The organism is Mycobacterium sp. (assembly GCF_035506235.1).
Classification (GTDB): Bacteria; Actinomycetota; Actinomycetes; order Mycobacteriales; family Mycobacteriaceae; genus Mycobacterium.
On sequence record NZ_DATJPU010000161.1, the window covers coordinates 1 to 53,936 of the forward strand.

Sequence of the window (53,936 nt, forward strand, 5' to 3'; positions counted from 1 at the left end):
GTGGTCCTGTTCGGCCAGTCGAGCGGCCTGTATCAGCACTACTTCTCGACGTTCCTCAACCCGATCGACTTGTTGTGGTCGTTCCTGCAAGCCGTCCTGATGGCGATCACGATCTTGTTGATCCACACGTATTTCGGCTACTTCGCTTCGGGCGGACCCGCCGGTGTCGGCGTCGCGACCGGTAACGCGGTGCGAACCTCGTTGATCGTGGTCGTGTCGGTAACGCTGCTCGTCTCGCTGTCCATCTACGGCACCAACGGCAACTTCAACCTGTCGGGCTAGGGAGGGTGGTGAAGGACAGTGACGCGTAACCTCGGGCCGGGCCCCATCCACCGCTCCGAAACCACCAGCGCCGCACGCCCTGTCGCCGCGTCACCCGGCCGCCACTTCGGCGCGCAGTCGTATGTGCGGCCCCTCGCCGGGTTGGCCACCATCGTCCTGATCGGCCTTATCTTCGCCGTCGCGATAGGCCTGTTCCAGGGCTCCTTCACCACGAGCGTGCCCGTCACCGTCGTCTCGCCGCGCGCAGGCCTGGTGATGAACCCGGACGCCAAGGTGAAGATGCGCGGCGTCGAGGTCGGCAAGGTCGCCACGATCGACGTGCGGCCGAACGGCGAAGCCGTCCTGCACCTTGCGATGCAACCGTCGCAGATGCATTTCATCCCGGCCAATGTGCTCGTCGACATCGCATCGACGACGGTGTTCGGCGCCAAGTTCGTTGAGCTGGTGCCGCCCGCCGAGCCGTCGGCCCAGCCGCTGCGCGCAGGTCAGGTGCTCGAGGGCGAGCACGTCACCGTCGAAATCAACACGGTCTTCCAGCAACTCACGTCGCTGCTGTCGACGATCGACCCTGCCAAGCTCAACGAAACCCTCGGCGCGATAGCGTCGGCGGCCAACGGCCGCGGTCACAAGATCGGCCAGATGCTGCACGATCTGGATTCCTTCCTGGCCACCCAGGAGCCCGGCCTTCCCGCGCTGAGCCACGATCTCGAGGCCCTGCCCGTGGTGAGCAACGCCTATGCCGACGCGGCGCCCAACCTGCTCGCAACGGCCGACAATTCGATCAAGATCAGCAAGTCGATCGTTGACGAACAACAGAATCTGGATGCCTTCCTGATCAGTTCGATCGGCCTGGCGAACATGGGCAACGACGTGATAGGCGGCAACAGGCAAGCGCTGACCGATGTGCTCCATCTGCTGGTACCGACCACCGATGTGCTCAACGAGTACCACCAGGCGCTGTGGTGCGGCATTTCCGGCTCACTGGTGAACCTGCACGCTCCGAATCTGCCCGAGCCGATGATCAAGGTGCTGGTATACCTCGGCTTCGGCGCCGAACGCTACCGCTACCCGAGCAACCTGCCCAAGGTGGCCGCGACCGGTGGCCCACAGTGCCAGGACCTTCCGGTGGTGCCCTTCGACAAGTCCCCGCCGTTCGTGATCGCCGACGTCGGAGCCAACCCGATGCTGTACGGCAATCAGCAGTTGCTGCTCAACTCCGACGCGCTCAAGCAGCTGCTGTACGGGCCGATCGACGGGCCGCCGCGCAACACCATGCAGATCGGGCAACCCGGATGACCGGCTCACGCCCGATGATGATCAAGTTCGGGATCTTCGCCACCGTGATGGTTCTGCTGACCGTGTTCTTGTTCTTCATCTTCGGGCAGTACACGACAGGTTCGACGAACGGGTATTCGGCACTCTTCACCGATGTGTCACGCCTCAAGACCGGAGAAACCGTGCGAGTCGCCGGAATTCGCGTGGGCACCGTCAACAGCATCAGTTTGCGCCCTGACAAGAAGGTCGTGGTCAAGTTCGATGCCGATCGAAGCGTGGTGCTCACCAGCGGAACCCGCGCCGTGGTCCGCTATCTCAACCTGGTCGGTGACCGCTACCTCGAGCTGGTCGACGGTCCCGGATCCACGAAGGTGCTGCCACCCGGCTCGGAGATCCCGATCGATCGCACGGCACCCGCGCTCGACATCGATCTGCTGCTCGGTGGGCTGAGACCCGTTACGCAGGGCCTTAATCCGCGAGACGTCAATGCGCTCAGCGCAGCGCTCATCCAGGTTTTCCAGGGCGAGGGCGGAACCTTGCAGTCGCTGTTGTCGAAGACGTCGTCGTTTTCCAACACCCTGGCCGACAACAGCCAAACGGTGCAAGAGCTGATCGACAACCTCAATACCGTGGTGGGCACCGTCGACAAGGAGGGCACCAAGTTCTCCGGCGTCATCGACCGCCTCGAGAAGCTGATCAGCGGGCTCGACCAAGACCGCGACACGATCGGCACCGCGATCACCGCCCTGGACAACGGGACCGCCTCGATCGCCGACCTGCTCACCCGGGCGCGTCCGCCGCTGGCCGGCACCGTGGACCAATTGAGCCGGATCGCGCCGCTGCTCGACAAGGACAAGAACCTCATCGACATTTCGCTGCAGAAGCTGCCGAACAACTACCGCAAACTGACGAGGCTGGGAGCCTACGGCGCCTGGTTCCCCTACTACCTCTGCGGTCTGGCGTTGCGCGTCTCGGATCTCCAGTACCGGACGGTGGAAGTGGGCGTCACCCACCAGGTCACCGGGCGCTGTGCGGAACCGAAAGGTCCCGATGAATAAATATCGCGGAGCGGGCCTCATCAAGGCCGGATTCATCGGCGCCGTGCTGATAGCGCTGGTCATCGCCGTCGGCTTGAATCCCGACCAGCTGATACAGCGTGCCACCACGGTCCGCTACCAGGCGCTGTTCGCCGATGCCGGGGGCCTGGCGCTCGGCAATGACGTGATCGTGTCGGGAATCAAGGTCGGCAGCGTGACGGGCATGTCGCTACAGCACGGCGACGTGCTGGTCACGTTCACGGCCAAGGGCAATGTCCTGCTCGGCTCGGCCACCACCGCCCACATCAAGACCGGTTCCCTGTTGGGCCAGCGCGTGCTGACCATTGACTCTGCGGGCACCGGCAATCTGCATCCGATGGCCGTCATCCCGGTGTCGCGCACCTCCTCGCCCTACTCGCTGTCCGAGGCCGTCAGCGACCTGACGACCGACATCGGGGGAACCAACACCGAATCGCTCAACCAGTCCCTCGACACGCTGTCGTCGACCCTGAATCAGATTGCGCCGCAACTGGGTCCCGCGTTCGACGGGGTTTCCCGGCTTTCCCAAAGCCTCAACGCCCGCGACCAGACGCTCGGGCAACTGCTCAAGGGCGCCGCCGATGTCACCGGCATCCTGTCCCAGCGCAGCCAGCAACTCAACACGCTGATCCTGAATGCCGATGATCTGTTGTCCATGCTGGTGGCGCGGCGTCAGGCGATCGTGCGGCTCTTGGCCAGCACGTCCGCGGTGGCCAAGCAGCTATCCGGCGTGGTGCATGACAACGAATCGAAGCTGGCGCCGTCGCTGGAAAAGCTGAACTCCGTGACGGCGATGCTGGAAAAGAACCGCGACAATCTCACCAAGGCGCTGCCCGGACTCGCGAAATACGAACTGACGCAAGGGGAGACCGTGTCCAGCGGTTTCTATTACAACCCGTTCATCCCGAACTTGTTCACGTTGCAGTTCTTCCAGTGGTTGTTCGACTACACCTGGGGCTTCCGCGCCTTCGGCGCCCCCGGGCAGCCGCCGGACACCGCCGGGCCGCGGGCGCTGTTCCCATGGCCGTTCAACAAAGACCCGGGAGGGTCGCGATGATGCGGCTCGAGGTGATTCCGCGCAGAAAGCTCACGGTCGGGCTGGCAATCGTGTTGGTGGGGCTGATCGTTCTGGGTACGGCGATCGCCATCCGCAACACCTTCTTTCGCCCCACGACGATCACCGCCTACTTCCCCACCGCCACCGCGATCTACCCGGGCGACGATGTGCGGGTGTCGGGCATGAAGGTCGGCACCATCGCCTCCATCCAACCGCAGGGCACCCAGGCCAAGCTGGTGATGCACGTCGATCGGGGCGTGCCCATTCCGGCGGACGCGAAGGCGGTGATCGTCGCCCAGAACCTGGTGGCCGCGCGCTACGTCCAGCTCACTCCGGCCTACCGGACGAGCGGCCCCACCATGCATGACGGCGCCGTCATACCGATCAACCGGACGGCGGTGCCCGTCGAGTGGGACGAGGTCAAGGACCAGTTGATGCGTCTCGCAACGGAATTGGGCCCCAACAGCAAGGTGTCGACCCCGTCGGTGGCACGGTTCATCGACAGCGCCGCCGACGCGCTCGGCGGCGGCAACGGCGACAAACTGCGGCAAGCGCTGGCCCAATTGTCGGGGGTCGGGCGAGTCCTGGCCAACGGCAGCGGCAACCTCGTCGACATCATCAAGAATCTGCAGACTTTCGTCGGGGTCCTGCGGGACAGCAACGTCCAGATCGTGCAATTCGACAACCGGCTGGCCACGCTCACCAGCGTGCTCGACGACAACAAGTCCGACCTGGACGCCGCATTGACGGACCTGTCCAGCGCGGTCGGGGAGGTGCAGCGGTTCATCTCGGGCAGCCGCGACGCGACCTCCGAGCAGATTTCGCGATTGGCCGACCTCACGCAGATACTCGTCGACAACAAGATGTCGCTGAAAAACGTTCTGCACGTTACCCCGAACGCGCTCGCGAACGCCTACAACGACTACGACCCGGACGTCGGGAACATCCGCGGCGGCGTCGGACTGCAGAACCTGACCAACCCGGTGTGGGCCCTGTGCTCACAAATCGGGGGTCTGGAGAACGCCACCGGCAACGAATCCGGCAAGCTGTGCGGCTTGTACCTGAGCCCGGCGCTCAGGGTGTTCAACCCGCTGCTGTACTTCAACTTCAACTATTTCCCGATTCCCATCAACCCGATCCTGGCCCCGGTGTTCGACTCGACGAACGTCGTCTACACCGAGCGGCGGCTGGCGCCCGGCGGGGAAGGCCCGAAACCGACGCCGCCCGAATTGCCGCCCGCGGTATCCGCCTACACCGGGCTGCCGGGTGATCCGGTCGGGCCGCCGGGTTCGGTGCCGCTGGGGCGGATACCGGGCGCGGCGATGCCGGAGCCGCCGCCGCCGACCACGCCGGTTCAACCGGCGCCGCCACCGGCGAACGTTCAGGACATGCTGCTCCCCGGGGAAGGGCAGCAACCATGACCGCCCGGGTTGCCCTCCGGCGCGTGCTCGGCATCGGGTGCGCCGTCATGCTCGCCACCAGCGGCTGCGCGTTCAACGGCCTGAACTCGCTGCCGCTGCCGGGCGCGGTGGGACGCGGGCCGGGAGCGACCACCTACCACGTCGAGCTCGCCAATGTCGTGACGATGGAACCGAATTCGCCGGTGATGATCGGCGATGTCATCGTCGGCAGCATCAGCAAGATGAGGGTGCGAGGGTGGCACGCGGACGTCGAAATCTCGGTGAAACCCGGCACCGTGATCCCCGCGAATGCGGTGGCAAGCGTCGGCCAGACCAGCCTGCTGGGATCCATGCACTTGGCTCTGAACCCCCCGCTGGGCCAGCCGGCGAGCGGGCGGCTGCAACCGGGCGCCACGATCCCGCTGAACCGGTCGTCGACCTATCCGTCCACCGAACAGACCCTGTCGTCGCTGTCGGTGATCCTCAACGCCGGGGGCCTGGGCCAGATTGGCGACATCATCCACAACTTCAACCTCGCCCTGTCCGGAAACGAAGGCGCCGTTCGCGATCTGCTGGAGCGCCTCGACAGGTTCGTGGGCACCTTCGACCAGCAGCGCGACAACCTCGTCGCGTCGATACGCGCGCTCAACCGCCTTTCCGGCACCTTCGCCGCTCAACGCGACGTGATCACCCAGGCGCTGTACAAGATTCCGCCCGCACTGGACGTGCTCATCAAGGAGCGGCCGCGGCTGACAACGGCGCTCGACAAGCTGGGGACGTTCAGCAACACCGCCACCAGGCTGGTCAACGACGCGGGCGACGACCTGGTCAAGAACCTGCAAAACCTCGGGCCGACGATCAAGGCGCTCGCCGACATCGGGCCGGATCTCGACGCCGCCCTCGCTTACGCGCCGACGTTCCCGTTCACCCAGGGCTTCATCGACCGGTATGTCCGGGGTGACTACACCAACGGCTATTTCATCATCGACTTGACGAACTCCGGGCTCCGCAAGAGCATCCTGCTGGGCACCCACTGGGCACGGTTGGGCGCCGAAGCCGTGCCGGCGCCGGGGGATCCGGAGTACCTGCAGTTCAAGTACGGCGCCCCGCCCGGCGCGCCCGGGGGAGTCGTGGCGCCCGGACCGGTCGGGGAGCCGTTGCGGATGGGATTCTGGCCGCCACCCTGGCAACCCGGAGTGCCCCCGCCAAACGCGCCACCGGCGACGGTCAGTGCGCAGTCGGGAGACGCCCCGGCCCCGGCGCCGCCGGTGTCGCCGTTGATCGCGGGCATGACGATGCTCGGCCCCGATGCGCAGAACGCGCCGCCATCCGCGGCGCCGGCGTTGCCCGGCCCGCCGCCATCCGCGGCACCGGCGCCGGCAGCCGACCAGGGTGCCCCGGTACCGGGCGCGGTGCCGACCACCGGCCAGCCGACGGACGGGGGCTCGTAGATGCTGACCCGCTTTGTCCGCATCCAGTTGGCGATCTTCACGATCGTCGGGATCATCGGTGTGATCGTGATGGTGCTGTGGTACATCCAGGCGCCCACGCTCCTCGGCATCGGCAAGATGACCGTCACGCTCAAGCTGCCCGCCACCGGGGGGCTGTATCGCTTCAGCAACGTGACCTACCGCGGGGTGCAGATCGGCAAGGTGACCGCCGTCGGGCTGACCCCCCAGGGCGCGCAAGCCACGCTCTCCCTTGACACTTCGCCGAAGATCCCCGCGGACCTGAAAGCGGAGGTGCGCAGCATCTCCGCGGTCGGCGAGTATTACGTCGACTTGCGGCCACGAAACGACTCGGCGCCCTACCTGCACGACGGCTCGGTCATCGCCGTGAACGACGCGACGATCCCGCAGCCGATCGGTCCCGTGCTCGACCAGTCCAGCGCGTTGATCAACAGCATCCCCAAGGGCAAGCTCGGCCAATTGCTCGACGAGTCCTTCCAGGCATTCAACGGCGCCGGTTTCGATTTCGGATCGCTTTTCGACTCCTCGGCACGAATCTCCGGTGACCTCAACGGTGTTGGCGACCGCGCGCGCAGCCTGACCGAAGACACCGGGCCCTTCCTCGATGCGCAAGCCCAGACCGCCGACTCGATCCGGACATGGGCGCGCAGCCTCGCCGGTTTCAGCGGCCAGCTGGCCACGAACGACCCACAGATCCGCACGTTGCTGCAACGGGGGCCGGGGGCCTTCGACGAGGCGTCGCGGCTGCTCGACCAGATCAAGCCGACGCTGCCGGTGCTGCTCGCCAACCTCACCACGATCGGCCAGATCGGCGTCACCTACCACGCTTCCCTCGAGCAGGTACTGGTGCTGCTGCCGCCGTTCACCGCGGCGATTCAGTCGTTTCTCGGCACGAAGAGCCCGAGCGGGTTGGCCACGGGCGCTTTCAATCTCGTCCTCAGTGATCCGCCCGCGTGCACGGTCGGTTTCCTGCCGCCGAGCCAATGGCGTGCCCCGGCCGACACCCGAGTTGTCGACACCCCGGACGGGCTGTATTGCAAGCTGCCGCAGGATTCGCCCATCGGGGTGCGCGGCGCCCGCAACTATCCGTGCCAGGGGCAGCCCGGGAAGCGTGCGCCGACCGTCGAAATCTGTGAGAGCGACAAGCCTTTCGAACCGCTGGTGATGAGGCAGCACATCTTCGGCACCTATCCGCTCGACCCGAACCTGATCGCGCAGGGCATCCCGCCCGACGACCGCGTCAACTGGAACCGCGAAAGAATCTTCGGGCCGGTGGAGGGAACGCCACTTCCTCCCGGAGCGGTTCCGCGGGGAACGCCCCCGGGATCATCGTTACCGCCGCCGGCGGCCCCGCTGAGCCCGGCGGCGCAGATGGGCGAGGTCTCGCCCATCGCGCCGATCGACGTTCCCGCCGCCCCGGCCGCCGCGCCCGGCAGCCCGCCGGCCCAGCCTTCAGCGGCGCCAAGCGCGTTCGGGCACAACGACGCGTCCGCGCCCGGTCCGTCGGTCGCCGTCGCGCAGTACGATCCGCACACCGGCGGCTACGTCACCCCCGACGGCCGGGTTTATCGTCAGGCGGACCTGGTCCCGCCCACGTCGCCCAAGGCGCCGAAAACGTGGAAGGACATGTTCACCACGTGAAACCGGCTGCACGCGTTCAGGTTACGCGCGGCGGTTCATCCAATTTTGTCCAGCCGGAACGGCTGGTCGATGTACATCGGCTCGTTGGTGCCGCAGACCCCGGGCGGGCCGACCGTATGTTCTCGTCCGGCCAGGACCGACGACCCCGGCGCGTTTTCACCGGTCTCCGGGTTCGCGGGATAGAAGTAGACATAGTCCTTGCCGGTGAATGAGCTGCCGTCGGGGCAGGTTTCCCAGTTCGGGATGTCGCGTTTGAGGTACCAGTTAAGCCCGTCGTGCATGGTCAGCGGTGCGGTCCAGCCCTGGTCGCTGACCACCTGGCCCTTGCAGTCCTCGGCGGTGTCGCACGAGGTGGTGATCTTCCAGGTGCTGCGCACCACGGCCTCCTGGTGATACACCTCCTTCGTCCGGGCCCAGTCGCCGATCACCGTGGCGGTGTACGTCCCGTTGATGGCGGGGTCGTAGGCCCATGCGGACGGCGCCATCCCCACACCCGCGGCCACCCCGGCGGCGACCATTGTCGCGCTTACCGCCATATTCACTGAACGCATCGCGTGCTCCTTGACGCGCTAAACACCGCAATTCTCAAGCGAATCGAATTCACAGACTAACATCATCCGCGCGTATCGCGGAATGGTTTAGACCGCGCTCTGGACGGCTCACACGGCATCGAATTTCTCGATAAGCCAGGAACCGTTGACCTTTGTCAGCGCCACCCGGAGGCTGCTCGATGTCTCCACCGGTTGGGGCTTTTCCTTGCTAATCGTTTTCTGCCTGACGAACACGAGCACGACGGCCGAGGTCGGATGCAGTTCCGACACGGCGGCCTTGACCACCGTGGCGGTCGTCGTCACCTGGCCGCGCTGCGCCGACGGTCCCACGATCTGGTCTGCGAACCGCTGATAGTAGGCCAGATAGTCCTCGGTGAGCCGGGATTTGGCGTTGGCGAAATCACGGTCGAGGGTGTCGGGCGAATAGGACAGCAAAGCCACGGCACCATCGCTGGCCGCCCTGATGACCTGGTGCGCGGCGGCGCGGTCGGTCTGCACATCGGGCCGGTAGTCGAGGTAGAAAATCCGGGCCGCGTTGCCGACGGCCGCAATAAGCAGCAGTGTCAACAGAATTGGGCGCCACCTGGCCAGGCAACGACGCGTCCAGCGCCCGATCGCGCGGCGGGGCGCCGGGTCCTGAAGTGACTTTTCGGGCGCTGCGCTGTCGACCTTCACGGGACGAACTCGACTCTGGAAATCTTGAGCTGCCCCGCGTCCTTTAGGACGGTGACGACGAGCCGTAATGATCGCGACTCCGGTTTATCAGGACCCGGCTTGGTGAACTCCGACTTCGCCGCGACGAGAACGGTTGCCGAATCCTCGGTCATGGATTCCACCGCGGCGGCCTGCACGGAACCCTTGGAGCTGACCTTCGACTGCTCCACCGCCTTCACGGCATCCTCGGCGCCCATCAAAATGCCGGCCTTGAACAGCCCGGTGGTGTCGTCGGCCCAACGCTGCATGTCGTCTCGCGCCTTGTTCGGATCGATCGACATCATCAGCAGCACGCCGTTGCGGGCCGCCGCCGCGAACTCCGCGGTGCGCTGCCGTTCCCGGGCGACGCCGCGGTGATGCCACACCAAGTACCCGCTCGCCGCCAGCGAGGCGCAAATGAGCATGAACGCTGCGGCCGCGGCCTTGGCCTTCCGGCCCGGGGGACGGGGCCGCAGGCGCCGCCAGCGCGACGGTGCCGACTTGGTCGCTACGGCGGGGTTGCGGTTGCCTTGCTCGCTTTTCGCGGCCTCGGCCTGCCGGCGCAGCAGCTTCGCGCGGGCGCGGGCGGCCTCGGCCCGCGCTTCCGCCTCGGCGATTTCCGCGGCTTCTGGCGCTTCTGCGACCGAGGTGGACGGCGATCCGGACGGGGACATCCCCTGTCGATCGTCGGCGTGGGTGGCCCCAGCGGGAAGCTTGCGCCGAGGCACCCGATCACCTCCTCGTGCGCGCCTACAGGAGAGCCACATTATCACCGCCAGGCGGGGGCGCCGGCGATGACGACGGCGGCATTGAACGGGCATCCTCTCTGGGCCGGAGAATTCTATTCCCAGCGCTGCGCGAAGTAATTTAAAGTAATCCCGTGCGATTCTTTGTGGCAGCGGTCGCCGTATTCCTGGGCCTCGGCGCGTTGGCGGCGCCGCCGGCCGGTGCCGCACCGGTTAATTGCGATTATCCCGATTGCACGCCGGGCATCATGCCGCACGTCATTCTTGGTACCTACTGCGACAACACCACTTACTACGTGTTTGGTACCGCCGATTACTACGTGTCCGGCACCACCCAGACCGGACGGCTGATGTTCTGCGGCTCTCCGCGGCGGTATCAGCCCCGCTGGTTCCGGTCACCGCCGATGGCCGGCGTCAAGGACGAGGGCTCGTCTTGCACCGATTATCCGGAGTACTACGTCGCGCAGGCGCCGGATGGCCTGTTCCTGGTCTGCAATGCGCATGACGGAGTACAGAACTGGGAGCGCGGGGACACCTAATTCGCCGCCGAACTCACGGCCGCGTGTTCGGGATCTCGGGCCAGTCTTGGAAGGGGCTGGGGCCCCAGTAATCGCCATTGTGAATCGTGCCGTCCCTGTCCCGATGGTGCGCGTCGTGACAGGTGGTCGGGTCCCATTGGGGTCCCCACGACGGATCGAACGGCTGGCCCGGGCACCAGTGATATCCGACGAAAGGCCAGGGTGGATTGTCGGCGCGAGCGCCGGCCGCGGCGCCCACACCGACCAGTCCAAAGCCGGTGGCGGCCATGATCGCCGCGGCAGCGAAACGCGCGACTTTGTTCATGGGAAAACCGTACCCGAGCACCGTCGGACGTGGCCAAGAAAGTTGCCGGACGTCACGTTCAGTCGGGCGCGTCGATCAAGCGGCGGGTGATGCGTCCCAACTGGGAACGCAGGGCGTCGTCGTCGATATCGGCCACCAGGGGGGACACCACCCCGACCGCGATGGCGCCCGACAGCATTGCCGCCGATACCCGCGCGTCCTCGGCGGCGTCGCCGAGCAGCACACCGTAGAGGCGCTGGATGAATTGCTGGAACGGTTCGTGCTCGCCCAGTAACCGCACGATGACGGGGTCGAACTGCAGGGTGCTTGCGGCGCCGCGACGTTCGACGGCGACGTCGATGACCCGATCGAGCAGCACCTCCCGCGCCCTGCTCCGGTGGTCATGTGCCTCCGCGGCCTCCAGGGCCTCCTCGAGACCCCCGAGCTCGCGCTCCGTGAGCGCGATGACGATTTGCTCCTTGGTCCTGAACTGGTGGTAGACGGCGGCTTTGGTGACGCCGATGGCGTCGGCGATCATCTGCAGCGACGTTCCGCCGACGCCGTGCTCGGCGATCAACTGCAGCGCGGCATCGAGGATGCGTGTCTGCGCGGCGCTGCGCGTGATGAAGCGAAACCGGCTCCTGGTCGGCGGGGAAGCCACACTCCGAAGCGTAGCCGATCGGCTATTGACCGCGGGTAGCCGATCGGCTAGTTTCCCTGACTAACCGGGCGCGGCCAAACGACCTGGCGCGCTGGAAGGAGTCACCGATGACCGGCATCGGCGCCAACCAGACGCCGGGTTCTCCGCGAAAGGCCTTGCGGCGCACCGACGGCGAGTTGATCCTGCTGTGGACGCTGCCCGCAACGGTGATCATCTGGATCGCCTGCTTTTTCCTGTTTCCGGGCTTCAACCCGCCGATGTCACCGACGATGACGGCGGAGCAGGTTGCCGCGTTCTACCGCGATCCGGCCCACCTGCCGGAGATCCGCTACAGCATGATCGTGTTCAACTGGTTCGGCGTGTGCCTGGTGCCGATTCTGGCTCTGATCGTCTTGCAGGTCCGCAGGATGGCGCATCGGACGCCGATCTTCTCCTACGCGATGCTGGGCTGCGTGGCCGGCGGTCCGACTCTTTTCCTCATCGCGAACGTCTGCTGGCTGCTGGCCGCCTTCCGTACCGAACGCAGCCCCGAGCTGACCCAGTTGCTCAACGACTTCGCCTGGATAACGTTCACGATTCTCGTTCCCTTTCTGATCGGGCAAAGCGTGATCCTGGCCCTGGCAATCTATTTCGACGATCAGCCGCGCCCCGTCTTCCCGCGCTGGGTGGCCCATTTCAACCTGGTCGTGGCGGCCGCGCTGGTACCCGCGGCGTTCGTCGGCGTGGCCCTGACGGGCCCGCTGGCCTGGAATGGCGTCCTGTCCTTCTGGGTGAAGAACGTTGCCATCGGCGTGTGGATCGTCGTGATGGGCGTCGCGTTGGGCCGGGCGGTGTATCGGGAGCGCGCCGAGAACGGTAGGCGCGAAACGGAACTGGTTGGCGCATGAACGCGGTGATGACGCCGTCGTCGTCCGCGGCCATGCCGCCCTCGGGGCCGCTGCACCACCGAATCGGTTGGCACCTGCGGCACGGCCCCAAACGCGAGCTGTGGCTGGCTTGGGCGGTGCTCGTGGTCTTCTACAACCTGTTCTTCCCGGTGTTCTTCATAGTTGCGCAGGTCCAGCCGCCGCCGCAGCCCACCTGGGACCTCGCGACGCAGGCGCACTGGTTTCACGAACGCCACCTCGGGATACCTGTGGGCTTCGGCATCATATTCGCCATCGGCGGCATGATCGCGATCAACAACGCCCTCATCGCGTATTCGATGCGGCGAATGTCGGTCAGCCCGGCGTTCGGGTATTCGTATCTGATCATCTACTCGCTCAGTGCGGTTCCCGGCATGCTGCTGCTCAACATCGCGCTGATCGTGGGGACGCTGCGGCCCGAGCGGGACCCCGAAGCGCTCGGTTGGCTCTATGACTTTGCCTTCTTGTCCTTCGACGGAACCATGGGGGTTTTCCTGATCGGCTCGCTGATCTGGATGGTTGCGATCCTGCTCGACCGAAACCGGGTGTTTCCCAGGTGGTTCGGCTACCTCAACCTGTGCAACGCACTCACCGAGGTCGTCGTGGCACCGTGCTGGATCTTCCGGCGTGGCGTGTTGGCATGGAACGGTCAGATCGCCTGGTGGCTGGACATGGTCGTGTTCGGCGTCTACCAGGTCACGTTTATCGTCATGCTATTTGGGATGATTCAGCGCGAGGACTTCGGCACCGGGCCTCTCCCGGAATTCAAGCCCGGCCTTCCCAGGAAGACGGTGGCCCCGCGATGACCGACTTAGCCCACAAGGACGCACGCGCGCGGTTCGTGCCGGGCCAGCCCGACATGTGGGCCTTCGTTCTGTTCGAGACCCTGGTTTTCACAGGGTATTTCGGCTTCTACCTGTTCTACCGCAGCCGAAGCCCCGAGCTTTTCCTGCACTCGCAGGCGCAGCTCGACCTCCGTATCGGGGTCGTCAACACGTTGGTCTTGTTGCTGAGCTCCTGGTCGGTGGCGCGGTGTGTTCAGTCGTCCCGGGCCGGCGCATACCGAGCGGCTCTCAGGGACGTCTTCCTCACGGCCGAATTCGCCGCCGTGTTCCTCTTCTTCAAGGTGTTTGAGTGGGTGCGGTTGGTCCGCATGGGAAATGGGCTGGACAGCAACGACTTCTTCACCTACTACTTCTTCCTCACCGGGATCCATTTCGTGCACCTGCTGATCGGCTTCGTCGTGCTGGGTGTGGTGGCCTACCAACTTCGAAGTCCGGCAAGGCGATCCCAGGAAAACATCGAAACGTGCGCCACCTACTGGCACACCGTCGACTTCCTCTGGGTGCTCATCTTCGCGCTGCTGTACGTGGTGAGGTGATCGGTGATCACTTTCAACAAACGGCTGTTGGTCGTCTGGGTGGTGCTGGCGTCGCTCACGCTGGCTTACCTGACGATCGATCACTCGGCGGACGGTTCCCCCAGGCCCAGCGCGGCGGTCACGTCAAGCGTCATCGTGATCGCAGTTATCAAGGTGCGCATCATTTTCCGCGAGTTCATGGAAGTGCGGCAGGCGCCGGCCTTACTGTGCCGCCTGACGGACGCCTGGGTGATACTGATCGCCGTGAGCTTGCTGGCCTGCTACTTCGCCGGATCGGCGATCCGGTAAGTCTCAAGGCCGCGCTTCAGATGATCCCGTAACCGATTCCGGTGGCCGCCGCCTGCGCGAGCGACCAAACCATCGGCTGCGTGAGCGGCCGGGAAAATGACGGCGTCGCCGGTATGGAGTCGGCCGCGGCGCTCCATAACACCACGTTCACCCGCCCTGTCATCGTGGAGGGTGCTTGCAGACCGTCGAGCTCCGGCCAGGTTGTGTAGATCGCGCGGGCCCAGCGCCGGCAGATAGCTCGGGGTGCGGCGAGCAGCGCCGCCGAAGCGGTGTTGCGCAATAGCCACGTTCCCGACACGTCCAGCAACTGGAGTGGCCGCGTTGGCTCCCAGGCGGTAAGCCGTGGCGCGCCAGCGTGTGTGTCGATCAACCGCGTCGTTTGGTAGACCTCGGCCAGGCCGGTGGCCAGGTCGGTCGCGGCATACAGGACGCTGTCACGATGGCTGGCGGGTTGCAGGCCTGGATGAGGGTCCCAACGCATCGTTGCCAGCGGGCCGTAGGTGCGTAACTCGTTCCACGGTCGCACGCGGTCACCGTTGGTGCGGTGGATTCGCCACAATACGCCCGTGTAGTCAACGACGTCGGCGGATTCTTTGGTGAGCCGGTCGGGCGGCGTTCGCGGAACTTTCGGCTTGGGCCGACTCACCAGCGGCTGATGTCCGAGATGAAGCCGGCGATCAGAGTGGGATCACCACCGGCAGCGAGGTATTCGATCGGTGTGCGGTCGCCGAAATCTGGTTGCGGCGTCTTCATAAACGCTTCGACGGCTGACGGTGTTGCGTCGCGCGGTATCGCTGGCACGATCACATCAAGGCCGGGAACCAGCTGTCGGCCGAGGAACTGCCAGCGAGGGATGCGGCGGTTCCCGTTAATGTCGAACGCCCACAATGCTTTTCCGGTGATACGCCGTGACACGCGGGACCGGTCGATTTGCAGGAGCACGGCGGCTTCCTTGATACTCATCGACCTAGAAAGCGTGTCACCGAGTTCCTGTACAGCCGACCGCGCCCGGGCCTGACGTTCCTTCTCACCCGACCAGTTGTCGATCACCGCTGCCGCCCCGGGACCTGCATGCGCGCGAAGAAATCGCACTTCATCCGTAGACATGGGCGCCGCGCCCACGCCGGGGATCGTCGCGAACGCAGAGTCCAACTGGTCCAGCACATCTTCGCTCGTCAGGTCGAGCTGGTGCCTTTCCAACAGCGCATCAAGCCGATGAGAACCGGATCCACCCATAACGCACATACTAGCACTGCCGTGCTGCTCAGTGCCCGCGGCTGGACGATCTCCGCAGTGGAGCCCTAATCGCCTTTCGGTGTGAAGGTCAGGTGCAGTTCGCTGAGCCCACGCAGAATGTACGTCGGCTCGTAGGTGTATCGGCGGTCGCCGGCGGGCCCGTGCTCGGCCTCGTTGATCTTGATGTCGGTCATCCGGTCCAGGATGCGTTCGATGGAGACCCGGCCCTCGACCCGGGCCAGCGGTCCACCCGGGCACGAGTGCACACCGCGCGCGAACGCCATGTGCTCGCGGACGTTCTTGCGGCGGAGGTCGAACTCGTGGGGGCGTTCGAACCGGCGTGGATCCCGGTTGGCCGCTCCCGGTAACACCATGACGACGGTGCCGGGGGCGATATCGACGCCGCCGACCGTGGTGGCTTTGCGCGCCAGCCGCGAGTCGCACTTGACGGGGCTGTCCATCCGCAGCGATTCCTCGATGAACCCGGGGATCAGGCTGCGGTCGTCGCGCAACTGTTGCTGGATGTCGGGGCGGTCGCCCATCACCTGTAGCGCGGCGCTCAGCAGCTTGGCCGTGGTTTCCTGGCCGGCGGCGAACAGGAACGTCGCCGAACGCACCACCTCGATGACCTCGGGGGTGGATCCGTCCGGATACTTCGCGGTGGCGAGGGAGGTCAGCACGTCGTTGCGCGGTTCCCGCCGCCGGTCCTCGATGTAGGAGCAGAATTTGTCATCGAGCCACTCCAGCGGGTTGACGCCGACCGACTCGTGATCCAGGCCGCCCACCCGGCCCGCTTTGTCGGCGCCCAGGACAACGCGAAACTCTTTGTGGTCCTCCTCCGGAACGCCGAGCAGGTCGGCAATCACCAACGTGGCGAAGGGCTTTGAGTACTCGCTGATAAATTCGCAGTGGCCGTTGACCAGAAATTCGTCGAGCTGGCGGTCGGCGAGGCGCCACATGAATTCCTCGTTCTGCTTCAGCCTGCTCGGCGTCAGCAGCTTGGCCAGCACCGACCGCGCGCGGGTGTGGTCCGGCGGGTCCATGGTGACCATGTGCTCGTTCATCGGGAAGTAGCTGCGGTGCTCGTCGATCTGCGGGCTGATGTCGTCGCCCTCGGGCTGGAAGGGGAGCGGTGGGAACGGGCCGCCGAGCGCGACGATGTTCGAAAAGGTGTCGGGGTCCTTGTAGACCTCGGTGGCCTCCTCGTAGCCGGTGACGGCGACGACGCCGTAGTGCGGGAGCCGCAGCACCGGGTTCTGGCTGCGCAGGTAGTCGAAGTAGGGGTGCGGATCCGGCACGAGAGATTGATCGGTGAAGAAGTCGATCGTGTCGAAGCTGGTCATGTCGTGCATGCCTCCAAGAGCCGGTGCTGGCCGAAGGGTGGATCGGCGGCGCGACTTTACGCCGCCCAAGTCCGATATGCGTGAAGTGCTGAGCACCTGCTTAGCATGGCGGTAATGTCAGGGTCAAGGTCGCAACGCCCGGGCAACTCGATGACCTGGCTACGATCGGGCATGCGCGACACTGAGGTGTCGCCGGTAGGTCGAGAGTATGGAGTCAAGGCATGTCGTCTGCTTCCCCGGCCCGCAGGATCGGGGCGCCGGACGCGAAGAACCGCGGCCTGCTGCTCGACGCGGCCGAGCAGCTGATGCTCGAAGAGGGCTATGCGGCCGTCACGTCGCGTCGGCTCGCCAGCCGGGCGGGGCTCAAACCCCAGCTGGTGCACTACTACTTCCGCACCATGGACGAGCTGTTCCTCGAGGTCTTCCGGCGCCGCGCCGAGGAAGGGCTTCAGGTGCAGGCGCGAGCGCTGCAAAGCCCTCAGCCGCTGTGGGCGCTGTGGAGATTCGGCACCCATCCCGCGTTCACTCGAATCTCGATGGAATTCATGGCACTGGCCAACCACCGCAAGGAGATGCGAGCCGAAATCGCTTACTACGCCGAACGTTTTCGCGAGGAGCAGCGCCAGGCGGTGGCCGCCGCGCTGCGGCGTTACGGTGTCGAGAGCGAGGACGTGCCGCCGGTGGTGTGGACGGTCCTGATGACCAGCCTTTCGCGGTTCCTGGTGCTCGAGCAGGCCGTCGGCATTGCCGGCGGTCACGCCGAAACCCTGGAGCTGGTCGAGAGCTACCTGCGCCGCCTGGAAGGCGAGCCGCAGCCCGTCGCGGGCATGTCGCCCGCCTGGGTGGTTCACCAGGATCGCAACGAGCAGAGCGCGCCCTTGGGGCCGATCTTGGAGACCACGACCTTCCCGTCCACCGACAGGTCGCATTGAATGCCGCCCGATGCCGCGGGTGCACGACCGGTGGTGGCGGTCACCATCGCCCACTCATCCGGGTTCAACAGGTTCACCGGCTGAACCCATGGCGCACCCGGGGCCACATCGGCGTGGACCTGCGGGGTGAAGGTATAGGGGTTGTGGCTGTAATCGGAGAACAGCGTCGGGTCCTGATCTTGATAGAAGATGTCGACGTGGGCCGGGCTCGTGGACGAGACGATGTACACGACCTGATGCCAGACCGGATCGGCGTATGCCCGTCCGGGGTTCACCAGCAGGCAGGTAAGCCCGATCAACATCGCCGGGCTGATGCCCAAAAGTTTCTTCGCGGTGGTCATGTCGCTCCTCCGGCCGCCGGACGCGGACTGGCGGTGCGGTTCATCACCCGCTCTGCGGCCTGCCAGTGGGCGTCGGCAACCCAAAGCCGTGCAAAGGATGCTATCGCTTCATCAGCGGAAACGCCGCTGATTACCCGTTTTATCTCGGCCGCCGGGTGGTGGGCCAGCGAAGTGGCGACCGATCGCCACCCTTGGTCGAAAGAGGAGCGGGGAAAAACCAGATCCACCAAGCCAATCCGCTCCGCCTCGGCGGCGTCGAGGGCGGTTCCCGTGCCCGCCAGGAGCAATGCCTTGCCCTTTCCGACGATCGAGGCCAGTCGTTCGGCGCCGCCCCAGGCCGGCATGATCTCCAGCGTCACCTGATTGAAGGCGATCTTGATGTCGTCGGCGGCCACCCGAATGTCCGCGGCGACAGCGAATTCGGCGCCGCCGCCGAAAGCGTGGCCGTTCAGGGCGGCGACGACCGGAGCCGGAAACGCCGCCAGCTGATCGCAGATGGACCGCATCCGGCCGGCCATCGCCGCGGCGTCCTCTTCGGTGCGCAGCGCGCTCAGCTCCTTGAGATCCCCGCCCGAGACGAAGGCCCGGTCGCCCGCGCCCGTGATGACCAGGGTCCGCGCGCCCGCCGCGGCGTCGATCGCCTTCTCCAGCTGCTCCATGGTGTCCAGCGCAATGGCATTGCGCGCGTGCGGGCGATCGATGGTGAGCACGGCCAGCCCGTCATCGAGCTCCAGGTCCACCATGGCGTCATCGCTCCAGTGATAGGGACGGCCGGGAATTTACCGATATTGGCATTCTCCTGCGGGGAGAATAACATCATCGCAGCAGGCCCTGAAGTTTCGTCAGGCAGGATCGAGGTGGCCGAGTGCGTAACCGAATCGTGGCGATAGCCGCTGCGGCGCTTGCCGTGGCCGCCCTGGGCGCCTGCAGCCCAAAGCCGCGAAGCCCGATCTCCAGCACGGCGTCGGTGACCGTCAACGGAAACGACGCGAACATCCATGTGGTCAACTGCAGCCAGTTGGAGTGGTACCGGACGATCGACATCGGCGGCGACTTCGCCGGGGCCAAGGTTGTCATCGACCAACGCGCCGAGCCGCTTACCGCCGAGTCGGTGCGCATCCAGAATCTGGGCGGCTTCACCGGCATGTACTCGGCACATGACGGGGGCAATGCGGACATGAGTCTGAGCGGCGACAGATTCACGATCACCGGCACCGCCAACGGCTATAAGACCGACAATCCGGGCGAAGCGGCTTCTGCGACGTTCAAAATCATCGCGACGTGCTGATCGGGGAGTTCGTCAGACGCCGCCGAGCGCCCCGAACGGCCGTACTCCCCTAGGGCTCTCGCCGTTCGCCGGACGCCGTCGCACGCAACGTCTTCAAATAGGCCTCGGCGACGGGCCGCGGTCGCGCCAGCGGACCGCGGTGGTCCAGGCCAGGCATGACGGTGACGCCGGCGGCCGGCAGGCTGGCGGCGATTGCGGTCGCCGCTGTCCGGAAGTAGGGCGGGCTGTGTTGGCCGACCAGGAAGTGCACCGGCGTCGAGATCGCCTCGTAGGCCGACGCCGGCCCGTCCAGACGCAACGCCTCTCGCCCTTCCTTGGGAACCGTTGGCAGCACCTCGCGTTCGGCTTTCCACACGGTGTTGACCCCCAGCCGGCTGACCGCCAGAGTCGCCCAGAAAGGCAGGTCGTCGAGGTGACGCCCAATCCGCAGGCCGCGGGTGAGTTCGGCTATCGCGCGCGCGTGACGTCCCTCTTCGACGGATCGGGTGAACGAGGGCAAGAATCCCAGCGGCATGGAACCGTCGACGCTCACCGCGGCGTCGTAGACCACCACGCAGTGAAGTTGCTCGCGATGCGCCCGCAGGGCCGTTTGCAGGGCGGTCAGTCCGCCGAAGCTGTGTCCGAACAGGTGTCGGGAGTCGGTCTCTGCCAGTACGGCCAGAGCGTCGTCGCACTCCCGGTCCATCCCGTACGCCTCTCCTTGGGGACCGCTGGCGCCGCGGCCCCGTCGCTGGACCACATGGACGGTGTGCGATCCGGCCAAAGCGTGCGCGAAGCGGCGATATCGGGCCGGCGGCGCCAGCGAGCCGGACAGGACGACGACGCCGGGCCCCGCGCCGAGGCTGTCGAAGGCGATGCGGGTGCCGTCCGGGGAGGTGACGAATCCGCGGTGGAAGTGGTGCCTGGCCATGTGACTCCATTCGTGTCCTGCACCCCGCGTGCAATGTATCGCGTGTGCGCCCCGGCGCCGAGCCCACCGGCAGTTGCGGCATCCGCAGTACGAGAATAATATTCTCCCAAATTGCGAAGGAGGATTTCATGGGGCAACTGTCGCACCGGGTGGACGTTCCGTTCCCGCTCTTCGACGCGGATAACCATCTCTACGAGCCGCCGGAGGCGCTGACCAAGTTCCTGCCCAAGGAGTACAAGGACTTCGTCCAGTACGTGCAGATCAACGGGCGCACCAAGATCGCGCTCCGCGGCGTGATCAGCAACTACATTCCCAACCCGACCTTCGAGGTCGTCGCCCGGCCGGGCGCCTGGGAGGAGTACTTCAAGTACGGCAACCCGGAGGGCAAGAGCAAGCGTGAGTTGTTCGGCGAGCCGATGCGCGCGATCCCGGCGTTCTTCGAGCCCGGCCCGCGCCTGGAGAAGATGAACGAGCTGGGCCTGGACCGCACCCTGATGTTCCCGACGCTGGCCAGCCTGATCGAGGAACGTCTGCGCGACGACCCGGTCGCCATCCACGTCCTGATCCATGCGCTGAACCAGTGGCTCGACGAGGTCTGGGGCTTCAACTACCAGAACCGCATCTTCACCACACCGGTCGTCACCCTGCCGATCGTCGAGAAGGCGATCGAGGAGCTGGAGTGGGTGGTCAAGCGTGGCGCGCGGTGCATCCTGATCCGCCCGGCACCGGTCCCCGGCTTTCGCGGCCCGCGGTCGTTCGCGCTGCCCGAGTTCGACCCGTTCTGGGAGCGGGTCGTCGAGCACGACCTGCTGGTCGGCATGCACTCCAGCGACAGCGGCTACTCCCGGTACACCTCCGAGTGGGACGGTGCCGACCAGGAGATGCTGCCGTTCCAAACCAATGCGATGGGCATCCTCAACGAGTGGCGGCCGATCCAGGACGCGGTGGGCTCGTGGGTGATCCACGGCGCGCTCTACCGCCACCCCAGGCTGAAGGTTGCCATCGTCGAGGCCGGATCGAAGTGGATGATCCCGCTGCTGGACGGCCTGGCCGAGGTGTACCGGAAGGCCCCGGAAGCCTTCCCGAGCGACCCCGTCGAGATGGTCAAGAACCGGATCCACGTCAGCCCGTTCTTCGAGGAGGGCATCGACGATCTGATCAACCTCGTCGGTGTGGACCAGGTGCTGTACGGCTCGGACTGGCCGCATCCGGAAGGGCTGGCGGAGCCGACCTACTACATCAACGCGCTGTCGCATTTGCCCGTCGAGGATCAGGCGAAGATCATGGGCGGCAACCTCGGTCGGCTCGTCACGGTGTGACGTCCAGCCAGTCATGGCAGACCATCCCCGAGATGGTCTTGAGCGCGGGGGACCGCTTCGGCGACGCGGAAGCGGTCGTGGACGGTCCGCTGAGGTTGACATTCAGACAGGTCGTCGAGAGAATCCGTTGCGCCGCAGGAGCCTTCGCCGACCTCGGTGTCGGTGAGGGCGACCGAGTCGCGATCTGGGCGCCCAACTCCGCGGAGTGGATCATCGCGGCGTTCGGGCTGCTCACCGCGGGCGGCGTGCTGGTGCCGGTCAACACCCGGTTCAAGGCCGGGGAAGCCGGCGACGTCATCGTCCGCAGCGCGGTCAAGGCCGTCCTGGTGCAGAAGGGATTCCTGGACCAGGACTACACCGCGCCGGCGGGCATACCGGTCATCGATCTGAAGTCCGAGTTCCTCTCCGGCGGTGCCCCGCTCGAGCGGGCGGTGAGCGGCAGCGACGTCTCGGACATCATCTTCACGTCGGGCACCACCGGCCGCCCGAAGGGCGCGATGATGAATCACCGCCAGACGCTGCGCATGTACGAGGAGTGGGCGACGCTCGCGGACTTGCGCGAGGGTGACCGCTATCTGCAGATCAACCCGTACTTCCACACGTTCGGCCTGAAGGCGGGACTCATCACGTCCTTCCTCCGCGGTGCGACGATGCTCCCGGTCGCGGTCTTCGACCTGGACACGGTGGTGAATCTCGTTGCGCGAGAGCGCATCACGATGCTGCCCGGACCCCCAACGCTATACCACTCGCTGCTGAGGGTTCGCGACACGGCCAAGCTGTCGACCCTGCGGGCCGGCGTGACCGGCGCCGCCGACATCCCCGTCGAACTGGTCCGTCGCATCCACAGCGAACTGCCGTTCCAGACGTTGATGACGGGATACGGGCTCACCGAGGCCGGCAACGTGACGCTGTCGCGTCCCGGTGATTCGTTCGAGGACGTGGCCACCACCGCGGGCCTGCCCTGCGAGGGGGTCGAGGTGCGCATCGCCGACGACGGCGAGGTGCTGGTCCGCGGCTATGGCGTCATGCAGGGCTATCTCGACGATCCCGTCGCGACGGCGGAGGCGATCGACGCCGACGGCTGGCTGCACACCGGGGACCTGGGCAACCTGGACGACGGTTCTGATGGTGGTGACCCGCCACGCCCAGCTTCGCTGGGCTCGCGATCACCACGAAGCCGCCTCCGCATCGTCGGCCGCAAGAAGGACATGTTCATCGTCGGGGGATTCAACGCATACCCGGCCGAGATCGAAGGCTTCCTCATGCATCACCCGGCCGTCGCGCAGGCGGCGGTCATCGGCGTTCCCGACGAGCGGCTCGGCCAGGTGGGCAAGGCGTTCGTCGTCGCGAAAGGCGCTGTCAGCGCTGAGGAATTGATCGGCTGGTGCCGCGAACGCATGGCGGGCTTCAAGGTGCCGCGGTCGGTGCAGTTTCTGGACGCGCTGCCGCTCAACGCCACCGGCAAGGTGGTCAAGGACCTGCTGCGCTAGGACGCGGATGCACCGCCGTATGCCGGATAAGAGAACGTCATTTCCACAGCTTATTGCGCGTTTGTAGAGCGGCAGCCCGGCGGGTTGAGCCGAACGCTCACGAGAAGGTGATAACGTGGCTCTCCTGGTGGTCACGACATTCGCGGCGGAAAGAATATCGGCGCAAGTGCTCGCGCGCTGACGCGTAGCCCGAGTAGGGTTGCCCAACGGCGACGGCCGGAAGCAGCCTTGCCAGGCGGGCAAGCGGTAGAGGAGTTTGGCATTGAGTCACGAACAGCCTTGTTCTCGGGCTGGTGAGCGGTGAGTGGCGGCGCCCGCCAGAATGCCGCCGAAAAATCGGTTCCGGTGAACGAGGACGAAACCCCAAGCACTGCCGCCGAAATCCGGGCACTGGCCGAACAGGCCGAGGCCGAGGCCGAAGAAGCAGAGGCCCTTGCCGCCGCCGCCCGCGCCCGCGCGCGGGCCATCCAGTTGCGCCGCGAAGCCGAGCTCGCCGAAACCAAGCAACGGGTCACCGAAGAAGCCGTCTCAGCAGAAGTAGAGGAGACGGACGCAACGGAATCCGCCGAGGCCGGGGTGGCGGCGGGTGACACTGAGGCCGCGGACGAGGCGGAAGGCGCCGAGACCGAAGAGCCGCTGGTGGAGGCCGGAGCCGATGTGCCCGCCGACGCGGCGCAGCCGGTGCCACGCCGCTCCCGCCTCGCCGGACGCCTGCACCGCCCCAAGTGGTCGACTCTTGCCGCGGGTCTGGCGATCGTCGTCATCCTCGCCGCGCTGGCGGGCAGCGGTTACATGATCAAGGCTCATCGCGATGCCGTTCAGCAGCGTCAGCGTGCGGCCGAGTTCGTCGCCGCGGCACGCCAGGGTGTCGTGAGCTTGACGTCGCTGGACTTCAACAACGCCAAACAAGGGGTGCAGCACATCCTCGATAACTCCACCGGCTCGTTCAAGGACGACTTCCTGAAGATGGCCGACGATTTCACCAAGGTGGTGGAGCAATCGAAGGTGGTTTCGCAAGGCAGCGTGCAGGCCGCGGCCGTGGAACTGGGCACCATGACCAGGGATTCAGCGGTGGTGCTGGTTGCCTCCACCTCTGAGGTCACGAATGCGGCCGGCGCCAAGCAGGATCCACGCAACTACCGGCTCATCGTGACGGTCGCCCGCGACGGTGGCCAGCTCAAGATATCGAAAGTCGAGTTCGTGCCGTGACCGCAGACAAGACATCGGACCAGAAGACCGCGGAGGTCGACGAGACCGCCGAGGTCGAGGAAACGACCGACGCCGAAGACATCGGCGCCGCGCAGGACATCGACGCCGTCGACGGTGAGGGCAAGGGGCAGGGTCGACTGAAGCGCCTTGCCGCGCAGGCGAAGAAGCGGTCGTCGGGGAAGATCGTTCCCGCGGTGCTGGCGCTGCTCGTGATCGCGTCGCTGGCCTTGCTCGGCGCACTGTACTGGTTTTCCTACCGGCCCGACCGGGCGACCGATGCGGGCGCCAACAAGGCGGCGATCTCGGCGGCGAGCGAAGGGACGGTGGCGGTGCTGTCTTATTCGCCCGACACCCTCGACCGCGACTTTTCTTCCGCTAAGTCGCACCTGACCGGCGACTTCCTGTCCTACTACGACCAATTCACCCAGCAGATCGTCGCCCCGGCCGCCAAGCAGAAGTCGGTGAAGACCACCGCGGTCGTCCTTCATGCCGCGGTGTCGGAGCTGCGTCCGGATTCGGCCGTCGTGCTGCTGTTCGTCAACCAAAGCACGCAGAGCAGGGACCGGCCGGAGCCGACGTTCACCAACAGCAGCGTGTCGGTCACGCTCACGAAAGCTCATGGCAAATGGCTGATTTCGTCGTTCAACCCGGTATAGGGCTGTCCCGTTGACGACCGGCGATATCCACTCGATGGTGATCGCGTCGGATTATCGGGTGCCGGATCCGACCCGGGTGTGGCCGCTGCTCGAGCGGAGCAAGGCGAGGCTCGCCGAAATCGGCGCACACCACGTGCTGGTGTACACGTCCACCCACGACTACGGCCGTGTACTGGTGATGATCGGGGTGCACAGCCGCGAGCCCATCGTGGAACTGCTGCGCTCGCGGGTGTTCTTCGATTGGTTCGACGCCGCCGGCGTCGAGGACATCCCCGCCGTTTTCGCCGGCGAGATCGTGGACAGGTACATCCCGCAGCCGCCCGCACTACCGGGGGCGCCCGGCGTGGTGGTATGCGCGATCGCCTCGGTCGACGACGTGTCGACCCTGACCGCGGGGGTCCGCTCGGCGATGGACAGGTTCACCGCCGCCGGCATCCGAAAGACTTGGGTTTTCCAGGCTTTCGACGACAAGCACGAGGTCCTGATCCTCCAGGAGTTTCCCGACGAGGAGCGCGCGCGGCGGTGGATTGAGCATCCGGACGCCGCGGCCCAATGGATGTCGGGGGCCGGCGTCGGCGCCTACCCGCCGCTGTTCGTCGGGCAGCTCTTCGACACGATGCGCATCGAGGGGGACTGAGCGCGCCCGATGTTCGTGTGCCTGTGCAACGGCGTCACCAGCCAGACGGTGGCCGAGGCCGTCGCGGCCGGGGCGTCGACGACCAAGGATGTCGCCCGGGCGTGCGGGGCGGGCGCCGATTGCGGGCGTTGCCGGCGCACCGTCCAGGCGATACTGCGATCGTCGACCCCGGGCCGGGCGGCGCACCCGACCTAGTCGCGTGCGCCGCCCTCGGGCGACATGGGACCGACGAGTTGGCCGAGCAGGTGGGGGATCTCCAGCCGCGGCAGGACGACCTCGACGAACACCATGCGATCCTGGTGCTCGGCCGCCGCGGTGAATGCGTCGTCGAGCTCGCCGTAGGTCTGCACCCGGAACGCCAGGTGGTCGGCCACCCCGAGCGCCCGGGGGATCTCGGTCCAATTCCAGCTCACAATGTCGTTGTAGGGGGCCGTCTTTCCGTGAATTGCCCGCTCGACGGTGTAGCCGTCGTTGTTGACAACGACGATGACCGGGGACAACCCCTCCCGGGAGAAGGTGCCGAGCTCCTGGACGGTCAGTTGCGCGGCCCCATCGCCGATCAGCAACACGGTCCTGCGCTCCGGATGCGCCACCGCGGCCCCGACCGCCGCGGGCAACGTGTAACCGATTGAGCCCCAGAGTGGTTGACCGATGAAGGTAACCCCCTGCGGCAACCTGTGATCCGCCATGCCGTAGAACGACGTGCCCTGATCGGCGAGGACCACGTTCCCCGGTGTGAGTGCCACGCAGAGGCGGTCCCACAACATCTGCTGGGTCAGTGGCTGATCTCGCGCCGGGGCCGGCGGCAGGGGCTCGGCCGGCGGCGACGCCACGGGCGCGGAGGTGATGCCGCGGTTGACCAAGACGGTGGCCAGCGCCTCCAGCGCGGCACCCATCTCCAACGGAGCGAAAACCTCACCCGCGACACTGCTTTGGTACTGCCCGACGTCGATGGTCCGCGCCGGATCGATCCGCTGGCTGAAAAACCCGCTGACCATGTCGGTGAACACGACTCCCGCCGTCACCAGCACCGGCGCCTCTTCGATCGCCGTGCGCACCGATTCGGCGCTGGCCGAACCCGCGTAAATGCCAAGGAAATTCGGCGAGCTCTCGTCGAGCAGGCTCTTCCCCCACATCAACGTGGCGTGCGGCACCACGTCCGCGGCCAGCAGCGCCTCGAGCTCTTTGACGGTTTGTAGGCGGTGGACCAGCAGATCGGCGAGCACGGTCAACTGGCGATCCCCGATGAGTTCGGCGGCGGCCTCGATGAACAGCGACAGCGCGCGGGGGCTGGTGCCGCCGGTGTAGCGGGGCAGCGGTGCGTCGGGTGGTTCGGTGGGGAAGCGCGCCACGTCGGTGGATAGCAGGATGTAGCCCGGCCGTTTCTGTTCGCGCACCTCGCTCAGCACCCGGTCGATCTCTCTGCATGCCGTCGCAGGCATGAGATTGGCTTGAGCGCAGGTGATTTCACGGCTAATCCGGAAGAAGTGCTCGAAGTCCCCGTCGCCGAGCGAATGGTGCAGCGCGCGCCTGGTGCCCTGCGCGTCTTTCGAGGGGCCGCCCACGATGTGCACCACGGGCACGTGTTCGGCATAGCTGCCCGCGATCGCGTTGGCCGCCGAGAGCTCACCGACCCCGAATGTCGTTACCACGGCCGACATTCCGCGCAGCCGTCCGTACCCGTCGGCGGCGTACCCGGCGTTGAGTTCGTTGGCGCTGCCCACCCACCGAATGGTCGGGTGCGCGACGATGTGGTCCAAGAATGCCAGGTTGTAGTCGCCGGGAACGCCGAAGATCTCGGAGACGCCGAGTTCGGCGAGGCGGTCCAACAGGTAGTCACCGACGGTATAGACGGGATCAGTCACGAAGACGACGGTACCCTCGGTCGAAACCATTCCGGCTAACACGCCATTTCAGTATCGTGCGGGCCATGGCAATCAAAGAATCCCGCGACATCGTCATCGAAGCCAGCCCCGAGGAGATTCTGGACGTCATCGCCGATTTCGAAGCGATGCCCGAGTGGTCGGAACCCCACCAGAGTGCGGAGGTGCTCGAGACGGGGGAGGACGGGCGCCCGAGCAAGGTGAAGATGAAGATCAAGGTCGCGGGGATCACCGACGAACAGGTGGTTGCCTACACGTGGAGCGCCGACGAGGTCAGCTGGACGCTGGTCAGCTCCTCCCAGCAGAAGGCGCAGGACGGGAAGTACACCCTGGTGCCTCGAGGCGAGGCCACGCTGGTCAAGTTCGATCTCCTTGCGGACCCCACCGTTCCACTGCCCGGCTTCGTGCTCAAGCGCGCCGTGAAGGGGACGATCGACTCCGCGACCAAGGCACTGCGCGAACGGGTGCTGAAAGTCAAGAGGGGCGAGTAATCGCCGTGAGCAGCGGCGGGCCCCTCGCCGGGGTGCGGGTGATCGAACTGGGCGGCATCGGGCCGGGGCCGCACGCGGGGATGATCCTCGCCGACCTGGGCGCGGACGTGGTGCGGGTGCGCCGCCCCGGCGGGCTCACGATGCCGCCAGAGGACCGCGACCTGCTGCACCGGGGAAAGCGGATCGTCGACCTGGACGTCAAGGCGCAGCCGCAGGCCCTCCTCGAGCTTGCCGGTAAGGCCGACGTGCTGCTCGACTGCTTCCGGCCGGGCACCTGCGAGCGGCTCGGCATCGGTCCCGACGACTGCGCGGCGGTCAATCCGCGGCTGATCTTCGCGCGGATCACCGGCTGGGGGCAGCAGGGGCCGGTGGCCCAGACCGCGGGCCACGACATCAACTATCTGTCGCAGACCGGTGCGCTCTCGGCGCTGGGCTATCGGGATCGCCCGCCCATGCCGCCGTTGAACCTGGTCGCCGACTTCGGTGGCGGTTCGATGTTGGTGCTGCTGGGCATCGCGGTCGCGCTGTACGAACGGGAACGTTCCGGCAAGGGCCAGGTCGTCGACGCCGCGATGGTCGACGGCGTCAGCCTGCTCGCCCAGATGATGTGGACGATGAAGTCGACCGGTGCGCTGCGCGACGAGCGTGAATCGTTTCTGCTCGACGGCGGCGCCCCGTACTACCGCTGCTACGAGACCTCCGACGGCAAATACATGGCCGTCGGCGCCATCGAGCCGCAGTTCTTCGCGGCGCTGCTGACCGGGCTCGGCCTGTCGACCGACGAAGTGCCAGGCCAGCTCGACATCGGTTCGTACCAAAGGATGTACGACGTCTTCGCGGAGCGGTTCGCCGGCCGGACCCGCGACGAGTGGACGAAGACCTTCGCGGGCACCGATGCGTGCGTCACCCCGGTGCTGACCTGGAGCGAAGCCGCCATCAACGACCATTTGAACGCGCGGTCGACGGTGATCACCGCCCATGGCGTCGAGCAGGCCGCGCCCGCGCCGCGTTTCTCCAGGACGCCGGCCGGGCCGGTCGGGCCGCCGCCGGCGGCAACCACGCCGCTGGCGGAAATCGGCTGGTAAGTAAAGATTTCGGCGAACGCCATCCGCGCAGACGGCGGTGGGGTTAAGTTCATCCGAGTGGCCGTAAAAGCATCACGAGAATTTGTCGTTGACGCGCCGCCAGAAGTGGTCATGGAGGCGCTGACAGATGTCGGCGTCCTGTCGTCGTGGTCGCCGCTGCACAAACACATCGAGGTGATCGACCGTTATCCCGACGGCCGGCCCCACCACGTCAAGACCAAGATCAAGATCCTGGGGCTCGTCGATAAAGAGATCCTGGAATATCACTGGGGTCCCGACTGGGTCGTCTATGACGTCAAAGGGACCGCCCAGCAGCATGGCCAGCATGTCGAGTACAACCTCAAACCCGAGGGCATCGACAAGACGCGCGTGCGTTTCGACATCACCGTCGAACCGGCGGGGCCGATACCGCAATTCGTCGTCAAGCGGGCCACCGAAAATGTTCTCAACGCCGCGGTGAAGGGGCTGAGCGACCTCGTCGGCGGCGAGGACCTCGACAAGCCGACCTAGTTGCAGCAGTGGCCGTACAAGCGTCGTCCGAAATCGTCATCGACGCGCCCCCGGAGGCCATCATGGAGGCGCTCGCCGACATGGACACCGTGCCGTCGTGGTCTGCGGTACACAAGAAGGCCGAAGTCATCGACACTTATCCCGACGGGCGGCCGCGCCACGTCAAGGTCACGATCAGAGTGATGGGCATCATCGACACGCAGCTCCTCGAATACCACTGGGGGCCGGATTGGATGGTGTGGGATGCCAAAAAGACCATCCACCAACACGGCCAGCACGGTGAGTACAACCTGACCCGCGAGGCCGACGACAAGACGCGCGTGCGCTTCGGCATCACCGTCGAACCGTCGGCGCCGCTGCCGGAGTTCTTGATCAACCGGGCCCGCAAGAAGATCCTGCACGCCGCGCTGGAGGGACTCCGCAAGCGGGTGGTGGGGGGCCTCAACGGGGACGAGTAACGGCCTTGTCCCGCAGCACGGCCAGTCGCCGGATCGCCTCGTCGAGGGTGTCGTCGCGTTTGCAGAAGGTGAAGCGCACCAGGTGATTCCACACGTCGGCGTGGGGTGCCGCCGGATCGCAGAAGGCCGACATCGGGATGGCGGCCACGCCGACCTTCTCCGGCAGGGCCGCGCAGAAGGCGGTGCTGTCGTCATACCCGAGCGGGCGCGGGTCGGCGCACAGGAAGTAGGTGCCGTCGCTGTCGTGCACCGCAAAGCCGATCTCGGTCAGCCCGGTGGCCAGCCGGTCCCGCCGGGCCTGCAAGGTGCGGCGCAACTCGGCCACCCAGGCGTCCTCGGTGTCCAGTGCCAGGGCCACCGCGGGCTGGAACGGGGCGCCCCCGACGTAGCTCAGGTACTGCTTCGCCGCGCGCACCCCGGCGACGAGTTCGGCTGGCCCGCAAGCCCATCCGATCTTCCACCCGGTGCAGTTGAACATCTTGGCCGCGCTGGCGATGGTGATGGTGCGTTCGGCCATGCCGTCGAAGGCGGCCAGCGGCAGATGCTTCTTGCCTTTCGGGCCGTCGAACACCAGGTGCTCGTACACCTCGTCGGTGATCACCAAGAGGTCGGCCGCCACCGCGATCTCCGCGATGGCCGCCAGGTCCGCCGCGCCCAGCACCGTGCCCGTCGGGTTGTGCGGCGAGTTGACGATCAGCGCGCGGGTCCGGGGCGTCACCGCGCGCCGCAGCGCGTCGGCGTCCAGCGCGAAGCCGCGCCCATCGGCGACCAGCGGCACCGCGACACGATGCGCGCAGGCCATCGCCACCACCGGCGAGTAGGAGTCGTAGAAGGGTTCGATCAGGACCACTTCCGAGCCCGGCTCGACCAGCCCGATCACAGCCGCGGCGATGGCCTCGGTGGCGCCGACCGTCACCAACACCTCGGTGTCGGGGTCGTAGTCGACACCGAAATGCCGCCGGCGGTGGGCGGCGATGGCCTGCCGCAGCGGCGCGATGCCCATCCCGGGCGGGTATTGGTTGGCACCCGCGGCGATGGCGTCCTGCGCGGCCTTCAGCAACGCCGGGGGTCCGTCCTCGTCGGGAAAGCCCTGCCCGAGGTTCACCGCCCCGATCCGCGCAGCCAGCGCCGACATCTCCGCGAACACCGTCGTCGCGTACGGCCGCAGCCGCGACACCGTCATGGGGATTGAGCCTAAGACGGCCGTTGTCACACCCGCCACAGTGGCCCCTGGCCGGGCTGGCACCCTTTGTGTCCACCTACGCGCGACAACCGCCCAACCAACAGGTTGGCCGGGGGCCACTGTTAGGGTTGTGCTGATATACGGATCCGAACCCCCATTTGCGAAGAGGAAGCCGACATGTCCGAAGAAGCCTTCGTCTACGAGGCCATCCGCACCCCGCGCGGCAAGCAGAAGAACGGGTCGTTGACCGAGGTCAAGCCGCTGAACCTGGTCGTCGGCCTGATCGAGGAGCTGCGCAAGCGCAATCCGGACCTCGACGAGAACCTGATCAGCGACGTGATCCTGGGCTGCGTGTCACCGGTCGGTGACCAGGGCGGTGACATCGCCCGCACCGCGGTGATCGCGGCCGGCATGCCCGACACCGTCGGCGGCGTGCAGCTCAACCGCTTCTGCGCCTCTGGGCTGGAAGCCGTCAACACCGCCGCTCAGAAGGTCCGCTCCGGCTGGGACGACATGGTGCTCGCCGGCGGCGTGGAGTCGATGAGCCGCGTACCGATGGGCTCCGACGGCGGCGCGATGATGGCCGACCCCGCCACCTCTTACGACGCGTACATCGTCCCGCAGGGCATCGGCGCGGACCTGATCGCCACCATCGAGGGCTTCTCCCGCGACGACGTGGACGCCTACGCGCTGCGCTCGCAGGAGCTCGCGGCCGCGGCGTGGTCGGGCGGCTACTTCGCCAAGTCGGTGGTTCCGGTCCGCGACCAGAACGGCCTGCTGATCCTCGACCACGACGAGCACATGCGCCCCGACACCACGATGGAGGGCCTGGCCAAGCTGAAGCCCGCCTTCGAGGGACTGGCCGCGATGGCCGGCTTCGACGATGTGGCGCTGCAGAAGTACCACTGGGTCGAGAAGATCAACCACGTCCACACCGGTGGCAACAGCTCGGGCATCGTCGACGGCGCCGCGCTGGTCATGATCGGCTCCGAGGCCGCCGGCAAGTCGCAGGGCCTGACGCCCCGCGCCCGCATCGTCGCCACCGCCACCACCGGCTCCGACCCGACGATCATGTTGACCGGCCCGACGCCGGCCACCCAGAAGGCGCTCGACCGGGCGGGCCTGACCGTCGACGACATCGACCTGTTCGAGCTGAACGAGGCGTTCGCGTCGGTCGTCCTGAAGTTCCAGAAGGACCTGAACATCCCCGACGAGAAGCTCAACGTCAACGGCGGCGCCATCGCGATGGGTCACCCGCTGGGCGCCACCGGCGCGATGATCCTGGGCACCATGGTCGACGAGCTGGAGCGCCGCAACGCCCGCCGTGCGCTGATCACGTTGTGCATCGGTGGCGGCATGGGCGTCGCGACAATCATTGAGAGGGTTTAAGCGCATGGCAGAGAACACGATTCAGTGGGACAAGGACGCTGACGGCATCGTCACCCTGACCCTGGACGACCCGACCGGGTCGGCAAACGTCATGAACGAGCACTACAAGGAGTCCATGCACAAGGCCGTCGAACGCCTTGTCGCCGAGAAGGATTCGATCACCGGCGTGGTGATTACCAGCGGTAAGAAGACCTTCTTCGCCGGTGGTGACCTGAAGAGCATGATCACCGCGGGCCCGGAGAACGCCGGCGAGGTCTTCGCCGAGGTCGAGGACATCAAGCGCGACCTGCGCGCGCTGGAGACTCTGGGCAAGCCGGTGGTGGCCGCCATCAACGGCGCGGCGCTGGGCGGCGGGCTGGAGATCGCGCTGGCCTGCCACCACCGCATCGTCGCCGACGTCAAGGGTGTCCAGATCGGGCTGCCCGAGGTCACGCTGGGTCTGCTGCCCGGTGGCGGCGGCGTCACCCGCACGGTGCGGATGCTCGGCATCCAGAACGCGTTCGTCAATGTGCTGAGCCAGGGCACCCGCTTCAAGCCGGCCGCGGCCAAGGACAACGGCCTGGTCGACGAAATCGTTTCCAGCGTCGATGAACTGGTTCCCGCCGCCAAAGCGTGGATCAAGGCCAACCCCGAGGCCCACACGCAGCCGTGGGATGTCAAGGGCTACAAGATCCCTGGCGGGACCCCGAGCAGCCCGGCGCTGGCGGCGATCCTGCCGTCATTCCCGTCGCTGCTGCGCAAGCAGCTCAAGGGCGCGCCGATGCCGGCGCCGCGGGCCATCCTCGCCGCGGCCGTCGAGGGCACGCAGGTGGACTTCGACACCGCCACCCGCATCGAGAGCCGCTACTTCACCGAACTGGTCACCGGCCAGGTCGCCAAGAACATGATCCAGGCGTTCTTCTTCGACCTGCAGACCATCAACGGCGGCGGCTCGCGGCCCGAGGGCATCGGCAAGACCCCGATCAACAAGATCGGTGTGCTCGGTGCGGGCATGATGGGCGCCGGCATCGCCTACGTCTCGGCCAAGGCCGGCTACGACGTGGTGCTCAAGGACGTCAGCCTCGAGGCCGCGCAGAAGGGCAAGGGCTACTCCGAGAAGCTGGAAGCCAAGGCGTTAGAGCGTGGCAAGACGACCAAGGAGCGCTCCGACGCGCTCTTGGCCCGCATCACGCCGACGGCCGACGCGGCCGACCTCAAGGGCGTCGACTTCGTGATCGAGGCGGTGTTCGAGAACCAGGATCTCAAGCACAAGGTGTTCCAGGAGATCGAGGACGTCGTCGAACCGAACGCGGTGCTTGGGTCCAACACCTCGACGCTGCCGATCACCGGTCTGGCGACCGGCGTCAAGCGGCAGGAGGACTTCATCGGGATCCACTTCTTCTCGCCGGTCGACAAGATGCCCCTGGTCGAGATCATCAAGGGCGAGAAGACATCCGACGAAACGCTGGCCCGCGTGTTCGACTACACGCTGGCGATCGGCAAGACCCCGATCGTGGTCAACGACAGCCGCGGCTTCTTCACCTCCCGCGTGATCGGCACATTCGTCAACGAGGCGCTGGCCATGCTGGGTGAGGGCGTCGAGCCGGCCAGCGTCGAGCACGCCGGTTCGCAGGCCGGGTATCCGGCGCCGCCGCTGCAGCTGTCCGACGAGCTCAACCTGGAGCTCATGCACAAGATCGCCGTGGCCACCCGCAAGGGCGTCGAGGACGCCGGCGGCACCTACGAGCCGCACCCGGCGGAAGCCGTCGTCGAGAAGATGATCGAACTCGGCCGGCCCGGGCGGCTCAAGGGCGCGGGCTTCTACGAGTACGTCGACGGCAAGCGGACCGGGCTGTGGCCGGGCCTGCGGGAGACGTTCAAGTCCGGCAGTTCGCAGCCGCCGCTGCAGGACATGATCGACCGGATGCTGTTCGCCGAGGCGCTGGAAACGCAGAAGTGCCTCGACGAGGGGGTGTTGACGTCGACGGCCGACGCCAACATCGGGTCGATCATGGGCATCGGCTTCCCGCCGTGGACCGGCGGCACCGCGCAGTTCATCGTTGGCTATTCGGGTCTGGGCGGCACGGGCAAGGAGGCCTTCGTGGCGCGGGCCCGCGAGCTGGCCGCCCAGTACGGCGACCGCTTCAACCCGCCGGACTCGCTGCTCTAGTTCCTGCGCGAGCAGACGCAAAAGCCCCCAAAACACCAGGTTTTCGGGGGCTTTTGCGTCTGCTCGGGGTCAGAGGGCCGCCGCGATTCGGCGCCATTGCTCGCGCGGGAATTCCGTCGGGTCGGCCGTCAAGACCTGGATGCAGACATGGTCGGCGCCGGCCGCACGATGCTCGGCGACCCTGCGCATGACGGCCTCTTCGTCGCCCCATGCGATGATCGCGTTCAGGAGCCGGTCGCTCACCTGTGCCAGATCGTCTTCGGAGAACCCGCTGCGCAGCAGGTTGTTGGCGTAGTTGGGCAGCGCCAAATACGCCCGGAGCCAGTCGCTTCCGATGCGGCGGGCCTCGTCGGCGCTGTCGCACAGGATCACGGTCTGCTCCGGCAGCAGCAACGGGCCCTCGCCCAAAACTGAACGGGCAGAAGCGGTGTGGTCTGGGGTGACGAGGTAAGGGTGGGCGCCGCGAGCGCGCGTCGCCGACAAGGCCAGCATCTTCGGGCCCAGCGCGGCCAGGACCCGCGCCTCGGTGGGCCCCGGTCGCGGCGCGGCATCCAGCCCGTCCAGAAATGACGCCGTCGCGGCCAGTGGCTTGCGGTACCGCCCGGGCTGGCCGGCGTCGATCAGCGGCGCGTGGCTGACACCGATGCCCAGCAGGAAGCGGTCGCCGTGCTCGGCGGTCAGCGCCGCAAAGGATTCGGCGACGTCGCCGGCCTCGTGCATCCACAGGTTGAGGATCCCGGTGGCGATCACGGTCCGCTTGGTCGCCGCGAGCAGGTGTGCCACCGCGTCGAACACCGGACCGCCCACGTCGGGAATCCACAGCGCGGTGAACCCCAGGTCGTCCAATTCCGCTGCCGCGTCGGCCGATTCGGATGGGTCGCCGTAGCGCAGTTGACTGCTCCATACCCCGACACCGGCAAGGTCCATCGGCGATCATCCTCTCGTCAAGCCTCGGCCGCGCTGTAGTCGGGCACCTGCATCGAGTCGTACATGCGCACGCCCTTGGTGTTCAGCTTCGCCAGCCCCCGGGACAGCGAGGCGGGCATCAATGAGATTAGCTGGATCCCACGGGTCAGCGCCCAAACCCCGGCCCGGGAACCGGGGATGATGGTTTTGGCGGCGGCGCGCGCGAAGCCGCGGCTGAGGTGCACCGGCTCGCGCATCTGCAGTTCGTAGGCCGCGAACGCGCGCAGGTGGTCCCCGTCCGCCCGGGCCAGCTCCCCCGCCAGCACGTAGGCGCCGAGGACGGCGAGGCTGGTGCTGCCGCCGACCGCGGGGCCGGGGCAGTATCCGGCGTCGCCGACGAGGGTGACCCTTCGGCGCGACCAGATGTTCATGCTCAGTTGACTGATCGCGTCGAAGTAGAACGCCGGCGTCCGGTCGATTTCCTCCAGCCAGCCGTCCACCCGAGGATGCATGCCCACGTACGCGCCGCGCAGTAGCTCCTTCTGACGCAGCGAGTCTCGGTGATCGTAATCGAGTTCGGATTTGCTGCGGAACATGAACACCACTCGGGCGTCGTCCAGATGGTCGGCGGTGTAGATCGCCGCGAGGCGTCCGACCCCGACGTGGCCGACCATCTCATTCGGTTTGGCCAGCGACTTGGGCGCGGACACCACCGCCAGATAGCCGCCGAGGAACCGGGTCAGGCTGTCCTCCTCGCCGAAGGTCAGGCGCCGCACGTTGGAATGCAGCCCGTCGGCGCCGACGATGACGTCGAAGCTGCGGGCGGGGGAGTGTTCGAATGTGACCTCGCCGTCGTGCTCGATCGCCGTGATGGAGTCGCCGAAGAGGTACTCCACGTCGTCGCGGGCGGCGTCATAGTAGATCTCGCTGAGATCGTCGCGCATGACCTCGACGTGGCGGTCCGACGCGACGCCGACCAGCTTGGTGAGGTCGACCTCGGTGGCTCGCGGCCGGCCTTCCCGATACATCGTCATGCGATCGGTTCCGGTGGCGAGCGCCTCGATGCGCGGCAGGACGCCCATCTTCGCCGAGATCTCCATCGCCGGACGGAACAAGTCGACGGCGTGGCCGCCGGTCTTGCGCAGCGTCGGCGCGCGCTCGACGACGGTGACGTCGAACCCGTGGCGGGTCAGCCAGTACGCCAGCACCGGCCCGGCGATGCTGGCGCCCGAGACCAGAACCCGCATGGGCGTCAGCCTACGGCCGAGACCGGCGGCGAGGCCCAGCGGATGCTCGCGCTACGGGGCTAGTTCTGGTCCTGGGCGTTCTGCGTGAAGATGTCGCCCGAAGTCTGGCCCTGGTCATCGACGAAATTCGTGTCGTCAGTGGCGAACGGCGCGGTGGCCGAGGGGCCGGACGCGAAAACGGTTGCCGTGCCGGCCGGCTGCGCCGCGCCGAACAGCGCGAGCATCGCGGCGGTCGCGGCGCCCGCGAAGATCAGTTGGGCCGCGCGGTCTCGCCGATTCCGGGATGGTTTGATGTGGTGCCCGAGGTTTGTCATGCATCCGGTGTAGGGGTTGATTGTCAGCGGTGGATGGGGCCGAGCTATCGATCCGCTGTGAGGCCGACGGGCTAAAGTCGCTTGCTATGCGCTTTGGTCTCTTCATTCCGCAGGGCTGGCGAATGGATCTGGTCGGCATCGCCCCCGACAAACATTGGGCGGTGATGCGCGACTTGGCCACCTACGCGGACGACAGCGCGTGGGACTCGCTGTGGGTCTACGACCACTTCCACACGGTCCCGGTGCCGACGGGCGAAGCCACTCACGAGGCGTGGTCACTGATGGCTGCGTACGCGGCGACCACGTCGCGGATAAAACTCGGCCAGATGTGCACGGCGATGAGCTACCGCAATCCCGTGTACCTGGCCAAGGTCGCCGCGACCGCCGACATCATCTCCGGCGGCCGGATCCAGATGGGCATCGGCGCCGGCTGGTACGAACACGAGTGGCGCGCTTACGGTTACGGCTTCCCATCGGCCAAGGTGCGGTTGGCCCGGCTGGACGAAGGCGTACAGATCATGCGCGATGCCTGGCGCGACGGCAAAGTCAGCTTCGACGGCGAGCATTACCAGGTCGACGACGCGATCGTCGCTCCGAAGCCGTTGCAGGACAATGGGATACCGATGTGGATCGCCGGCGGAGGCGAGAAGGTGACATTGCGCATCGCCGCGAAGTACGCACAGTACACCAACTTCAGCCCCGAGCCCGAGGCGTTCGCACACAAGTCGGAGGTGCTGGCGCGGCATTGCCGCGAGGTGGGCACCGACTTCGAGGCGATCGTGCGCTCGGTCAACGTCAACGCGCTCGTCGGCCCGTCGGAGGCCGACGTCAAGGACCGGCTGCAGCGGGTGCGGGACCGCATGATCGGCTACGTGCCCGAGGCGGCGGCCGACGCGATGATCGCCAACACGAGCGGGCCGGATTCGGCGGCGGGTGCCCCGGAACAGGTGATCGAGCGGATCGCGAAGCTCCGTGACCTCGGATGCGAGTACGCGATCTGCTACTTCCCGGAGGCCGCCTACGACCGTTCGGGGATCGAGTTGTTCGAGCGGGAAGTCATTCCCGCTCTGAGTTAGGAGCGATCGCAAGCGCGGCGAAGCCGGGCGAAGCGGGTCGCGACCAGCAGCTAGATCTCACTGGTGACGTATCGCGTCTTCACCGGCGGCGCGGCCAGCAGCGGGGGCAGCTCGGTCAGTTTGCCTTCACCGGCGCGAAACGCGCGGTAGGCCTCGTCGTGCTCGACGCTCTGCCAGAGCTCGTAGATCAGCCAGTGCGCCTCGTCGTCCTCGTCGACGAGCACATCCGTCCCTAGGTTGCCCGCGAACGCGCGGGTGTCCTTGAGCGCCCGGCCCATCACTTCGCGCGCCGCCTGCACCGCGTCGGGCTTCAGCCTGAGCTCGAGTGTCACCGTCACCGGCATAGTGGTCTCCTCACATCGCACAGATCCTCGCCAAGATAGCTCGGCCGGCCGGGGGACGTGGAGCCGCATCATGCAACGAGAATGCGCTTTCCACTTTTTGGAAACCTGTTATACGGTTCAGTGAGCAATGATCTGTTGCCCACCGTGGACGCTCCTGGAGGATCCCTCGATGCAGAAGGCGCTGGCCCCCGAGATCTCCACCTGGCCCGACGAAAACCCGCAGCTGATCGGGAGTCGCTGCGGCAACTGCGGTGCCACGACGTTCCCGGTGCAGCAATGGTGCCCGCGCTGCAGCGCCGGTGAAATGACCGAGTTGTTGTTGCCGCGCCGCGGAACCCTGGTCGCGTGGACCACGCAGGGTTTCCCGCCCGGCGCGCCCTACGCGGGCCCCACCGGGAAGGACTTCGTGCCGTTCGGCGTCGGCCTGGTGCAGCTGGGACTGGGGAAAGACGCGGTCATCCGGGTCGAGGGGCGGCTGACCGAAAACGACCCGGCCAAGCTGCAGTTCGGTCAGGAGGTCGAGCTGACCATGGTGCCGCTGACCACTGACGAGGAGGGCGCCGAGGTCATGACGTTCGCCTTCCGGCCGGTCTAGTGGCGATCGCGAGCGCGGCGGTGGCCGGGCGAAGCGGGTCGCCACTATTGGCGAAGCCGGGTAAAGCGGGTCGCCACCATCCATACGAAAGGAGCGTCAGATGACGAACGACGTTGCCATCATCGGCGTGGGCCTACATCCGTTCGGCAGATTCGAGAAGACCGCCATGCAGATGGGCGCGGAGGCCATCCAATCCGCACTCACCGACGCGGGCGTCGACTGGAAGGACATCCAGTTCGGCTTCGGCGGCAGTCACGAGGTCTCCAACCCCGACGCGGTGACCCGCCTGGTCGGGCTGACCGGTATCACGTTCACCAACGTGTTCAACGCCTGCGCCACCGCCGCGAGCGCCATTCAGCAGACCGCGGACACCATCCGGCTGGGCAAGTACGACATCGGCATCGCCATCGGCTTGGACAAGCACCCCCGCGGCGCGTTCACCGACGACCCCGCCAAGCTCGCGCTGCCGCAGTGGTACGCCCAGAACGGGCAGTTCGTCACCACCAAGTTCTTCGGCATGAAGGCCAACAAGTACCTCCACGACCACAACATCTCCCAGGCCACGCTGGCCAAGGTGGCCGCCAAGAATTTCCGCAACGGCGTGCTGAACCCGAACGCGTTCCGGCGCAAGGCGATTCCCGAGGAGGAGATCCTCAACTCGGCCGTGCTCAACTACCCGCTGACCCAGTACATGTTCTGCGCGCCCGACGAGGGGGCCGCCGCGGTGGTCATGTGCCGAGCCGACATCGCGCACAAGTACACCGACAAGCCGGTGTACGTGCGGGCCTGCGAGATCCGGACCCGGCGTTACGGCGCCTACGAGGTGCACGCCACCTTCGCCCCGCTGGACGAGGACGTCTCGCCGACCGTGTACGCCGCCAAGGCGGCCTACGAGGCCGCCGGCATCGGACCCGAGGACGTCGACGTGGCTCAACTGCAGGACACCGACGCCGGCAACGAGGTCATCCACATGGCCGAGACGGGCCTCTGCGCCGACGGCGAGCAGGAGAAGCTGGTGGCCGACGGGGCCACCGAGATCCACGGCTCGCTGCCCGTCAACACCGACGGCGGATTGATCGCCAACGGTGAGCCGATCGGCGCGTCGGGCCTGCGCCAGATGCACGAGCTGGTGCGCCAGCTGCGGGGCGAGGCGGGGGGGCGCCAGGTGCCCGGCAACCCGCGCGTCGGCCTGGCTCAGGTGTACGGAGCGCCCGGCACGGCGTCGGCGACGATCCTGTCGCTGTAGGTGCCCCCAGCTCGCGGTTAGATAGCCGGGCCCAGCAGGTCATCCGCGTCGCGGATGACGTAGCCATAGCCCTGTTCGGCCAGGAAACGCTGGCGGTGCGCGGCGTACTCGGCATCCAGGCTGTCGCGGGCCACCACGGAATAGAAGATGGCCCCGCCGCCGTCCGACTTGGGCCGCAGCAGCCGGCCCAGCCGCTGGGCCTCCTCCTGGCGCGAACCGAAAGTCCCCGAAACCTGCACCGCCACAGACGCTTCCGGCAGGTCGATGGAGAAGTTGGCGACCTTGGACACCACCAGCGTCGACACCTCGCCGCGGCGGAAGGCGTCGAACAGCGCCTCGCGCTCCTTGGTCCGGGTGGAGCCCTGGATCACCGGGGCGTTCAGCTCGGCGCCGAGCTCGTCGAGCTGATCGAGGTAGGCGCCGATCACCAGGGTCTGCTCGTCGGGGTGCTTCTCCAGAATCGACTTGACCACCGCGATCTTGGTGTGCACCGTCGAGCACAGCCGGTAACGCTCTTCGGGTTCGGCCGTGGCGTACGTCATTCGCTCGTTGTCGGTCATGGTGACCCGCACCTCGACGCACTCGGCGGGCGCGATCCAGCCCTGCGCCTCGATGTCCTTCCAGGGCGCGTCGTAGCGCTTGGGACCGATGAGCGAGAACACGTCGCCCTCGCGGCCGTCTTCGCGGATCAGCGTCGCCGTCAGGCCCAGCCGCCGCTTGGACTGCAGGTCGGCGGTCATCCGGAACACCGGCGCCGGCAGCAGGTGCACCTCGTCGTAGATGATCAGCCCCCAGTCGCGGCTGTCGAACAGTTCCAGGTGCCGGTACTCGCCCTTGGTGCGGCGGGTGATCATCTGGTACGTCGAGATGGTCACCGGACGGATCTCCTTGCGTTCGCCCGAGTATTCGCCGATCTCATCCTCGGTCAGCGAGGTGCGCGCGACCAGCTCGCGCTTCCACTGCCGCGCGGCGACGATGTTGGTGACCAGGATCAGGGTCGTCGCACCGGCCTTCGCCATGGCGGCCGCGCCGACGAGCGTCTTGCCCGCCCCGCAGGGAAGCACCACGACTCCCGAACCGCCGGACCAGAACGAGTCCGCGGCCAGCTGCTGGTAATCGCGGAGGTGCCAGTCGTCCTGCTCCAGGCTGATCGGGTGCGCTTCGCCGTCGACATAACCGGCGAGATCCTCTGCGGGCCAGCCGATCTTGAGGAGCATCTGCTTGACCCGGCCGCGTTCGCTGTTGTGGACGACGACGGTGTCCTCGTCGATCCGCGCGCCCAGCATCGGCGCGATCTTCCTGTTGCGCAGCACCTCCTCGAGCACCGCGCGGTCCAGACTGACCAGCGTCAGGCCGTGCGCCGGGTGCTTGACAAGTTGCAGCCGGCCGTAGCGGGCCATGGTGTCGACGATGTCGACCAGCAGCGGCTGGGGCACCGCGTAGCGGGAGAAGCTGACCAGCGCGTCGACGACCTGTTCGGCGTCGTGGCCGGCGGCGCGGGCGTTCCACAGCGCCAACGGTGTGATGCGGTAGGTGTGCACGTGTTCGGGGGCGCGTTCCAGCTCGGCGAACGGCGCGATGGCGGCGCGTGCCGCGCCCGCCAGCTCGTGATCCACCTCGAGCAGCACCGTCTTGTCGGACTGCACGATCAAAGGTCCGTCACTCAATGTGCGCCACTCCTCTCCCCCGCAAGCGGGAGGTGCCCCCACATCGCTTTTTGCTCTGCATCGTCGCTGGCGCGCATATCACCCATTATTCAGTCGCCGGCCGACACCACCGACGTGATGCGGTGGATGGCGAAGTCACGCAGCCGCCCCGATGCCGAGTCGTAGGCCACCAGTTGCCCGCCTTTTATCGTGATCGGCGACACCACCCGCTGAGTGGCCACGCCGGCGGCGTCGAGATAGCCGATCACCAACGTGTCCTGGTGCTTGGCCGCGCGCTGAAGCAGCGACATGGTGACCGCGGGGTCGACGCGGATGTTTCCGAAGGGTGCCGCCGTCACCTTCCGCAGCACCGAGACGACGGCGTTGAGCGTCTCGCCGCTTGGCCGCGGCGGGGGGCGGTAAGGCCTGCGCTGCTGCGGCGTGGGCACCCTGGCCCCGCGCGGGCGGACGTCGACGATGGAGCCGGTGGAATCCTCGGCGGCCGGGGCGAAGCCCGCCTTGCGCAACGCTACGAGCACCTCGGCGATCGGGGCGGGCGACACCGCCACCGTCGGCGCCAGCGCACGCAACTGCAGCTCCGCGGCGGCCGCCACGGCCTGGGCCAGCAGTGTGGGGTCCTCGCAGCGCACGAACGAAGTGGCCATGCCGATCCGGAGCTGGCCATGCCGACGGGCCACGTCGTCAATCAGGTAGGTAAGCCCCTGCGGTACAGGGGTTTTGGAGTGCTTTCCAAATAGGTCGTGCATCCAGTCCCGGGTCTTGCCGATGTCGAGGGCGTGCCGGATCGACTGCTCGCTGATGCGGTACACCATCGCCGTGCCGGCCGATTCGACGGTGGCGACCGTGGCCAGGTCGTCGGCGAGGTCGCGTCGCAGCGGCCCGGGAACCACGACGGTCAGGTCGCCCTGCACCAGGAAGTGATCGATCGGCGCGGGCATCGCCCGCGTCATCGCGTGCACCGCGCTCTCCGGGTCGCCGGGCTCCTCCAGCAGCGCCCGGCCGGGTGTGCTGATCGCCCCGCGGCCCACCAGGCCCAGCGCGTGGCTCTCGGCCAGGAGATCGGCGACGGGTTGCGGCTGCAACCGCCTGGCCCAGCGCGGCCGCCGCCAGATCAGCGCCGCCGACGCGGTGACCGCATCGACGCCGGCCCCGGGTGGCAGCCCGCACAGCATGCTCAGCAGCAGTCGGCGATCCAGCGGTGCGGCCGTCGAGTACAGCGAATCCGTCAGGGCGCCATAGGGTTTGGCGTCGGGGCCGCGGGTGCCGATCAACGCGGGGCGGCTGGGCAGGTCGAGCCAGGTGCCGGCCAGCAGTTGCCAACGCTCGGCGGCGGACATCGTGGTGAACCGTTCGGTGGCGACCGTGGGCGCCCAATAGGGTCCGTCGCCGTCGGCGGGCTCCGGGTCGGGCATGCCGCTGGCGATCAGGCCCGCCGCGGCGGCGATCTCGAGTATCAGGCCCAGCCGCGGCTCCTCGACACCGGTCGCCTTGGCCAGCCGCTTGACGTCACGGATCCCCAGCCCGCCGCTGCGCAGCTCGGAAACCGGTGCGGCGCCGAGGGTTTGCAGCAGCACGTCGAGCTCGCGCAACAGGTCGATGACGGCTCCCGCCGCCACCGCGTCGACGTCGCTGGGACTGGTGGTCGACACGATCGGGTCCGGGGCCGTCAGCTGCAGGGGACCGGGGTCCTCGCCGCGCAACACCTGCCCAACGTGGCGGGGCAGGATCACCGTCTCGGCATCGATGCGCCGCAGCAGGCCCATCGCCAGCAGTTGCGGCACCGGCCGCTCCGCCGGGGCACCGGGCGCGGCGTCGCGGGTGCGGCCCATCGGCGAACCTTCGAGCAGCTTGTCCAGCACGTCGAGCTGAGCCTGGTCGAGCCCGTCGATGAGGGCGGCGATCTCTTCACCCGTACGGGAGCTCTCCTCGAGCGTGACCTGGCCCGGGTGCCACGGCAACGCCGTGCCGGCATCGGCGGCCACCCGGACAGCGGTCTCGCCCCAGACCAGGGCGCGCTGCCTGAGGTCGTCCAGCGCGCCGAGCACGTCGGCCTCGGTAGCGCGGTCACCGATGAGGGCCAGCAGCTTGGCCGTTGGCACCGGGGTGGAATCGGCCTGCAAAACCAGCAGCGCGTCGAGCACCGCCAGCCGGAGAAAGTCCAGGTCGTCGGTGGCGGCCTTGACCGACTGGCGCGCCTGCGCACGCGCGGCCAGCGCGGCGATGCTGCCAGGCGGGGGCTGGGCGAGGTCTGGCCGGAGTTCCAGCAGTCGGATCAGCCGCTCGTCGGGTAAGTCGGCCAGCCACGACCCCAGCGGGATATCCGGGGTGTTGTCAGTCATTGCTGACCAGCGTAAAGCAGTCGGCGGCCCCGACGTCCACGCTCACGACCCCGACCAGTGGCCTTGCGCCACGCACGCATGCGCGACCTGTCAGAATGGACCGCGTGGCTGACATTGCTGAGGGCAAGGCACGCAAATCCAACTACGTCGATAACGGATGGCCGACGACGGACCCGGACGACCACGCCGTGAGCGAACTGGTGAGCGACCGGACGGGTGCGTTGTCACCCTACGGTGAGCTGGTGTTTCCGCTGCCCGCGACCGACCTGCCCTACGTCCACCCGGTAACGGTCGTCAACCGGTAGGTCGCCCGGATGGCTAGGGCCTCTGAGGCCTCGAACGCCTCGGCAACCTGGGAGTCGCGCGATTCCCGGTCGGGCGCGCTCTCGCATCTGGACGAGCGCGGCGCGGCGCACATGGTCGACGTCACGGAGAAGGGCGCCACCAAGCGCACCGCCGTCGCCGCTGGCGCGTTGCGTACCTCGCCGCAAGTGGTGGCGCTGATCTCGAGCGGCGGCCTGCCCAAGGGCGACGCGTTGGCCACGGCCCGGGTGGCCGGCATCCTGGCGGCAAAGCGCACCAGCGACCTGATCCCGCTCTGCCATCAGCTCGCGCTCACCGGGGTCGACATCGATTTCGCGATCGGCGAGGCGGAGATCGAGATCAGCGCGACCGTGCGCAGCACCGACCGCACGGGCGTGGAGATGGAGGCGCTGACCGCCGTCAGCGTCGCCGGGCTCACGCTCTACGACATGATCAAAGCGGTCGACCCCGCCGCCCGCATCGATGACATCCGGGTACTGCGCAAGCAGGGTGGCAAAAGCGGAAATTGGGAGCGGTGATGAGCGCGCGATCCGCACGAGTGATCATCGCTTCGACCCGCGCGTCGGCCGGCGTGTATGACGACCGATGCGGGCCGATCATCGCGGAATGGCTTGAGCAGCGAGGTTTTTCGTCCGCTCAGCCCGAGGTGGTGGCGGACGGTGAGGAGGTCGGCGAGGCGCTGCGCGGCGCATTGGACGCCGAGGTGGACTTGATCATCACCTCGGGCGGCACCGGCATCTCGCCGAGCGATAGCACCCCGGACCAGACCGTGGCGGTGCTGGACTACATGATTCCGGGGCTGGCCGACGCCATCCGCCGCTCCGGGCTGCCCAAGGTGCCCACGTCGGTGCTCTCGCGCGGCGTCTGCGGCGTGGCCGGCCGGACGCTGATCGTCAATCTGCCGGGTTCGCCCGGCGGGGTGCGCGACGGCCTCGGGGTGCTCGCCGACGTTCTCGACCACGCCCTCGACCAACTCGCCGGCGGGGACCACGAGCGATGACGCGCGTCTTGCGCGCCGCCATGACCGAAGAGCCGATTTTTCTGGCGGATCACGAAGAACTGGTGGGCCACCAGTCGGCCGGAGCCATCGTCGGGTTCGTCGGGATGATCCGCGACCACGACGGCGGCCGCCGGGTGGTGCGGCTGGAGTATTCCGCGCACCCGTCGGCCGCGCAGGTCCTTGCCCAGGTGGTGGCCGAGGTCGCTGAGGAGGCCAGCGGCGTGCGGGCCATCGCCGCCAGCCACCGCATCGGCGTGCTGCGCATCGGCGATGCGGCGTTGGTGTCCGCGGTGGCCGCCGAGCATCGCGGGGCGGCGTTCGACACCTGCGCCCGTCTGGTCGACACCATCAAGGCGCGACTGCCGGTGTGGAAACACCAATTCTTCGATGACGGGACCGAAGAATGGGTGGGCTCGGCCTAGGGGCCTCGCCCCGCCCCGTGTCCGGCTAACGCGAGGCGTCAGCCGGCCGGAGACGGCTGCGCCAGGGCGTCCAGCGCGTCGTTCCCGTGGATGTCCGCGCCGCGGATGGCTTCCCACAGCTGCCTGGTGTAGCCGACGTTCGACGCGTGTTCCGGCTGGGCCGGCGCCGGAGATCCCGCGTCGACGACGGGCGCGTCCGCGGGAGGCGCGGGCGGCAGGGCGTCGGCGGGAGGCGCGGGCGGCACATCCGCCGGCGGCGGCAGCGGCGCGTCCGCAGGAGGCGCGGGCGGCACATCCGCGGGTGGCGGCAGCGGCGCGTCCGCGGGAGGCGGGGCGTCGGCGGGAGGCGCCGGCGGTGCCAGATCCGCCGGGGGTGCCGGCGGGACGGCGTCGGCCGGGGGCGCGGGCGGCGCCGGGGGTGCCGGCGGTGCATCCGGGGGAGGCGCAGGCTGGCCAAAAGAGGTCAGCTGCACCGGGGGTGCCGGATCGGCGGGCGGCGGGGGAGCGTCCGGCGGGGGCGCATCCGCGGGCGGCGGGGCCAGCGGGCCCGGACCGCCGTCGAGCCACGGCGCGTCCAGCGGGGCGTCCATGCCCGCCGGCGCCGGGGCAGGCGCCTCGCGCGGTGTGGCACCCGACAGCGGACCACCGCACACGGGCCACGCGCCGCGGCCCTGGGTGGCCAGCACGCGCTCGGCGACCGCGATCTGCTGTTGCTTGGTGGCCAGTTCGGCCGACGGGGCGTACTCGCCACCGCCGTGCGCGGCCCACGTGGATGAGCTGAATTGCACACCGCCGTGGTAGCCGTTGCCGGTGTTGATTCCCCAGTTGCCGCCGGACTCGCAACGGGCTACCTGATCCCATTCGCCGTCGGTCGCCGCGGCGGCCTGGCCGGCCAATGCGATGCTGCCGCCACCAAGCACCGCCCCCGTAAAGGCGATCTTGGCGACGCTGATGCTGGAAGTGGTGGGCTTACGATGACGTCCACTCATACGCGCCGGAATATTCCTCTCTGGTAACGCGCCTGCGAGGTCAGCTGTCGGGTTCGGGTTGGAGAGGCCACCCGGCCGCCGCCGTACTCCCATGAGAGCCGGCGTCGGCTTCACCCCAAGGAGCCGCAAGCGGCTCCTGTCAGATCACGGTGGACCGGTGGGTCCCCCGCCTCCATCCACTTTCTTCGGTGTCCCCCGCCTACTGGATGGAGCTCGGCGCGATAAGCGGGGAGGAACGCCACTCGGTGGATTGGCGAACCCCCGGAGACGCTAGCGGGTTCTGTTCGTCCCGTCACGTTCTGTGAAACCCGGCGTTTCTCTCACGGCCATGTGCGAAAAGCCCAGGAACACTAGGGATTTGCGCAGGTCATTGCGCCCGAGATCGCAGCGTGATTGTGTCGTTATCGTTTCGTTACGTGAGGTATCTCACATTTTTAGCCGCCGGCGAAGGGCGGCAGAACGTCGACCGTGTCACCGGGTCGTAACGCTGTGACCTCGTCGCGAACGGCGATTCCGTCGCGTAGATAAGAGCATCGGTTCAGCACGGCGGCGAGGCGGGATCCGCGACCGGCGAGTCGCTCGACCAGCTCGCCGACCGTGGTGCCGGGACGCACCACCAGCGTCTCGGCTTCGACTCCCGCGGCCGCACACGCGGCCGCGAAGTAGCGGACCGTCACCTCGATTCCCTCCGCTTCGGCCGGGGCTTCCATCGGGCTAGCCACCGATCGCGCTCATCGGGCGGGCGGGCTGGATGAAGTCGGGATCGTTGATGCCGTGGCCGGCGGGCTTGCCCCACATCGCGCGGCGCCAGGTCGCCTCGATCGCGTCGTCGTCCGCGCCGCCGCGCAGCAGGCCCCGGAGGTCGGTCTCCTCGGCCGAGAACAGGCAGCTGCGGACCTGGCCGTCGGCCGTGAGCCGGGTGCGGTCACAGGTCGAGCAGAAGGCGTGCGACACCGACGCTATGACACCGAACTTGCCGCTCGGGGTGTTCGGGCCGGTATCGACCAGCCAGAGCTCGGCGGGGGCAGACCCGCGCGGCGCCGGGTCGGGCTGCAACCGGAAGTGCGGGCGCAGCGTCGCCAGCACATCGTCGGCGCTCAGCGCGGCGCCACGGCGCCACTGATGGCCGGCGTCCAGCGGCATCTGCTCGATGACGCGCAGCTGATGGCCATGCTCGAGACAGAACCGCAAAAGGTCGACCACGTCCTCTCGTCCGGTCACGGGGTCGAGCACGGCGTTGACCTTGACCGGCGTCAGGCCCGCCTCCTTGGCGGCCGCCAAGCCGTCCAGCACATCGGCGAGCCGGTCCCGGCGGGTGATGGCCGCGAAGTGGTCCGGGTCGACGCTGTCCATCGACACGTTGACGCGATCCAGGCCCGCCTCGGCGAGCGCGGCGGCCCGCCGCGCCAGTCCCACACCATTGGTGGTCAGCGAGATCTCGGGCCGGGGCCGCAGGCCGGCCGCCGCAGCGACCACCTCTTCGAGGTGGCGTGAGAGCAAGGGCTCGCCGCCGGTGAACCGCACGCTGGTGATGCCCAGCCGGGTGACGGCGATATGCATCAGCCTGGTCAACTCACCGGGCCGCAGCAGTTGCTCGCCGGGCAGCCAGTCCAGGCCCTCGGCCGGCATGCAATAGCTGCACCGCAGATTGCAGCGATCGGTCAGCGAGACCCGCAGGTCGGTGGCGGCCCGCCCGTAGGTGTCCAGCAGTGGGCCGCCGGCGGGAACGTCCTGCGCCGCGGCCCGGCCGGTGCAACCTGGCACCGCCGGTACACCCAATGCCGTCACCGTCATGCGGGCACCGTCCCGAATCGGGCCGGCGAATCGACGGACACGATCTCCTTGCCGAGCGGCATCAACGACACCGGGATCAACTTGAGGTTGGCCAGCGCCAGCGGGATACCGACGATCGTCACCGCCATCGCCGCCGCGCTCACCAGGTGACCGATCGCCAGCCACAACCCGAACAGCACTATCCAGATGACATTTCCGATGAGCGCGCCCGTCCCGGCGGTGGGCTTGTCGACGATCGTCCGGCCGAAAGGCCACAACGCGTACGACGCGATGCGAAGCGACGCGAAGCCAAAGGGAATGGTGACGATGAGCAGGAAGCTGACGAGCGCCGCCAGCAGATATCCGGCAGCCATCCACAGGCCGCCGAACACGAGCCAGATGACGTTCAGGATCAGGCGCATATCTCCTCCGGGTGGTAATGCCCAGGGTACCCAGTGACGGGTAACGGGGGTGCTCGGCAGGCGGGCATCCGAGTAGGATCAGGCTTCAACATGCGTCCTGCGCGGGGGGACGCTTCTTGCGTTGCCCAACCTAGTGATCCGTCAGACAAGCAGGTGAGACCAGTGCCGACCGGCAAGGTTAAGTGGTACGACGCCGAAAAGGGGTTTGGCTTCCTGTCGCAGGAGGACGGCGAGGACGTCTACGTCCGCTCGTCGGCGTTGCCCGCTGGAGTCGAGGGGCTCAAGGCGGGGCAGCGCGTGGAATTCGGCGTGGCGTCCGGCCGGCGCGGGCCGCAGGCGTTGAGTCTCAAGCTGATCGATCCACCGCCCACCCTTTCCAAGACGCGGCGCGAGACGCCGGTCGAGCACAAGCACAGTCCCGACGAGTTGCACGGGATGGTCGAGGACATGATCACGCTGCTGGAAGGTGCCGTGCAGCCCGAGTTGCGCAAAGGTCGCTACCCGGACCGCAAGACCGCCCGCCGGGTCTCCGAGGTGGTCAAGGCGGTGGCCCGGGAGCTCGACTCCTAACGGCTACCAAGCGCCTTCCCCTCCTTCTGGAGGGACCTGCGACTACTGGTCATTTTTGCGCCGATTCGCCGTAGTATTCGGCTAGGGCACCGAGTACTCAAGCCTCGATGTGGTCGTAAGCAAGGAGGCGGGGATGGCACAGCAAGCGCAGGTCACCGAGGAACAAGCGCGGGCCCTCGCGGAGGAATCCCGCGAAAGTGGCTGGGACAAACCGTCGTTCGCCAAAGAACTCTTCCTTGGCCACTTTCCGCTGGAGCTCATCCATCCGTTTCCCAGGCCGTCTGAGGCCGATGAAGAGCGCACCCGCGCCTTCCTCGGCCGGTTGCGGGAGTTCCTCGACAACGTCGACGGCAGCATCATCGAACGCGACGCGCAGATTCCGGATGAATACGTGAAGGGCCTGGCCCAACTGGGCTGCTTCGGCATGAAGATACCCGCCGAGTACGGCGGCCTGGGCATGTCGCAGGTCGCCTACAACCGTGCGCTGGTGATGGTTTCGTCGGTTCACCCCAGCCTCGGCGCCCTGGTGTCGGCCCACCAGTCGATCGGGGTGCCCGAGCCGCTCAAACTCGCCGGGACCCCCGAACAGAAGCAGAAGTTCCTGCCGCGATGTGCCGCGGGTGCGATCTCGGCGTTTTTGCTCACCGAACCCGACGTCGGCTCCGACCCCGCGCGCCTGGCGTCGACGGCGACACCGGTCGAGGACGGGAAGGCGTACGAGCTCGAGGGCGTGAAGTTGTGGACGACCAACGGCGTGGTCGCCGAGTTGCTGGTCGTCATGGCGCGCGTGCCCAAAAGCGACGGGCACCGCGGGGGCATCAGCGCGTTCGTCGTCGAGGCCGATTCGCCCGGGGTCACCGTCGAGCGGCGCAACACGTTCATGGGGTTACGCGGCATCGAGAACGGCGTGACCAGGCTCCATGGCGTGCGGGTACCTGCCGAGAACCTGATCGGCCGGGAAGGCGACGGCCTGAAGATCGCGCTGACCACGCTCAACGCCGGGCGGCTGTCGATCCCCGCGAGCGCGACGGGGTCGTCGAAATGGGCGCTGAAGATAGCCCGCGAATGGTCCGGCGAGCGCGTGCAATGGGGCAAGCCGCTCGCCAAACACGAAGCGGTGGCGCGCAAGATCTCGTTCATCGCCGCCACCACGTACGCGCTCGATGCGGTGCTCGAGCTGTCCGCCCAGATGGCCGACGAAGGCCGCAACGACATCAGGATCGAGGCGGCGCTGGCCAAGTTGTGGTCCAGCGAGATGGCCTGCCTCATCGCCGACGAGCTCCTGCAGATCCGCGGGGGGCGTGGCTACGAGACCGCGGAGTCGCTGGCCGCGCGCGGGGAGCGCGCGGTGCCGGCCGAGCAGGTGGTGCGCGACCTGCGCATCAACCGCATCTTCGAGGGGTCGAGCGAGATCATGCGGTTGCTCATCGCGCGAGAGGCGGTCGACGCCCACCTGACCGCGGCCGGTGACCTCGCCAAGCCGGACACCGGTCTGCGGCAGAAGGCCGCCGCGGCCGTCGGCGCGAGCGGTTTCTACGCAAAGTGGTTGCCGCAGTTGGTGTTCGGTGAAGGGCAGCGGCCCACCGCGTACGGCGAGTTCGGCCCACTGGCGTCACACCTGCGGTTCGTCGAAAGATCCACGCGCAAGCTGGCCCGCAACACCTTCTACGGGATGGCGCGCTGGCAGGCCAAACTCGAGCAACGGCAGGGGTTCCTGGGCCGGATCGTCGACATCGGCGCGGAGCTGTTCGCCATGTCCGCGGCGTGCGTGCGCGCCGAGGGGCAGCGGGCCGCCGACCCTGTCGTCGGTCAGCAGGCGTACGAGCTGGCGGGAACGTTCTGTGAGCAAGCGACCCTGAGGGTGGAGGCCCTGTTCGAAGCGTTGTGGTCCAACACCGACAGCAGCGACGTCCGATTGACCCGTGACGTGCTGGCAGGCCACTACACCTGGCTGGAGGACGGCATCATCGATCAGTCGGAAGGCACCGGACCGTGGATCGCGAACTGGGAACCGGGGGCGTCGACCGAGACCAATCTGGCGCGCCGATTCCTGACCTGATCGCACTGGCCCGGACGTCGATTTGATGCGGCGGGCAGAATCGTCGCCATGGCCTCCTATGTCGCCCCGGCGGGGGAATTCACCCGTGACACCAACTACATCACCACCCGCATCACCGCCGACGGACGCGACGGTTACCCCGTAGAGCCCGGCCGGTATCGGCTTGTCGTGGCCCGCGCCTGCCCGTGGGCCAACCGCGCGATAATCGTGCGGCGGTTACTGGGCTTGGAAGGCGCTCTCTCCATTGGGTTTTGCGGTCCCACGCATGACGAGCGCAGCTGGACGTTCGACCTGGACCCGGGCGGCGTCGACCCGGTGCTGAAGATCCCGCGGCTGCAGGACGCGTACTTCAAACGCTTCCCCGGCTATCCCAAGGGCATCACGGTTCCGGCGATCGTCGACGTGCCGAGCGGCGCGGTGGTCACCAACGACTTCGCGCAAATGACCCTGGATCTGTCGACCGAGTGGCCCGCCTACCACCGCGACGGCGCCCCGCAGCTCTACCCCGAGTCGCTGCGCGACGAGATCGACGAGGTGAGCAAGAGGGTCTACACCGAGATCAACAACGGCGTCTATCGCTGCGGCTTTGCCGGCTCGCAGCAGGCCTACGAGGCGGCCTACGATCGGCTGTTCGCCGCGCTGGACTGGGTGAGCGATCGCCTCTCCGCGCAGCGATATCTGGTGGGCGACACCATCACCGAGGCGGACGTCCGGCTGTTCACCACCCTGGCCCGCTTCGACCCGGTCTACCAGGGGCACTTCAAGTGCAATCGGAGCAAGCTTTCGGAAATGCCGGTGTTATGGGCTTACGCGCGTGACCTGTTCCAGACGCCGGGTTTCGGCGACACCGTCGACTTCGTCCAGATCAAGCAGCACTACTACATCGTGCACGCCGACATCAACCCCACCCGTATCGTGCCCAAGGGCCCCGACCTGGCCGGCTGGCTGACCCCGCATGGGCGACAGGCGTTGGGCGGCAGGCCGTTCGGGGACGGCACCCCGCCCGGGCCGCCGGTCGAGGGAGAGCGAGTGCCGGCCGGGCACGGCGCCTAACGTTCGGTTACGCCCAACGTCGAGTTGTTGCGGCAGATCGTGCCGATCTGGCGCAACAACTCCACGCTCGACTGGTCAAAGTGGGTAACCCCCCGCGAGCAAGGCGCGATGCACGCGCGCAACGACGACTTGGGGTCGGTTTCGCACCATCTCGGCGCTGACGCGCACGATCTCCCAGCCCCGCGCCTGGAGTTCGGCCAGTCGATCGATGTCCCGGCTTCGCTGCGCGGGATCGGTCCAATGTTGCGCGCCGTCGAATTCGACGCCGACCTTCCACTCCTCCCATCCCATATCGATCCGCGCCATGACCCCACCCCACGCGTTGAGCACCTCGATCTGGGTCTGGGGTCGGGGCAACCCTGCGCTGACGAGGGCCAAGCGGGTCGTCGTTTCGTACGGCGACTCCGAGCCCCCATCGACTAGGTGCAGCACCCGTCGCAACTGAACCAACCCGCGCGCGCCCCGATGGCGCTCGGCGATCAGCTCGATGTCGGCTGCCTTCACCCCGGTCGCATGCATCAGCGCGTCCAACCGAATCACGGCCGTAGTCAAGCCCTTTCGTCTACCGAGGTCGAATGCCGTGCGTGCCGGCGTGGTCATGCGAATGCCGTCGCGCACACACGTTTCGTCATCGTCCAAGGTGTCACTGTGCAAAATGATGCCGCGCGCCTTATCGCGGCCGGGCCGGTTCAGCTCGGCCGGCAGCCAGTCGTCGATCCATGCCGTGCGTTGCAAGGCCGCTGCGGATAAGCCCGCCACCGTCGCGGTCCGACCCGACCACAGCCACGCGCCCACCGCGCGGGTTACGGGCGTCAACTTCCGGCCGCGGGGGAC

The 53,936-nt window shown here is 67.2% G+C and carries 60 protein-coding genes and 1 riboswitch (1 of these 61 running past the window's edge); of the genes, 36 read left to right on the plus strand and 24 right to left on the minus strand.

Going from position 1 to position 53,936, the window contains the following annotated elements; all coding sequences use genetic code 11:
- From VMD50_RS15055 to VMD50_RS15085, 7 genes are all read left to right on the plus strand, one after another.
- The coding region (locus tag VMD50_RS15055) for an ABC transporter permease (RefSeq protein ID WP_325428539.1) at window positions 1-282 on the plus strand (282 nt) is incomplete at its 5' end.
- Between the two features lie 18 nt (window positions 283-300).
- Window positions 301-1,578 (plus strand): MCE family protein, encoded by a 1,278-nt coding sequence (locus VMD50_RS15060; protein ID WP_325428540.1) that lies wholly within the window; start codon window positions 301-303, stop codon window positions 1,576-1,578.
- Window positions 1,575-2,615: an MCE family protein gene (locus VMD50_RS15065; protein WP_325428541.1), complete on the plus strand. Its 1,041-nt coding sequence runs from the start codon at window positions 1,575-1,577 to the stop codon at window positions 2,613-2,615. Before VMD50_RS15060 ends, VMD50_RS15065 begins: the two co-directional genes overlap by 4 nt.
- Window positions 2,608-3,690: an MCE family protein gene (locus tag VMD50_RS15070; protein ID WP_325428542.1), complete on the plus strand. Its 1,083-nt coding sequence runs from the start codon at window positions 2,608-2,610 to the stop codon at window positions 3,688-3,690. The genes VMD50_RS15065 and VMD50_RS15070 overlap by 8 nt, the downstream gene beginning before the upstream one ends.
- Window positions 3,687-5,111, plus strand: a complete 1,425-nt coding sequence (locus tag VMD50_RS15075) for an MCE family protein (protein WP_414686073.1) — start codon at window positions 3,687-3,689, stop codon at window positions 5,109-5,111. Before VMD50_RS15070 ends, VMD50_RS15075 begins: the two co-directional genes overlap by 4 nt.
- Window positions 5,108-6,541, plus strand: coding sequence for an MCE family protein (locus VMD50_RS15080; RefSeq protein WP_325428544.1), 1,434 nt, complete (start codon window positions 5,108-5,110; stop codon window positions 6,539-6,541). The genes VMD50_RS15075 and VMD50_RS15080 overlap by 4 nt, the downstream gene beginning before the upstream one ends.
- Window positions 6,542-8,200 (plus strand): MlaD family protein, encoded by a 1,659-nt coding sequence (locus tag VMD50_RS15085; RefSeq protein WP_325428545.1) that lies wholly within the window; start codon window positions 6,542-6,544, stop codon window positions 8,198-8,200. It abuts the gene before it with no gap.
- A gap of 35 nt (window positions 8,201-8,235) precedes the next feature.
- On the opposite strand, the gene VMD50_RS15090 is transcribed toward VMD50_RS15085, so the two are convergent.
- The 3 genes from VMD50_RS15090 to VMD50_RS15100 form a co-directional block, all read right to left on the minus strand.
- Window positions 8,236-8,751 (minus strand): Rv2253/PknI dimerization domain-containing protein, encoded by a 516-nt coding sequence (locus VMD50_RS15090; RefSeq protein ID WP_325428546.1) that lies wholly within the window; start codon window positions 8,749-8,751, stop codon window positions 8,236-8,238.
- A 108-nt stretch (window positions 8,752-8,859) separates the two neighbouring features.
- Window positions 8,860-9,426, minus strand: a complete 567-nt coding sequence (locus tag VMD50_RS15095) for a twin-arginine translocation pathway signal (protein WP_414686074.1) — start codon at window positions 9,424-9,426, stop codon at window positions 8,860-8,862.
- Window positions 9,423-10,172 carry a hypothetical protein gene (locus tag VMD50_RS15100; RefSeq protein WP_325428548.1) on the minus strand — a complete coding sequence of 250 codons (750 nt, stop codon included), beginning with the start codon at window positions 10,170-10,172 and terminating at the stop codon, window positions 9,423-9,425. The genes VMD50_RS15095 and VMD50_RS15100 overlap by 4 nt, the downstream gene beginning before the upstream one ends.
- A gap of 152 nt (window positions 10,173-10,324) precedes the next feature.
- On the opposite strand from VMD50_RS15100, the gene VMD50_RS15105 reads away from it, so the two are divergent.
- The gene (locus VMD50_RS15105; RefSeq protein WP_325428549.1) at window positions 10,325-10,729 is read left to right on the plus strand and encodes a hypothetical protein; all 405 of its coding nucleotides are present in this window, start codon (window positions 10,325-10,327) and stop codon (window positions 10,727-10,729) included.
- 13 nt (window positions 10,730-10,742) lie between these two features.
- On the opposite strand, the gene VMD50_RS15110 is transcribed toward VMD50_RS15105, so the two are convergent.
- Entirely contained in the window at window positions 10,743-11,033 is a 291-nt protein-coding gene (locus VMD50_RS15110; RefSeq protein WP_325428550.1) for an Mtp family mycobacterial-type pilin, read from the minus strand.
- Window positions 11,034-11,091: 58 nt separating this feature from the next.
- Entirely contained in the window at window positions 11,092-11,673 is a 582-nt protein-coding gene (locus VMD50_RS15115) for a TetR/AcrR family transcriptional regulator (RefSeq protein ID WP_325428551.1), read from the minus strand.
- 107 nt (window positions 11,674-11,780) lie between these two features.
- Here VMD50_RS15115 and VMD50_RS15120 point away from each other — a divergent pair, with 107 nt between their 5' ends.
- From VMD50_RS15120 to VMD50_RS15135, 4 genes are read left to right on the plus strand one after another with little or no spacing between them, the layout of a single operon-like run.
- The gene (locus VMD50_RS15120) at window positions 11,781-12,560 is read left to right on the plus strand and encodes a hypothetical protein (RefSeq protein WP_325428552.1); all 780 of its coding nucleotides are present in this window, start codon (window positions 11,781-11,783) and stop codon (window positions 12,558-12,560) included.
- Window positions 12,557-13,384 (plus strand): hypothetical protein, encoded by an 828-nt coding sequence (locus VMD50_RS15125; protein ID WP_325428553.1) that lies wholly within the window; start codon window positions 12,557-12,559, stop codon window positions 13,382-13,384. The genes VMD50_RS15120 and VMD50_RS15125 overlap by 4 nt, the downstream gene beginning before the upstream one ends.
- Complete coding sequence (locus tag VMD50_RS15130; RefSeq protein WP_325428554.1) at window positions 13,381-13,959, plus strand: cytochrome c oxidase subunit 3 family protein; 579 nt, start codon at window positions 13,381-13,383, stop codon at window positions 13,957-13,959. Before VMD50_RS15125 ends, VMD50_RS15130 begins: the two co-directional genes overlap by 4 nt.
- Window positions 13,960-13,965: 6 nt before the next feature.
- Window positions 13,966-14,247, plus strand: coding sequence for a cytochrome C oxidase subunit IV family protein (locus VMD50_RS15135; protein ID WP_325428614.1), 282 nt, complete (start codon window positions 13,966-13,968; stop codon window positions 14,245-14,247).
- Window positions 14,248-14,263: 16 nt separating this feature from the next.
- Here the strand turns inward: VMD50_RS15135 and VMD50_RS15140 are convergent, their stop codons facing one another.
- From VMD50_RS15140 to VMD50_RS15150, 3 genes are all read right to left on the minus strand, one after another.
- Window positions 14,264-14,893 carry an RES family NAD+ phosphorylase gene (locus tag VMD50_RS15140; RefSeq protein WP_325428555.1) on the minus strand — a complete coding sequence of 210 codons (630 nt, stop codon included), beginning with the start codon at window positions 14,891-14,893 and terminating at the stop codon, window positions 14,264-14,266.
- A complete protein-coding gene (locus tag VMD50_RS15145) occupies window positions 14,890-15,483 on the minus strand; it encodes a DNA-binding protein (protein ID WP_325428556.1) in 594 nt (197 codons plus the stop codon). Before VMD50_RS15145 ends, VMD50_RS15140 begins: the two co-directional genes overlap by 4 nt.
- Before the next feature lie 65 nt (window positions 15,484-15,548).
- On the minus strand, window positions 15,549-16,826 hold the full coding sequence (locus tag VMD50_RS15150; RefSeq protein ID WP_325428557.1) for a cytochrome P450: 1,278 nt from the start codon (window positions 16,824-16,826) through the stop codon (window positions 15,549-15,551).
- 221 nt (window positions 16,827-17,047) lie between these two features.
- Between VMD50_RS15150 and VMD50_RS15155 the strand changes: the two genes are divergently transcribed.
- Window positions 17,048-17,758 (plus strand): TetR/AcrR family transcriptional regulator, encoded by a 711-nt coding sequence (locus VMD50_RS15155; RefSeq protein WP_325428558.1) that lies wholly within the window; start codon window positions 17,048-17,050, stop codon window positions 17,756-17,758.
- Here the strand turns inward: VMD50_RS15155 and VMD50_RS15160 are convergent.
- Together VMD50_RS15160 and VMD50_RS15165 are read right to left on the minus strand one after the other, a co-directional pair.
- A complete protein-coding gene (locus VMD50_RS15160) occupies window positions 17,674-18,060 on the minus strand; it encodes a hypothetical protein (RefSeq protein WP_414686076.1) in 387 nt (128 codons plus the stop codon). The two genes, VMD50_RS15155 and VMD50_RS15160, sit on opposite strands and share 85 nt — an antisense overlap.
- A 35-nt stretch (window positions 18,061-18,095) precedes the next feature.
- Window positions 18,096-18,842: an enoyl-CoA hydratase/isomerase family protein gene (locus VMD50_RS15165; RefSeq protein WP_325428560.1), complete on the minus strand. Its 747-nt coding sequence runs from the start codon at window positions 18,840-18,842 to the stop codon at window positions 18,096-18,098.
- Window positions 18,843-18,964: 122 nt separating this feature from the next.
- On the opposite strand from VMD50_RS15165, the gene VMD50_RS15170 reads away from it, so the two are divergent.
- On the plus strand, window positions 18,965-19,387 hold the full coding sequence (locus VMD50_RS15170) for a lipoprotein LpqH (RefSeq protein WP_325428561.1): 423 nt from the start codon (window positions 18,965-18,967) through the stop codon (window positions 19,385-19,387).
- 49 nt (window positions 19,388-19,436) lie between these two features.
- Here VMD50_RS15170 and VMD50_RS15175 read toward each other — a convergent pair whose 3' ends face one another.
- Window positions 19,437-20,297: an alpha/beta fold hydrolase gene (locus VMD50_RS15175; RefSeq protein ID WP_325428562.1), complete on the minus strand. Its 861-nt coding sequence runs from the start codon at window positions 20,295-20,297 to the stop codon at window positions 19,437-19,439.
- A 128-nt stretch (window positions 20,298-20,425) separates the two neighbouring features.
- Here VMD50_RS15175 and VMD50_RS15180 point away from each other — a divergent pair, with 128 nt between their 5' ends.
- From VMD50_RS15180 to VMD50_RS15205, 6 genes are all read left to right on the plus strand, one after another.
- A complete protein-coding gene (locus VMD50_RS15180; protein WP_325428563.1) occupies window positions 20,426-21,616 on the plus strand; it encodes an amidohydrolase family protein in 1,191 nt (396 codons plus the stop codon).
- A gap of 32 nt (window positions 21,617-21,648) precedes the next feature.
- The gene (locus VMD50_RS15185) at window positions 21,649-23,106 is read left to right on the plus strand and encodes a FadD3 family acyl-CoA ligase (RefSeq protein WP_414686077.1); all 1,458 of its coding nucleotides are present in this window, start codon (window positions 21,649-21,651) and stop codon (window positions 23,104-23,106) included.
- Between the two features lie 300 nt (window positions 23,107-23,406).
- Entirely contained in the window at window positions 23,407-24,315 is a 909-nt protein-coding gene (locus VMD50_RS15190; RefSeq protein ID WP_414686075.1) for a hypothetical protein, read from the plus strand.
- A complete protein-coding gene (locus VMD50_RS15195; protein ID WP_414686078.1) occupies window positions 24,291-24,971 on the plus strand; it encodes a twin-arginine translocation pathway signal in 681 nt (226 codons plus the stop codon). Before VMD50_RS15190 ends, VMD50_RS15195 begins: the two co-directional genes overlap by 25 nt.
- Window positions 24,972-24,981: 10 nt before the next feature.
- A complete protein-coding gene (locus VMD50_RS15200; RefSeq protein ID WP_325428565.1) occupies window positions 24,982-25,608 on the plus strand; it encodes a fatty-acid--CoA ligase in 627 nt (208 codons plus the stop codon).
- A gap of 9 nt (window positions 25,609-25,617) precedes the next feature.
- A complete protein-coding gene (locus VMD50_RS15205; RefSeq protein WP_325428566.1) occupies window positions 25,618-25,803 on the plus strand; it encodes a (2Fe-2S)-binding protein in 186 nt (61 codons plus the stop codon).
- Here VMD50_RS15205 and VMD50_RS15210 read toward each other — a convergent pair.
- A complete protein-coding gene (locus VMD50_RS15210; RefSeq protein ID WP_325428567.1) occupies window positions 25,800-27,503 on the minus strand; it encodes an alpha-keto acid decarboxylase family protein in 1,704 nt (567 codons plus the stop codon). The genes VMD50_RS15205 and VMD50_RS15210 overlap by 4 nt on opposite strands.
- Before the next feature lie 35 nt (window positions 27,504-27,538).
- Here VMD50_RS15210 and VMD50_RS15215 point away from each other — a divergent pair, with 35 nt between their 5' ends.
- The 4 genes from VMD50_RS15215 to VMD50_RS15230 are packed head-to-tail and all read left to right on the plus strand — an operon-like array spanning window position 27,539 to window position 30,035.
- The gene (locus tag VMD50_RS15215) at window positions 27,539-27,982 is read left to right on the plus strand and encodes an SRPBCC family protein (RefSeq protein ID WP_325428568.1); all 444 of its coding nucleotides are present in this window, start codon (window positions 27,539-27,541) and stop codon (window positions 27,980-27,982) included.
- 5 nt (window positions 27,983-27,987) lie between these two features.
- Window positions 27,988-29,067 carry a CaiB/BaiF CoA transferase family protein gene (locus VMD50_RS15220; protein WP_325428569.1) on the plus strand — a complete coding sequence of 360 codons (1,080 nt, stop codon included), beginning with the start codon at window positions 27,988-27,990 and terminating at the stop codon, window positions 29,065-29,067.
- Between the two features lie 57 nt (window positions 29,068-29,124).
- Window positions 29,125-29,577 (plus strand): SRPBCC family protein, encoded by a 453-nt coding sequence (locus VMD50_RS15225; RefSeq protein WP_325428570.1) that lies wholly within the window; start codon window positions 29,125-29,127, stop codon window positions 29,575-29,577.
- Between the two features lie 8 nt (window positions 29,578-29,585).
- On the plus strand, window positions 29,586-30,035 hold the full coding sequence (locus VMD50_RS15230) for an SRPBCC family protein (protein WP_325428571.1): 450 nt from the start codon (window positions 29,586-29,588) through the stop codon (window positions 30,033-30,035).
- On the opposite strand, the gene VMD50_RS15235 is transcribed toward VMD50_RS15230, so the two are convergent.
- Entirely contained in the window at window positions 30,019-31,218 is a 1,200-nt protein-coding gene (locus VMD50_RS15235) for a pyridoxal phosphate-dependent aminotransferase (RefSeq protein WP_325428572.1), read from the minus strand. The two genes, VMD50_RS15230 and VMD50_RS15235, sit on opposite strands and share 17 nt — an antisense overlap.
- Before the next feature lie 177 nt (window positions 31,219-31,395).
- On the opposite strand from VMD50_RS15235, the gene VMD50_RS15240 reads away from it, so the two are divergent.
- A complete protein-coding gene (locus tag VMD50_RS15240) occupies window positions 31,396-32,607 on the plus strand; it encodes an acetyl-CoA C-acetyltransferase (protein WP_325428573.1) in 1,212 nt (403 codons plus the stop codon).
- Between the two features lie 4 nt (window positions 32,608-32,611).
- Window positions 32,612-34,756: a 3-hydroxyacyl-CoA dehydrogenase NAD-binding domain-containing protein gene (locus tag VMD50_RS15245; protein ID WP_325428574.1), complete on the plus strand. Its 2,145-nt coding sequence runs from the start codon at window positions 32,612-32,614 to the stop codon at window positions 34,754-34,756.
- 69 nt (window positions 34,757-34,825) lie between these two features.
- Here VMD50_RS15245 and VMD50_RS15250 read toward each other — a convergent pair whose 3' ends face one another.
- The 3 genes from VMD50_RS15250 to VMD50_RS15260 are packed head-to-tail and all read right to left on the minus strand — an operon-like array spanning window position 34,826 to window position 37,223.
- The gene (locus tag VMD50_RS15250) at window positions 34,826-35,683 is read right to left on the minus strand and encodes an LLM class F420-dependent oxidoreductase (protein ID WP_325428575.1); all 858 of its coding nucleotides are present in this window, start codon (window positions 35,681-35,683) and stop codon (window positions 34,826-34,828) included.
- 17 nt (window positions 35,684-35,700) lie between these two features.
- Window positions 35,701-36,909, minus strand: a complete 1,209-nt coding sequence (locus tag VMD50_RS15255) for an FAD-dependent monooxygenase (protein ID WP_325428576.1) — start codon at window positions 36,907-36,909, stop codon at window positions 35,701-35,703.
- Window positions 36,910-36,968: 59 nt separating this feature from the next.
- A complete protein-coding gene (locus VMD50_RS15260; protein ID WP_325428577.1) occupies window positions 36,969-37,223 on the minus strand; it encodes a hypothetical protein in 255 nt (84 codons plus the stop codon).
- A gap of 86 nt (window positions 37,224-37,309) precedes the next feature.
- On the opposite strand from VMD50_RS15260, the gene VMD50_RS15265 reads away from it, so the two are divergent.
- Window positions 37,310-38,299 carry an LLM class F420-dependent oxidoreductase gene (locus VMD50_RS15265; RefSeq protein WP_325428578.1) on the plus strand — a complete coding sequence of 330 codons (990 nt, stop codon included), beginning with the start codon at window positions 37,310-37,312 and terminating at the stop codon, window positions 38,297-38,299.
- A 50-nt stretch (window positions 38,300-38,349) separates the two neighbouring features.
- Here the strand turns inward: VMD50_RS15265 and VMD50_RS15270 are convergent, their stop codons facing one another.
- The gene (locus VMD50_RS15270; protein ID WP_325428579.1) at window positions 38,350-38,643 is read right to left on the minus strand and encodes a putative quinol monooxygenase; all 294 of its coding nucleotides are present in this window, start codon (window positions 38,641-38,643) and stop codon (window positions 38,350-38,352) included.
- 169 nt (window positions 38,644-38,812) lie between these two features.
- On the opposite strand from VMD50_RS15270, the gene VMD50_RS15275 reads away from it, so the two are divergent.
- Window positions 38,813-39,238 (plus strand): Zn-ribbon domain-containing OB-fold protein, encoded by a 426-nt coding sequence (locus tag VMD50_RS15275; RefSeq protein ID WP_325428580.1) that lies wholly within the window; start codon window positions 38,813-38,815, stop codon window positions 39,236-39,238.
- Window positions 39,239-39,338: 100 nt separating this feature from the next.
- Complete coding sequence (locus tag VMD50_RS15280) at window positions 39,339-40,484, plus strand: thiolase family protein (protein WP_325428581.1); 1,146 nt, start codon at window positions 39,339-39,341, stop codon at window positions 40,482-40,484.
- Window positions 40,485-40,501: 17 nt separating this feature from the next.
- Here VMD50_RS15280 and VMD50_RS15285 read toward each other — a convergent pair whose 3' ends face one another.
- Together VMD50_RS15285 and VMD50_RS15290 are read right to left on the minus strand one after the other, a co-directional pair.
- A complete protein-coding gene (locus VMD50_RS15285; RefSeq protein ID WP_325428582.1) occupies window positions 40,502-42,151 on the minus strand; it encodes a DNA repair helicase XPB in 1,650 nt (549 codons plus the stop codon).
- An 89-nt stretch (window positions 42,152-42,240) separates the two neighbouring features.
- Window positions 42,241-44,490: a helicase-associated domain-containing protein gene (locus VMD50_RS15290; protein ID WP_325428583.1), complete on the minus strand. Its 2,250-nt coding sequence runs from the start codon at window positions 44,488-44,490 to the stop codon at window positions 42,241-42,243.
- Between the two features lie 104 nt (window positions 44,491-44,594).
- Between VMD50_RS15290 and VMD50_RS15295 the strand changes: the two genes are divergently transcribed.
- The 4 genes from VMD50_RS15295 to VMD50_RS15310 are packed head-to-tail and all read left to right on the plus strand — an operon-like array spanning window position 44,595 to window position 46,236.
- The gene (locus tag VMD50_RS15295) at window positions 44,595-44,795 is read left to right on the plus strand and encodes a hypothetical protein (protein ID WP_325428584.1); all 201 of its coding nucleotides are present in this window, start codon (window positions 44,595-44,597) and stop codon (window positions 44,793-44,795) included.
- 9 nt (window positions 44,796-44,804) lie between these two features.
- Window positions 44,805-45,332: a cyclic pyranopterin monophosphate synthase MoaC gene (moaC, locus tag VMD50_RS15300; RefSeq protein WP_325428585.1), complete on the plus strand. Its 528-nt coding sequence runs from the start codon at window positions 44,805-44,807 to the stop codon at window positions 45,330-45,332.
- Entirely contained in the window at window positions 45,332-45,814 is a 483-nt protein-coding gene (locus tag VMD50_RS15305; protein WP_325428586.1) for a MogA/MoaB family molybdenum cofactor biosynthesis protein, read from the plus strand. The genes moaC and VMD50_RS15305 overlap by 1 nt, the downstream gene beginning before the upstream one ends.
- Window positions 45,811-46,236, plus strand: a complete 426-nt coding sequence (locus VMD50_RS15310) for a molybdenum cofactor biosynthesis protein MoaE (RefSeq protein ID WP_325428587.1) — start codon at window positions 45,811-45,813, stop codon at window positions 46,234-46,236. The genes VMD50_RS15305 and VMD50_RS15310 overlap by 4 nt, the downstream gene beginning before the upstream one ends.
- Before the next feature lie 38 nt (window positions 46,237-46,274).
- Here the strand turns inward: VMD50_RS15310 and VMD50_RS15315 are convergent, their stop codons facing one another.
- From VMD50_RS15315 to VMD50_RS15330, 4 genes are all read right to left on the minus strand, one after another.
- Entirely contained in the window at window positions 46,275-47,225 is a 951-nt protein-coding gene (locus VMD50_RS15315) for a transglycosylase family protein (RefSeq protein ID WP_325428588.1), read from the minus strand.
- A gap of 11 nt (window positions 47,226-47,236) precedes the next feature.
- Window positions 47,237-47,454, minus strand: a riboswitch (cyclic di-AMP (ydaO/yuaA leader).
- A gap of 205 nt (window positions 47,455-47,659) precedes the next feature.
- The gene (locus VMD50_RS15320; protein ID WP_325428617.1) at window positions 47,660-47,935 is read right to left on the minus strand and encodes a MoaD/ThiS family protein; all 276 of its coding nucleotides are present in this window, start codon (window positions 47,933-47,935) and stop codon (window positions 47,660-47,662) included.
- Window positions 47,936-47,939: 4 nt separating this feature from the next.
- Complete coding sequence (gene moaA / locus VMD50_RS15325; protein ID WP_325428589.1) at window positions 47,940-49,019, minus strand: GTP 3',8-cyclase MoaA; 1,080 nt, start codon at window positions 49,017-49,019, stop codon at window positions 47,940-47,942.
- Entirely contained in the window at window positions 49,016-49,420 is a 405-nt protein-coding gene (locus VMD50_RS15330) for a YccF domain-containing protein (protein WP_325428590.1), read from the minus strand. Before VMD50_RS15330 ends, moaA begins: the two co-directional genes overlap by 4 nt.
- Before the next feature lie 162 nt (window positions 49,421-49,582).
- On the opposite strand from VMD50_RS15330, the gene VMD50_RS15335 reads away from it, so the two are divergent.
- From VMD50_RS15335 to VMD50_RS15345, 3 genes are all read left to right on the plus strand, one after another.
- A complete protein-coding gene (locus VMD50_RS15335; protein WP_325428591.1) occupies window positions 49,583-49,990 on the plus strand; it encodes a cold-shock protein in 408 nt (135 codons plus the stop codon).
- A 133-nt stretch (window positions 49,991-50,123) separates the two neighbouring features.
- Window positions 50,124-52,049, plus strand: coding sequence for an acyl-CoA dehydrogenase family protein (locus VMD50_RS15340; RefSeq protein WP_325428592.1), 1,926 nt, complete (start codon window positions 50,124-50,126; stop codon window positions 52,047-52,049).
- A 48-nt stretch (window positions 52,050-52,097) separates the two neighbouring features.
- Window positions 52,098-53,102, plus strand: coding sequence for a glutathione S-transferase family protein (locus VMD50_RS15345; RefSeq protein ID WP_325428593.1), 1,005 nt, complete (start codon window positions 52,098-52,100; stop codon window positions 53,100-53,102).
- A gap of 75 nt (window positions 53,103-53,177) precedes the next feature.
- Here the strand turns inward: VMD50_RS15345 and VMD50_RS15350 are convergent, their stop codons facing one another.
- A protein-coding gene (locus VMD50_RS15350) for an endonuclease domain-containing protein (RefSeq protein ID WP_325428594.1) crosses the window boundary here: on the minus strand, window positions 53,178-53,936 show its 3' portion. Its footprint extends 108 nt past the window's final position; the window shows 759 of its 867 coding nt (coding positions 109-867); its start codon lies off the right edge, out of view; the stop codon is at window positions 53,178-53,180.

What these genes read in the sequence shown, in the direction of transcription:
- VMD50_RS15065 (WP_325428541.1), top strand. Translation starts at nt 1,575, where the DNA reads ATGACCGGCTCACGCCCGATGATGATCAAGTTCGGGATCTTCGCCACC.
- VMD50_RS15070 (WP_325428542.1), top strand. Translation starts at nt 2,608, where the DNA reads ATGAATAAATATCGCGGAGCGGGCCTCATCAAGGCCGGATTCATCGGC.
- VMD50_RS15075 (WP_414686073.1), top strand. Translation starts at nt 3,687, where the DNA reads ATGATGCGGCTCGAGGTGATTCCGCGCAGAAAGCTCACGGTCGGGCTG.
- VMD50_RS15080 (WP_325428544.1), top strand. Translation starts at nt 5,108, where the DNA reads ATGACCGCCCGGGTTGCCCTCCGGCGCGTGCTCGGCATCGGGTGCGCC.
- VMD50_RS15085 (WP_325428545.1), top strand. Translation starts at nt 6,542, where the DNA reads ATGCTGACCCGCTTTGTCCGCATCCAGTTGGCGATCTTCACGATCGTC.
- VMD50_RS15090 (WP_325428546.1), bottom strand. Translation starts at nt 8,751, where the DNA reads ATGCGTTCAGTGAATATGGCGGTAAGCGCGACAATGGTCGCCGCCGGG.
- VMD50_RS15110 (WP_325428550.1), bottom strand. Translation starts at nt 11,033, where the DNA reads ATGAACAAAGTCGCGCGTTTCGCTGCCGCGGCGATCATGGCCGCCACC.
- VMD50_RS15120 (WP_325428552.1), top strand. Translation starts at nt 11,781, where the DNA reads ATGACCGGCATCGGCGCCAACCAGACGCCGGGTTCTCCGCGAAAGGCC.
- VMD50_RS15125 (WP_325428553.1), top strand. Translation starts at nt 12,557, where the DNA reads ATGAACGCGGTGATGACGCCGTCGTCGTCCGCGGCCATGCCGCCCTCG.
- VMD50_RS15130 (WP_325428554.1), top strand. Translation starts at nt 13,381, where the DNA reads ATGACCGACTTAGCCCACAAGGACGCACGCGCGCGGTTCGTGCCGGGC.
- VMD50_RS15145 (WP_325428556.1), bottom strand. Translation starts at nt 15,483, where the DNA reads ATGGGTGGATCCGGTTCTCATCGGCTTGATGCGCTGTTGGAAAGGCAC.
- VMD50_RS15150 (WP_325428557.1), bottom strand. Translation starts at nt 16,826, where the DNA reads ATGACCAGCTTCGACACGATCGACTTCTTCACCGATCAATCTCTCGTG.
- VMD50_RS15155 (WP_325428558.1), top strand. Translation starts at nt 17,048, where the DNA reads ATGTCGTCTGCTTCCCCGGCCCGCAGGATCGGGGCGCCGGACGCGAAG.
- VMD50_RS15160 (WP_414686076.1), bottom strand. Translation starts at nt 18,060, where the DNA reads ATGTTGATCGGGCTTACCTGCCTGCTGGTGAACCCCGGACGGGCATAC.
- VMD50_RS15165 (WP_325428560.1), bottom strand. Translation starts at nt 18,842, where the DNA reads ATGGTGGACCTGGAGCTCGATGACGGGCTGGCCGTGCTCACCATCGAT.
- VMD50_RS15175 (WP_325428562.1), bottom strand. Translation starts at nt 20,297, where the DNA reads ATGGCCAGGCACCACTTCCACCGCGGATTCGTCACCTCCCCGGACGGC.
- VMD50_RS15180 (WP_325428563.1), top strand. Translation starts at nt 20,426, where the DNA reads ATGGGGCAACTGTCGCACCGGGTGGACGTTCCGTTCCCGCTCTTCGAC.
- VMD50_RS15185 (WP_414686077.1), top strand. Translation starts at nt 21,649, where the DNA reads ATGGTCTTGAGCGCGGGGGACCGCTTCGGCGACGCGGAAGCGGTCGTG.
- VMD50_RS15205 (WP_325428566.1), top strand. Translation starts at nt 25,618, where the DNA reads ATGTTCGTGTGCCTGTGCAACGGCGTCACCAGCCAGACGGTGGCCGAG.
- VMD50_RS15210 (WP_325428567.1), bottom strand. Translation starts at nt 27,503, where the DNA reads ATGGTTTCGACCGAGGGTACCGTCGTCTTCGTGACTGATCCCGTCTAT.
- VMD50_RS15215 (WP_325428568.1), top strand. Translation starts at nt 27,539, where the DNA reads ATGGCAATCAAAGAATCCCGCGACATCGTCATCGAAGCCAGCCCCGAG.
- VMD50_RS15235 (WP_325428572.1), bottom strand. Translation starts at nt 31,218, where the DNA reads ATGACGGTGTCGCGGCTGCGGCCGTACGCGACGACGGTGTTCGCGGAG.
- VMD50_RS15240 (WP_325428573.1), top strand. Translation starts at nt 31,396, where the DNA reads ATGTCCGAAGAAGCCTTCGTCTACGAGGCCATCCGCACCCCGCGCGGC.
- VMD50_RS15245 (WP_325428574.1), top strand. Translation starts at nt 32,612, where the DNA reads ATGGCAGAGAACACGATTCAGTGGGACAAGGACGCTGACGGCATCGTC.
- VMD50_RS15250 (WP_325428575.1), bottom strand. Translation starts at nt 35,683, where the DNA reads ATGGACCTTGCCGGTGTCGGGGTATGGAGCAGTCAACTGCGCTACGGC.
- VMD50_RS15255 (WP_325428576.1), bottom strand. Translation starts at nt 36,909, where the DNA reads ATGCGGGTTCTGGTCTCGGGCGCCAGCATCGCCGGGCCGGTGCTGGCG.
- VMD50_RS15260 (WP_325428577.1), bottom strand. Translation starts at nt 37,223, where the DNA reads ATGACAAACCTCGGGCACCACATCAAACCATCCCGGAATCGGCGAGAC.
- VMD50_RS15265 (WP_325428578.1), top strand. Translation starts at nt 37,310, where the DNA reads ATGCGCTTTGGTCTCTTCATTCCGCAGGGCTGGCGAATGGATCTGGTC.
- VMD50_RS15270 (WP_325428579.1), bottom strand. Translation starts at nt 38,643, where the DNA reads ATGCCGGTGACGGTGACACTCGAGCTCAGGCTGAAGCCCGACGCGGTG.
- VMD50_RS15275 (WP_325428580.1), top strand. Translation starts at nt 38,813, where the DNA reads ATGCAGAAGGCGCTGGCCCCCGAGATCTCCACCTGGCCCGACGAAAAC.
- VMD50_RS15280 (WP_325428581.1), top strand. Translation starts at nt 39,339, where the DNA reads ATGACGAACGACGTTGCCATCATCGGCGTGGGCCTACATCCGTTCGGC.
- VMD50_RS15290 (WP_325428583.1), bottom strand. Translation starts at nt 44,490, where the DNA reads ATGACTGACAACACCCCGGATATCCCGCTGGGGTCGTGGCTGGCCGAC.
- moaC (WP_325428585.1), top strand. Translation starts at nt 44,805, where the DNA reads ATGGCTAGGGCCTCTGAGGCCTCGAACGCCTCGGCAACCTGGGAGTCG.
- VMD50_RS15305 (WP_325428586.1), top strand. Translation starts at nt 45,332, where the DNA reads ATGAGCGCGCGATCCGCACGAGTGATCATCGCTTCGACCCGCGCGTCG.
- VMD50_RS15310 (WP_325428587.1), top strand. Translation starts at nt 45,811, where the DNA reads ATGACGCGCGTCTTGCGCGCCGCCATGACCGAAGAGCCGATTTTTCTG.
- VMD50_RS15315 (WP_325428588.1), bottom strand. Translation starts at nt 47,225, where the DNA reads ATGAGTGGACGTCATCGTAAGCCCACCACTTCCAGCATCAGCGTCGCC.
- VMD50_RS15320 (WP_325428617.1), bottom strand. Translation starts at nt 47,935, where the DNA reads ATGGAAGCCCCGGCCGAAGCGGAGGGAATCGAGGTGACGGTCCGCTAC.
- moaA (WP_325428589.1), bottom strand. Translation starts at nt 49,019, where the DNA reads ATGACGGTGACGGCATTGGGTGTACCGGCGGTGCCAGGTTGCACCGGC.
- VMD50_RS15330 (WP_325428590.1), bottom strand. Translation starts at nt 49,420, where the DNA reads ATGCGCCTGATCCTGAACGTCATCTGGCTCGTGTTCGGCGGCCTGTGG.
- VMD50_RS15340 (WP_325428592.1), top strand. Translation starts at nt 50,124, where the DNA reads ATGGCACAGCAAGCGCAGGTCACCGAGGAACAAGCGCGGGCCCTCGCG.
- VMD50_RS15345 (WP_325428593.1), top strand. Translation starts at nt 52,098, where the DNA reads ATGGCCTCCTATGTCGCCCCGGCGGGGGAATTCACCCGTGACACCAAC.